Genomic DNA, 57,671 nt, shown 5'->3' with positions numbered 1-57,671 from the left:
CCGGACTGACCTTCAACCGCTCAAAAGTGAACAGCACATCCGCACTCGTGAGCGTGTTGCCGGAATGGAAGGACACGCCCTCCCGCAGTTTGAATCGCATGGTGTTGTCGTCCACCCGCTCCCAGCTTTCCGCCAGCCGGGGCTCGAAGTCGATGTCCTGGGTCCAGCGCAGCAGCGGGTCAAACACCATGTGGGACAACTGCAGAATGCCACCGGAGAGTTGCTCATGAATGTCCAGAGTCACCGGGTCGGCGTCATAAGCCAGTCTGAGGGTTTTGTCGGCCTCCGCAGCCAGCGTCATGGGGGCTATCGACAGCGCAGCGGCGAACATCACACTGCTGGTAAACGTTGTGATCAATGTTTTCATCGCGTATTCCGTCGCTCTTGTAAGTGTTGTTGGCGGTGCACCGAATACTGCCTTCGTTTCGTTCCGATGCAATGCCATACAACATAGCCTTCCCGGACACGTTTTCCCAGTCGAGATAACAAGATAGTGATGGCCATCGCAGTCGGCGGCATTCCGTGTAAACTACCGGCATCAATCAACAGGGAGCTGACATGGCACTCAAGGCCACCATATTCAAAGCCGAACTCGGCATCGCCGACCTGGACCGGGGTTATTACCACACCCACCAGCTCACGCTCGCGCGCCACCCCTCGGAAACCGACGAGCGGCTGATGCTGCGCCTGCTCGCCTTCGCACTTAACGCCAGTGATACCCTTGAGTTCTGCCGAGGCATCAGCACCGACGATGAACCCGCGTTATGGCAGAAAAGCCAGAGTGACGACATCGAACTGTGGATCGAACTGGGACTGCCGGATGAAAGCCGGTTGCGCAAAGCCTGCAACCGTGCCCAGCAGGTCATTTTGTACACCTACGGGGGCCGGGCGGTGCCCGTGTGGTGGGACAAAATCCGCACCCGACTGACCCGCTTCAACAACCTGCGGGTGATCAACCTGCCCACATCGCAATGCGAGCAACTGGCGGGGATGGCGGCACGCACCATGCAATTGCAATGCACCATTCAGGACGGTGAACTCAGCCTCGGTGACCACCACCAGCTGACGGCGGTCAGCCCTGAACCCATTTATCCTGCGCAATAACCGCGCGGGGGCTGGACACTTCATCAGGACACACGTAAGATTGCGCTCTCGAATTTGACGTAGCACACCAACGTCACCTTCGATTGCGCCCGTAGCTCAGCTGGATAGAGCGCTGCCCTCCGGAGGCAGAGGTCTCAGGTTCGAATCCTGACGGGCGCGCCATATTGCAAAAGGCCCCACGTGAACGCGTGGGGCCTTTTTTGGTTGGCTGTGTTCCATGCAGAACAAAGCTTACGCCTTGGCCAGCGGCGCCGGCGCCTCCCGCCTGCTCGCCCACCAGTTCCCACCAATCGCAATCACCATCACCGCCGCACCGGCCATTTCAGCCAGCAGGCTGGGGTAGAACACGCCCACAATGGCCGCGGTGATGGCCAGCCGGGGCAGCCACGACATACGGGTAAACAGGTAGCCTTCCAGGGCCGCCGCAAAGGCGCCCAGGGCCACCAGGGCAATGGCCCCGTTCCAGATGATCTCCGCCGGGGTGCCGCCCACAATGATCTCCGGGTTGAACACCATGAACAGCGGGATCAGGTAGAGCCCCTTGGCAAACTTCCACGCCTGGAAGGCGGTTTCCATGGGTTTGCTGCCCGCGATCGCCGCCCCGGCAAAGCCGGCCAGGGCGATGGGCGGCGTCACGTTGGAATCCTGGGAGTACCAGAACACCACCAGATGGGCGACCAGCAAGGGAATGCCGAACTCCTGAGTCAGCGCCGGGCCGACAAGGACAATCAACACGATATAACTGGCGGTGACCGGCAGCCCCATGCCCAGAATCAGGCTGGCCAGCAACACCATGATCAGCGCCAGCAGTATATTGCCGCCGGAGAAGGCCAGCATCATCGCAGAGAATTTCAGCCCCAACCCGGTCAATCCGACTACCCCGACGATGATTCCGGCCACCGCGCAGGCCATGGACACCGCCACCGCATTGCGCGCGCCCAGCTCCAGACCCTCCCTCAGTTTGGCCAATCCGGCCCGCATCACCCGTTTAACCTCGGCGCTGGTCACCGGCTGACCCTGTTGGGGTGCCACGAAGAAAAACCACAGGGCATAACGCAACACCGCCACCGCCACGGTGGTGACCACGGCATAAAACCCGACACGCATCGGCGACATACTCAACGCCAGCAGCCAGACCAGCACCGCCAGCGGCAGCAAAAAGTGCCAGCCGGCGCTCATCACCTGACGCATTTGCGGCAGCTCGTCTTTGGGCAGTCCCTGCATGCCCTGCTTGAGGGCGATGATGTGCACAAACAGGTACACGGTGGCGAAATACATAATCGCGGGCAAGATGCTGATCTTGACGATCTCCACGTAGGGCGTGTTGGTGTACTCGGCGATCAGGAAGGCCCCTGCGCCCATCAACGGCGGCATGATCTGCCCGCCAGTCGAGGCCGCCGCTTCGACCCCGCCCGCCTGCTTGGGCTTGTAGCCCAGCCGCTTCATCAGGGGAATGGTGAAGGCGCCCGTGGTGACCACGTTGGCAATGGCGCTGCCGGAGATGGACCCCATCCCCGCCGACGCCAGCACCGCAGCCTTCGCCGGCCCGCCGCGCTGGCGACCGGTGGCCGCATAGGCCATATCGATGAAGAATTTGCCCGCCCCGGTGCACTCCAAAAAGGCCCCGAACAGCACGAAAATGAAGATGTAGGTGGCCGCGACGCCCAGCGGCAGACCGAAGATCCCCTCCTGGCCCAGATAGAGGTGACCGGCGACCCGGTCGATGGTGTAACCCCGGTGTTCCAGAATGCCCGGCATCCATTCGCCCAACCACGGCAGTTCACCCCGCGGCCCCGCGAACGCGTAGGCAACCGCCAGTACGCCAATCACGGTCATGCCAAAGCCCACTGCGCGGCGACTGGCTTCCAGTACGGTCACCGTGGCGATACAGGCCACCACTATATCGGTTTGGTTCCAAAACCCCGCCCGATTGAAAATCTCATCCAGGTTGAGCGCCAGATAGCCACCCGTCACCACCGCACCGGCCAGAAACAGCGCGTCCAGCGCCCACCCCAGCGGCCCGCGTGTCCGGGTTGCCCCGAACACGGGGTAGATTAAAAACGCCAGGATCATGATCAGTGACAGGTGGATGCTGCGCTGGTAAAACAGTCCCAGAGGCTGCAGACCCGCAGCGTAGAGTTGAAACAGGGATAGGCCCACCGCCACGAAGGTGATAGTCCACAGCACTGCGCGAGGCTGGACGACCAACCGTTTTGCCTGCGCGGGCGATGATTGCCTGGATTCGTTCATAGTCAGTTCCGTCAAACGCTGTCTTGGTTGTTGTTAGGGACGGGGGGCGCACCGGATCAGCTGGATGGTGACCCGTTCGCCCGGTGCTTGCGCACTCAGGCTGACTTCCCGGCGCTGGGTGCCGTCTCGCCAGACCACCCGATGATTGACCGCGATGGTGCCCACACGCAATACATATCGATTGTGGGCCACCGGTTCGTCAATGCCATTGATCCAATACCCGCCCTGGCCGTCCGAGATTTGCTCACCCCGCCCCACCGTGTGCCCCAGACCGGCGGCAAAATCAGGCTGATGACTGCGCTCCAGTTGCAGCACGCCGGCACGGTTGCGATAGCAGTCTTTGACGGTGAACCCTTGCACCGAATGGTTCCACTCCATACACCAGCGCATACCCGGGGGAACTGCGATATCCATCAGTAACTCACCTTGCCCGGTCACCGCTTGCAGACGGTGGGGTGGATGGGCCGCAGCAGGGGGCGGCCCCGCTGCGGCGAGTGGCAAGCCAGTCATCCAAAACACGGTCAACCAGCGACCGGTCGCCAGCAAGCGCAACCGCGCCGCACTGCCTTGGCGTTGCATGGCTGGTTGCCCTGCTACAGGTTAAAGACGCAGACGATCCGGAATCTCGGCGCCCACCTCTTCAAAATAACGCAGTGCCCCTGGATGCAGCGGCACCGGTGTCGAGTCCATGGTGAACTTGACGGTCGTGTTGTTGGCTGCCGGGTGAACCGCGATCAACTCGTCGGTCTTCTCGAACAGCAGTTTGGTCAACTGATAGGCCAGCTCTTCGTCCATGTCTGCATTGACCACCAGCACGTTGGGGATACTGATGACCTGCACCGCTTCGTCCATGCCGTCGTAGGTCCCGGCGGCCAGCTCATAGGGCGCAAACACGGGGTCTTCCTTCAGCGCCTTGGCCAGTTCTTCTTCCGACAGGCCAATCAGACGGACGTCCCGGGTGGCGGCCAGGTTCAGAATGGAACTGGTGGGTGGCCCGACGCTCCAGAAACCGGCATCGATATCACCGTCGCGAATCGCATCGGCGGTCTCGTTGAAGTTAAAGCGCTGCGGAGTGAAATCACTGTAGTCGATCCCATTGGCTTCCAGCAGCGCCCGCACATTGAGTTCGGTGCCGCTGCCCGGCGCGCCTACAGACACCCGCTTGCCTTTCAGATCGGCAATCGAATGAACATCGGATCCCGCCAGGGTCACCAGCTGCACGGCGTTGGGGTACACCGAGGCCAAAGCGCGGATCTTGTCAATCCGGCGCCCCTCAAAGTTGTCGGTGCCGGTGTACGCCTGGTACACGGTATCGGCCAGCGCCAGCGCCAGGTCGGCGTCGCCGCGCATGATCAGCCCCATATTCTCGACCGACGCTCCGGTGACTTCGGCGGTGGCCTTGGCGCCATCGATATGTTTGTTGATCATTTCAGCGAAACCGCCACCGATGGGGTAGTACACGCCACCGGTCCCGCCGGTGGCAATCGAGAGCTGTTGGGCGCTAGCCGGGAGTGCAACCGCCAGCATGGCCACGGCAGCAGCTTGTTTGAGAATTCGCATGAGCTTTCCTCCGTCCTTTTTGGACTTGTTGGTTTTATTGACGTTTCAAGGATGTGTTGAAGTCAACGCAGATGCGTGTGACTGCAGGGTAAGCAATTGGTAGCGAACGGTTAGGGCGTCTTGGGTGTTAAGGCCTCCTGACAGCAGTTGATCTTGTTATAAAATTGTCAGATTTATAAGCAGTGTACGCAACTATCTGATAAAAAGCAGTAGCTTAACCCAGCAGATTTGCGGCGACCGACCGGCGGCGAACATGCCTAAAAAACGATGAAATTACAAACGAATATATAACACTATGCCAAGTTGTTAACATTTGCCCATAATATCCGCCAGCTTACATTTTTCGTTCAGACCGTCAGGAGCCCCACCGTTATGGAGTCAGCTGCGCCGCGCCAGAATCTGGCGACCAATGCTTACCGCCAATTGAAGCAAGACATCATTCGCGGCCGTTATGCTCCCGAACAGCGACTGTTGATGGAGCGCCTGAAAGAAGATTACGGCACCAGCACCGGGCCCCTGCGGGAGGCCTTGTCGCAGCTGGTGGCGGACCGCCTGGTGGTCGCCATCAGTCAGCGTGGCTTTCGTGTGGCGCCCATGTCGCTGGCCGAACTTAACGATATTTACGATGCCCGGGCCCAGTTTGAAGGGCTGGTGCTGCGTCTTGCCATCGAGCGCGGCGACGACGACTGGGAAGCCCAGGTACTGGCCACGGCCCACCGCCTCGCCAAGGTGAACGTCATTACCAGTGCCGACGACCTGCTCGACATCTGGGACGAGCGTCACAAAGCCTTCCACACCGCCATTGCCAGCGGCTGCGGCTCCCCCCATCTGCTGCAAATGCGCAACACCCTGTTCGATCAGGTGGAACGCTACCGTCACTTGTGGCTGCAGAAGATCGTGATGTCCCCGCAGGCGCTGGAACTCAAGCGTCAGGAACACGCTACACTGGTGGATGTGATTCTGGCCCGCGATGCCACCCGGGCGGACGCGCTGATGCGCGATCATCTGATGACCCCGGTGCCGATCATTACCCGTATTCTGGAGGCCCGCGGCATCACTTAAAATCTTCGTTTTAAAAAAACGTAGATAATTTGTAGAATCGACGATATATTTGCAGTCATTCATCGCGCTGCTCGTCCCTGTTCTTGTGGACGCCCTGTAGCACCTGTAAGTACACAACAAAGAGATCTGAGTCATGATGCATTTCAATTGGGACGACCCGCTGCTACTGGAACAACAACTCACCGAGGACGAGCGCCAGATTCGCGATGCGGCCCACGATTATTGCCAGCAAAGCCTCCAGCCCCGCGTGTTGAGCGCCTTTCGGGAGGAGCGCTTTGACCGCGAAATCATGAGCGAAATGGGCAAATTGGGCCTGCTCGGTGCCACCGTGTCGCCTGAGTACGGCGGCGCCGGAGTCAATCACGTGGCCTACGGGCTGATTGCCCGCGAAGTCGAGCGGGTCGATTCCGGTTACCGCTCCGCCATGAGTGTGCAGTCATCGCTGGTGATGCATCCCATCGAGGCCTACGGGACCGAAGAGCAAAAACACAAGTATCTGCCCCAACTGGCCAGTGGTGACATGGTCGGCTGTTTCGGTCTGACCGAGCCGGATCACGGCTCGGACCCCGGCTCCATGATTACCCGCGCGAAGAAAGTCGACGGTGGTTACCGCCTGACCGGCGCCAAGATGTGGATCACCAACAGCCCAATTGCAGACATCGCTGTGGTCTGGGCCAAATCCGACGCCCACGACAACCAGATCAAAGGCTTTATTGTCGAGCGTGGGACCGAAGGATTCAGCACCCCGACCATCGAGGGCAAAGTCTCCCTGCGGGCCTCCATCACCGGCGAAATCGTTCTCGATAATGCCTTTGTGCCCGACGAAAATCTGTTGCCCAATGTGAGCGGGCTGAAAGGTCCTTTTGGCTGTCTGAACAAGGCCCGATACGGCATCGCTTGGGGCGTCATGGGTACCGCCGAGTTCTGTTGGCACGCGGCACGCCAGTACACCCTGGACCGCAAGCAGTTCGGCCGCCCGCTGGCGGCCAACCAATTGATCCAGAAAAAACTCGCCGACATGCAAACTGAAATCACCCTGGGCTTGCAGGCCGCCCTGCAGGTGGGCCGGTTGCTGGACAGCGGCAACTGGGCGCCGGAAATGATTTCCCTGATCAAGCGCAACAACTGTGGCAAGGCGCTGGACATTGCCCGCCAGTCCCGCGACATGCACGGTGGCAACGGGGTATCCGACGAGTACGGGGTGATCCGCCATATGGTCAACCTGGAATCGGTGAACACCTACGAAGGCACCCACGATGTCCACGCCCTGATTCTCGGGCGGGCACAGACGGGCATTCAATCGTTTTATTGATGACTCTGGACGCGCATTTATGAGCAACATCCCGAAACCCCTGGCCGGCATCAAGGTACTCGACCTGTCTCGGGTGCTGGCCGGCCCATGGTGCGGGCAGATGCTCGCCGACATGGGCGCAGAGGTCATCAAGGTGGAACGGCCCGGCAGTGGCGATGACACCCGCCACTGGGGCCCTCCCTGGCTGACGGGTACCGAAGAATCGGCGTATTACCTGTGCGCCAACCGCGGCAAGCGGTCACTGACCGTGGACATCGCCACCCCTGAAGGTCAGGCACTGATCAGACAGTTGGCGGCACAATCCGACGTACTGCTGGAAAACTTCAAGGTCGGCGGCTTGCAACGCTACGGCCTGGATTACGCCAGTCTGAAGGCGCTGAACCCCAGGTTGATTTACTGCTCGATCACCGGCTTTGGCCAGGAGAGCCCCTACGCCCATCGCGCCGGATACGATTTCATGATACAGGCCATGGGCGGAATCATGAGCCTGACGGGCAAACCCGACGACGAACCGGGGGGCGAGCCGGTTAAAATCGGAGTGGCGTTTACCGATGTGTTCACCGGTATTTACGCGGCAAACGCGGTGCTTGCGGCGCTCTACCAGCGCCGCGACAGCGGCATCGGCTGCCACATTGACATGGCGCTGATGGACGTTCAGGTCGGGGTGCTCGCCAATCAGGCGCTCAACTATCTGACCTCGGGCGAAGTGCCCGGACGACTGGGCAACGCCCACCCCAATATCGTGCCTTACCAGGCGGTTGCCACCCGGGATGGCCATATGATTGTGGCGGTCGGCAACGACGAACAGTTCAAGCGGTTTTGCACGGCACTGGCGTTACCGGCTCTGGCCGATGACTCACGCTTTGCCACCAACGCCGCCCGCGTGGCCCACCGCGCGCTGCTGATGCCGCAACTGGAAGCGGCACTGGCCGAGCGCAGCACCGATGAGTGGCTGGCCACGTTGGAGGCCGTTGGCGTGCCCTGCGGCCCCATCAATACGCTCGACCGGGTGTTCGCAGACCCCCATGTACAGGCACGCAGTCTGAAACAGACCCTGCCCCACTCGCAAGCGGGCCAGGTGGATCTGGTCGCCAACCCGATCCGTTTTGACGGCGTCCAGATGAGTGCCTCCACGGCGCCGCCCCGGCTGGGCGAGCACACCGACAGCGTCCTCGACGAGTTGGGGATAACCCCCGAGCAACGCACCGCGTTGCGCGCCGCCGGCATCATATGACCGCTGCCGGGCCCAACGCTTCGCTGGATTAGTGCCCTGGATCGGGCAGCACCTTGTGACGGTTCAGCAGCTGCAGCGGATCCAGGGCGTCCTTCATCCGCTGCATCAGGGCTATTTCCGCCGGGTTACGGGACAGTTGCAACTGGTTGCGTTTGTGCAGGCCGATGCCGTGTTCGGCGGAGATCGACCCGCCCAGAGCCTGTAATGGCTCATACACCAGCGCTTCAACCCGCTGGCGGGTCACTTCGTCCTTGCCGCCGGTGGCCACCGACACATGCAGGTTGCCGTCCCCCAGGTGCCCGAACACCACCACCCGTGCATCCGTCCAGTGCTCGGCCACCGCGGTCTCCAGATTACGCACGTAGAGCTCCATGTCCGGTATGGGCAGGCTGATATCGAAGGCAAAACGTGGCGCCAGCAAATGGGACAGACCTTCGACGTCTTCCCTGATGGCCCACAGCCGCTCGCGCTGATGCTCCGAACTGGCCACCACCGCATCCACCAGCAGCTCTTTTTCAAACGCAGACCCGATCGCCCGCTCGAAGCGCTCGGCAGACCCGGCTTGCTGACTGCAGAGTGCTTCAATCAGCACATAGTAGGGCGCGTCGGCGGATATTGGAGCGGTGTGGCGCCCACTCTCGTCGGTCAACAACGCGTAGAAACTGTGCCACATCACTTCAAAAGCGCCGAGCTCGCCCCCCAAAGACTGGCGGATATCCTGCAACAGTCCGGTGAGACTGGCAAAATCGGCGCAGGCCACCAGTGCCGTGTGTGTTGCCGCGGGTTGTGGCTGCAGCCTGAGCACCGCCCGGGTGACAATACCGAGGGTGCCCTCGGTGCCGATGAACAATTGTTTGAGGTCATAGCCGGCGTTGTTCTTCAGCATGCGATTCATGGAACTGACCAGGGTGCCGTCCGCCAGCACCGCCTCCAGACCCAGGACCAGATCACGCATCATTCCATAGCGGATGACCCGCACGCCCCCGGCATTGGTGGCGATGTTGCCGCCGATGGTGCAGGAGCCACGGGCACCCAGGTCCAGCGCAAACTGCATGCCCGCCTCGGCAGCGGCCTCCTGAACGAGTTGCAAGGGAGCCCCGGCCTGCACCGTCATGGTGCCACTGACCGGGTCGACCGCCTCAATGGCGGTCATGCGCTCCAGCGAAATCACCAATTCCTCCGCGCCGGCCACGGCCCCGCCCACCAGCCCGGTGAGTCCGCCGTGGGTCACGATGGGCTGTCCGGCGGCGTGGCACAGTGCCACCACCTGCGCCAACTGGTCGGTATTGGCCGGCCTTACCAGAGCTCGGGCCAAACAGGCCTCACCGCTCAGCCAGTCCGCTCGTCGGGCGTGTACATCCTCGTCGCGCAGTACGTGATTGGGGCCGACCAGCTCTGCGACGGCGTCCAGCAGTGCGTCCATAAATTGCCTCTTGGTTGTGTTCAAATTTAGATTGGTCCAGATCAGCCCCATTGCCCCGAACAGCGTCCGGAGGCATTACCTGCCAGGCCTTCCTGAAGAGAAACCGCCCGAATCGATCTGCCGACCCCGGGCGATGGGCACCGCAACCGTCCCGGTCGCGGCGCAAACACTCCGCTACAGCGCATGGGCGGCAAATCTGCCGCCAGCGCGCTGTTATTGCTGCCGGATACCAGCCTCTGCGGCGACCATCTGCCAGCGCGCCACTTCTGACGCGATGAACGCATCGAATGCATCGCCCGACAGGGTTATGGTTTCGGCTCCGGCCTGCTCAATAAACGTGAGGAAGGTCGGATTTTGCTTGACCTGCTGCAGCGCTTTGCGCAGGGCCGCGACCCCCTCGTCCGGGAAGGTTTTATGAGCGATTACGCCGTTCCAGGAAGCGGTGGTGAAGGTATCCAGATCGTACCCTTGCGACTCCCGTACCGTGGGTACTTCGGGCAGGTAGCGGGAACGCTGGGCCGAGGTGACGGCCAACGGCTTCAACGCGCCCGATCTGATGTGGGGGAGCACGGTGGTGATATTCTCGAACGAGACGTTCACATCCCCGGTCAACAGCGCGGGCAAGGCTGCGCCGCTGCCCGGGTAGGGCACCGCAGTCAGCTGCGTTTTGGTAAACGTCTTGAACAGCTCGCCAGACATGTGAATGGAGCTGCCAACTCCGGGGTGACTGAAGGTCATGTTCTGGTGTTTCGCCGCGTCGATGAATTCGTCTACGGTGTTGTACGGGCTGTCAGCCGGCACCACCATGACATTGGGGATCTGGATGATCTTCTCAATGAACCGAAAATCGTTCACCGGATCGTATTGCAGATTGGGGTAGATAGCGGGTCCGATCACATGTCCGGGCGATGCCATAAGAATGGTATGGTCCGCATCGCGCCCTCCCCGGGCCAGCCGTCCGGTCGCTATGGTGGAACCGGCCCCGGGGCGATTTTCAACGACCACCGTGGCTTGGAGTTCTTCCTGCAACAGGTCGGCGATGCGGCGGGAGACAAGATCCGTGTTCCCCCCTGCAGAATAGGGCACGATCAGATGAATGTTTTTGGTGGGCCAGTCCGCCGCGGCCACTGAGACAGAAAACGCGCTGAGTGCCAGGAGCGCGCCCCCGGCCAGCCGGGACATTGCTTTGCCTATCGCGTTCTTTTTCATGGTGCTTCCTTCCCTTTGTCTTATTAGAATTGTTGTCAACAGTCGTGCGCAGCCACCGCCTGAAAGCCGCGTGGCTGCGCGCTATGCCCCTGGTAGCTTTGGTTTGTGTTTGCACTTCGCCTGACGTGAGGGGGCATGGCGATACGGAAGTGAACCTTCAGCCATCAGATGATCGGGGATTAACCCGCGCCAAACAAACTGATAATCTGCACCTGATTCGTTCAGTTTATGAATACTCCACCCTGCGGGCAGGAAACCAACCAGACAACGATCCGAGCTGAACATGAACCCAAGGCGTCTCACTCCCTCGATGTCATGGCTGATCGCCTTCGAAGCCGCGGCAAAGCATCTGAGTTTCACCCGGGCGGCCGAAGAACTTTCGCTCACCCAGAGCGTGGTCAGCCGCCATGTCCAGTCGCTGGAGGCGTTGCTGGAGGTCCGGTTGTTTGTGCGGGATGGCCGGCAACTCAGACTGAGCGAAGCGGGGGCGATGTATCTGCGGGAAGTCCGCAGCGGTCTGCAGCAGATACGCAACGCCTCGCGTCAGGTGAGCGCATATCGGGCATCCGGCGGATCCATCAATCTGGCCTGCCTGCCCACCTTTGCCGCCATGTGGCTCATGCCGCGCCTCTCCGATTTCTATGCCCGGCACCCGGATACCCTGGTGCACATCCACGCCAGAATCCGCCCGTTCGATATGGAGCTTGCCGGCATGGACGCGGTGATCAGCGGTGGCGACAGTGTCTGGCCCGGACTGGTGACTTATCCGCTGATTCAGGATCAGCTGGTGCCGGTCATCAGCCCCGCCCTGCTGGCGAAGGTTCCGTTGCAGTGTCCGGCTGACGCGACCGCGCACACCCTGCTGCAGGTTGCGACCCGACCGGATGACTGGAGCCAGTGGTTCTCGGCCCACGATATTCCCACGGCGACCATGCGGCCCGGGCCCCAGTTCGAAATGACCTCCCACCTGATTCAGGCCGCCGTGGCGGGCATCGGCATTGCGTTGGTGCCCTCCTGCCTGGTGGAAGAGGAACGCCATAACGGATCCTTGCTGATTCCCTTTCAATCGCCGGCCAACGCAACCCTGAACTACGACTACCGCCTGTATGTCACCCCGCACCGGGAGCTGCCGTCCACGGTCGTCGCGTTCAAGGCGTGGTTATTGGGCATGGCCAACGACAGCGGGCACAGACGCAGCTTCTGAGCGGTGGATCTGATCCGGCAAACCGCCACTCAGGTGCCAGCCAGGTGGCGGTTTGCCCGGCAACGCGCTTCAGGTAAGCGGTTGCGGGCGCGCGGGGACTCTCCCGACGCTTAATCCGAGGCGTGCAATTTTGCCAGCACCTGGGTTTTGGAGGCGTGTTCCCGCTCCGCGTACAGCGCCAGCTCGTCGGTCACCGGCGCGCCCAGCGCTTGTTCGAAGGCGGTCTGGTTGGCGTTCCCGGCGTAGGCCTCGTTTGCCCCTCCGCCCAGGTTCGACTGGAAGATACCGGCGGCGCTCACCGGCAAAAAGTCTTCGTAGGTAATCGGCTGCGCTTCCACCAGACCCTGTGCGAGCAGCGTGTCGATGTCTTCGGTGGTCACGCCCCTGGCAGCCTGCCCCTGTTCGGTCAGGTGATAGTGGAAGTAAGCCAGTCCCTCACGGCGCATGGTCTCATTGTCATCGGGGAAAGCGGCGAATACTTTTTCCATAACCGCCTGATGCGCTTCGTTATCCAGACCCGCCGTCTGTTTGCGACCTTCGTTCAACAGCTGGTCATAGAGCGCCCGCCCCTTCGGCGTCAGCGCCATGCCACGTTGTTCGATCTCGCCAAACCGGGCGGTGTGGGTGCCCTGGGCATCACCGGCAAAACGAATCGGTTCTTCCAGTGCCTTAAAGCTGGTTTGGCGCAGCAAAATCGGGCTCTGGCGACGGGGCGGACCCTCGATCACCGCTTTGGGGTTCATGCCCATCGCCGGCATACGGCGCTGCGCTTCGTCGATGTCCAGGGTGCGCGGTGTCAGGTGATTAATGTGCGGCCCGCGGAAACACACCACATCCGCAATCAGGCGGTGTTCGTCGTGCAAGGCCTGGTAGGTGTCCAGATCCACGGTGGCATCCTGATGCCAGCGGAAGGTTTCCAGCGCCTCCTGCACAAATTGATCCGCTTCTGCGTCTGTTAACCCGCCCTGGGATTCATGGCGTGCGATCAGCTCGCGAACTTTGGGGGTGAAAATGTCGCGCTGGGCCAGCACCGCTTCGGCCCGCTGTCGCAGCGCGTCACTGTCAATCAGTTCCAACCGCAGCAGGGAGGTAAACACCCGAAACGGGTTACGGGCCAGGGCCGCGTCGGTAATCGGGCGGAACGCCGTTGAATGCACCGGCACGCCCGCCTCGGACAGGTCGTAGTAACCGACCGGGTGCATGCCCATGACCGCGAACAGCCGCCGCAGCATGGCCAGCTCGGCCGCCGTGCCGACCCGGATCGCCCCGTGGCGCTCCACGTTCAGTCGGGCCAGCTCGCCTTGTGCCTGCAGGCGGCGGCGCAGCTCAGGCTGTTGCTCCAGCGTTTCCTGGTTAACCTGCTCGACAAGCTCCAGCAAGGTCCCGTATTGCGGCACCTCGGCCTGATACAGGGCAGACATAGCTTTGGAAAAGCGATCGCGCACATCGTCGGTTGAAAGAAACTGGTTTGGGGTCATGGTACGGCTCTCTATAGCGTATGGATAAAGTGTTACGGGTTGGCAGACTTTGCCTGGCTCAGCAACGCCTGCAACGGATGGCGCAAGCCAAGGTCAGAGTAGCGTTTTACCTGGCTGCGACAGGAGTAACCGGTCGCCAACAGCCGGCCCGCGTTCTCCGGCGCCTCGACGTGCGGCTGCCAGGATTGTGCATAAATGATTTGCGAAGTGGCCCCGTTGCGGGTTTCATGGCCGTAAGTACCTGACATGCCACAACAGCCGGCGGACACCAGTTCGAGTTCCAGGCCAAAGGCAGCGAATACCTGTTGCCACGCTCTCGGGCTGCCGGGCACATTGGTCTTTTCCGTGCAATGGGCGAGCAATTTGAAGCCGGGGGCAGACGCCGCTTGCGGGCCGGGTGCCCGGGTGCTGAGCCGCTCTGCCAGCCACTCTTGCAGCATCCACACCTGCGGCACGGCCTCCGGCCCCAGCGCCTTCACGTATTCCTGGCGGTACGTCAGGGTCATCGCCGGATCTATGCCGACCATCGGGATTCCGAAGCGGGCCAGCAGGCGTAACCGCTCGGCCTGTTTGGCCGCGGTCCGCTCAAACGCCCCGAGGAAGCCCTGGACGTGAAGTGGCTTGCCGTTGGCGGAGAACGGCATCACGAACACCCGCAAACCAAGACGGGACAGCAGTTCCACCACGTCCATGACCAGACTGGCTTCAAAATGGGTCGTAAACGCATCCTGTATCAATATCACGCTGTCTGCGCGCTGCTGCTCGGTGAGGAACGCCAGCGAGGCCGGGGTGGCTGCTGCCACACCCCAGGCGCGCAGCTGCTTGCTCACGCTGGCCCGGGAGAGCGGCGGGGAATCGCTGATGCCCAGGGTGCGCCGCATAAGCTGTTCCACCCACCGCTGGCCCAGGAGCGCATTATAAAGCGGGGCAACCCGGGCCAGGGCCGGCACCATAACCTCGGTGGCGGCCATGACGTAGTCGCGCACCGGGCGCAGGTAGCGGCCGTGGTACACCTCTAAAAACTGCGAACGGAACTGGGGTACGTTGACCTTGATGGGGCACTGGCCCGCACAGGATTTGCACGCCAGACAACCCGCCATGGCGTCATACACCTGATGGGAATAATCGTGCCGCTGTTTTTTGCTGAGGGTGTTGGCCAGCCGTCGCGGCCAGCGTTTAACAAAGCCCCAAAGACCTTCCGTTTGTTGCCTGCGGGATTCTTCCACGACGTCAATCCCCGCCTGGGATTGCAGCCGCAACCATTCACGGATCAAACTGGCGCGGCCTTTGGGTGAATGGCGGCGATCCCGGGTGGCCTTCCAGGACGGGCACATGGGGTCGTCCACATCGTAGTTGTAGCAAGCGCCGTTGCCGTTGCAGTAGACCGCCGCGTCGTAGGCTTGCCAGGCACGCTCATCGATGCTCCGGTCGAGCTGGCCACGGGTGACTACCCCATCCACGGTGAGCAAATCCGGGTCGCTGTCACGGGCGATCAGTCTGTCCGGCTCCGCAGCTGCAGCGTCCTTGGCGGGGGTGGCAATTTTGCCGGGATTAAGCTGGTTGTAGGGGTCAAAAGCCGCCTTGACCCGTTGCAGACTGGGATAAAGTTCACCGAAAAACCGGGGCGCATACTCCGAGCGCACGCCCTTACCGTGTTCACCCCACAACAGGCCGCCGTATTTTTGCGCCAGCGCGGCGACTTCATCCGACACCGCGCGGATCAGCTGTTCCTGCTCGGGGTCTTTCATATCAATGGCGGGGCGCACGTGCAGCACCCCCGCATCGACATGACCGAACATACCGTAGGATAGCCCGCGGGCATCCAGAGCGGCCCGGAATTCCGCAATAAAATCCGCCAGATGCTCCGGTGGCACTGCCGTGTCTTCCACAAACGGAATGGGGCGTTTTTCGCCCTGAACGTTGCCCAGCAGGCCGACCGAGCGCTTGCGCATGCCGTACACCTTCTGAATCTGCGCTCGTCCTTGCGCCAGGGTGTAGCCCAGCCGCTCCACCGAGGCGTCCTGCCCCAGATGCTGGGTAAACGCGTGCACCCGCTCCGCCAGGGCGTCCGGGTCGTTGTCATTGAACTCAATCAGATTTATGCCACGAATCGGTGCCTCGCCGGTCACCGGGAAAAACTCCGCGACGCTGTCCCAGACAAAGTCTTCCATGGCCAGCTGCAGCACTTTGTCGTCGATGGTTTCGATGGACGTTGGCCGGGCGACACTGCCCATCAGCGCTTTGGCATCGCGCAACGCGTCCATGAAACTGGCGTAGCGCACATTCACCAGCGTGGCGTGTGTGGGGATCGGCAGTACGTTCAATACCGCTTCGTTCAGAAAGCCCAGTGAACCCTCCGAGCCGCACAACACGCTGTTGAGGTTGAGCTGGCCGTCCTCATCACGCAGATGCGCCAGGTCGTAACCGGTCAGGCAGCGGTTAAGCGGTGGGAATGTTGCCTCGATCAGCGCCCGTTGCCCATCAATGATCTCGGCGGCGGTGGCGTGCACCTGCCCCAGCAGGCCTTGCTGCTGGCGTGCCGTTTGCTCTTCGTCCGCGGTCAGTGCGCGGCTGTGGAGGTGCTGACCGCCCAGCAAAATGGTGTCCAGTTCGAGCACATGATCACGGGTTTTACCGTATTCACAGCTGCCCTGACCGCTGGCGTCGGTGGAAATCATGCCGCCGATGGTGGCGCGATTCGAGGTCGACAGTTCGGGGGCAAAGAACAACCCATGGGGCTTCAGCGCGGCATTGAGCTGGTCCTTGACCACTCCCGCCTGAACGCGCACCCGGCGCGCCTCTACGTCGATGTCAAGAATCCGGTTCATGTGGCGCGACACATCCACCACAATGCCGGTGGTCAGTGACTGCCCATTGGTGCCGGTGCCGCCGCCGCGGGGGGTCAGGACGATAGCGCGGTGGAGCGGTTCCGCAGCGAGGCGGGCCAGCAGTTCCAGGTCGCCAGCGTGTTTGGGAAACACCGCCGCCTGGGGCAGACGCTGGTAGATCGAGTTGTCGGTGGCCAGTACCGTGCGACTGCCATGGTCCATGGCAATCTCGCCCGCGAATCCGCGTGCCCGCAGGGCCTCAAGAAACGCCGCATACCCCTTCTCCACTGCCACTTCGCTTACCACTTCAATCATGACCGCAGCGCCTCCAACGCCTGCTTTATCAAGATAGGACCTGTTGTCATTGCTTTGACACTGAACTGCGGCCTGATGCGGTATTTAACCGGCTTCCGGGCCATGGCTCAAACGAAAAAAAGTCCCCAACTGATTCCATTATGGAATCCATTGGCCGTTAATGAGGTGTATTCCCTCCTCATGCGAGGATCACCACCATCGTCTACTACTCGCCTATCGTGGCATTGCGCGGATACAATCAGACCTGCCCCATCGGCCTCTGGATGCCTGAAACTCATAATACCGACGGCTGGCACCGGGTGGTGTCAAACCCCAGAGTCTGAAATGATGGGCGCCGGCCGGCCGATCATTCAGGTGGGCGGGTTTTCTTTCACGAACGAGGCGCGCTTCAGGAGTACCCGGTTTTGTCGACACGCAATCTTCCTTCCACCACCGCCATGCAATGCTTTGAAGCGGCAGCGCGTCATATGAGCTTTACGCGGGCGGCCAACGAGCTCAACCTCACCCAAAGCGCGGTCAGCAAACAAATCGCGCAGCTGGAAACCACGTTGCAACACAAACTGTTCCGGCGGGTACGCCGCAGCCTGTTGTTGACCCCGGAAGGCGCGATGTTTTTGAGTGACGTGCGCAAGGTGCTGACACAGATCGAGATGTCGACCCAGGCGATCATGACCTACAGCGGCAACAGTGAGGTGCTCAAAATTGCCACCCTGCCCAGCTTTGGCAGCCGCTGGCTGGCCAAGCGGCTGCCCGCGTTTCTGTCCGCCCACCCCAACATCAGCCTGGAGTTTCACGACCGGGTGACGGATTTCGATCTGGAGCAGCACAGCATCGATATCGCGTTCTTTTATGGCCACGGCAGCTGGCCCAGTCTTGCCTGTCACAAGCTGATCGACGAAGTCATGGTTGCGGTAGCCTCGTCACAACTATTGGCGCAGCAGCCGGTGCACACCGTCGACGATCTGGCCCGCTTACCACTGTTGCATCTGTCGACACGCCCGGATGCCTGGCACCACTGGTTTTCAGACCAGGCCGTGGCCACCGACCGCAGCTACCACGGCACCCGCTTCGAGACCTTTCCGATGCTGGTACGCACGGCCATGGCCGGGGGTGGCGTGGCCCTGGTGCCTCACTTTACCGTCGACGAAGAGCTGGACAGTGGCCAACTGGAACTTGCCTGGCCGTACCGACTGCCCAGCGACAACGCCTATTATCTGGTTTATCCGGAGCATCTGGGGGAACTGGCCAAGGTACGCTGTTTTGTCGAGCACATTACAGCATCCCGGCGGTGATACCGGCGAGCCGGCGCATCGGACCCGCAAACAAAAAAGGCGGGACCGTCTGTATGGACACGCCCCGCCCCGCTGACCGCAATCGTTAGCGTTTCAGGTTGGCTTCTTCGGAAACCTCTGCCCACTTCGCCACTTCGTTCTGAATAAACTGACGGAAGTCATCGCCTACAACCTGACCCGCCTGGGCACCAAACTGAGGTAAAAATGTCTTGAACTCCTCACTCGACATGACGTTATCCAGCGCTGCCTGGAGTTTGGCCATACCCGCTTCCGGGAAAGATTTGTGCGCAATCAGACCGAACCAGGCGTAGGTTTCGAAGTTTTCCAGACCGTAGTCTTTGCCCGCTTGCTGGATGGACGGAACATCCGGCAGAAACTCGGAGGCTTCCGGCGTCGTCACCGCCAGGGCTTTGAGTTTGCCCGCCTGGATGTGGGGGTAAACCGACGGCATGTTGTCGAACGACACATCTACGTCACCGGACAGCAGTGCCGGCAACATTTCACCGGAACCGCGAAACGGCACATGGGCCAGATCGAGTTTGGCGATGTACTTGAACAATTCGCCAGACATGTGGATCGAGGTGCCGATTCCCGACGAACTGAACGTCAAGTCCTCTGTTTGCGCACCTTCGATAAACTCAGCCACGCTGCTATAGGGGCTGCTCGCAGGCACCACCATCACGTTGGGGATATTGATTACATTGCGTACGAAGGCAAAATCCGCCACCGGATCGTAACGCAAGTTCGGGTAGAGGGATGCGCCAATGGTGTGGCCGGGCGAGGCCATCAACAGCGTGTGGTCGGCACCACGACCACCGCGCGCCAGTTGACCGGTGGCGACGGTAGACCCCGCGCCGGGGCGGTTCTCCACGACTATGGAGGTGTCCAGTTCCCGCTGCAACAGATCGGCCACCTTGCGCGACAGCAAATCCGTGGTCCCTCCCGCAGAATAAGGAACGATCAGGCGGATGTTATCCGTGGGCCACTCACTGGCCTGCGTTAACCCGGCAAAGCACAGCGTTGCGGCGGCCAGGGTGGACAGAATTCAGGTCTTCACTGATTTCATCATTGTTATAGTGTTTCCATTGTCTTGTTCGTTTAGCGAACTCATGTTCACATATTGACTGTCAATGCAATCTTACATATAAACCCCTGAGGCGCAAGAACCCCAGTTCTGCCCGGCCCCGCGCTCCCGCTGCGAACCGGGGCATCACTTGCTCTGACAACCAATAATGCCATGCTGGAACCTTGCCGGTGCGCGACCATACGGCCGCAAATGCTGCGTCGCCGGGCTCCTCTGGTGACAACGCTCACACTGGCAATGGACCAGTCGACCCACGTACTCAAAGGATATCTCGATGAGCCCAGATTCAGCTCAGAACACACCTGTACATCAACCCTGTGCGGTCGTCACCGGTGGCGCCAGAAATATCGGTCAGGCCATCGCCCTGCGGCTCCGGCAGGATGGCTACCGCGTGATCGTGGCAGACATCGTGGCGCCGGAGGCGGACGCCCTGAAAGCGGACGCGCACCAAATCGACCTGAGCGACGCCGAGGCCACCCATGAGCTTATGGTCGACATCGCCGGCCGTTATCCGGTGTCCCGTCTGGTCAATAATGTGGGGGTTGTTGCGCCGGCTTCCCTGGAAGAGACCAGGCTGGCGGATTTCGATCACCTCATGCATCTGAACGTGCGTTCAGCCCTGGTCTGCACCCAGGCTTTGTTGCCGGGTATGAAGGCTCTGGGCATGGGCCGCATCGTACTGAATACAAGCCGCGTGGTATTGGGCAAAGAGGAGCGCACCATTTACAGTGCCACCAAAGGCGCCCTGCAATCCATGGCCAGAACCTGGGCGTTAGAGCTTGCGGAGCATGGCATTACCGTCAACTGTGTGGCGCCCGGCCCTATAGCTACCAGCGCATTCTGGCAGAACAACCCCCGTGATTCCGAGCGTGCCCGGCGCATCATTGACAACATTCCGGTCCGGCGTATGGGACAGCCAGACGATGTGGCGCAAGCCGTCAGCTTCTATTGTGACGACCGCAGCGGCTTCGTCACCGGCCAGACCCTGTTTGTCTGTGGCGGGGTCACGGTCGGCTGACCCGACACCCAGGATCCACAGGGACCATAAGGATAAATAGATGAACTATCAGCACAGGCGTTTGGCCTCAATTCTGAATTTGCATGATTTCGAAAAGGCCGCCCAAAAGACGCTGCCACGGCCGCTGTTCGGTTATGTCGCCAATGCCGCCGAAGATGGCAAGACCCTGCACGCCAACCGGCACGCCTTCGATGATTATTGTTTTTTCCCCAGGGCGCTCGTCGATGTCTCCCGAGTGTCACTGCAAACCGAGCTGTTCGGCACGCGCTACGACGCACCCTTTGGTATCGCACCGATGGGAATCAGTGCCCTGTCCGCCTACCGCGGGGATCAGGTGCTGGCCCGGGCGGCGGCCAAAGCCGGGATTCCGATGATCATGAGTGGCTCCTCGCTGATTCCGCTGGAGGAACTGCGCGGCCCGGAGGGCACGGACTGGTTCCAGGCTTACCTGCCCGGCGATGACGCGGGCATCGAAGCCTTGCTCGCCCGGGTGGCAAACGCGGGCTTCAAAAATCTGGTCATCACCGTTGATTTCCCGGTTCCACCCAACAGTGAAAACAATGTACGCGCCGGGTTCACCTCACCCTTGCGGCCCAGTCCGCGCCTGTTTCTGGATGGACTGCTGCGGCCCCGATGGCTGTTCGGCACCTTCCTCAGAACCCTGGTCCACTCCGGTGTGCCACATTTTGAAAACAACTACGCAACACGGGGCATCCCGATTATTTCGAAACACGTGAATCGGGATTTCTCGGGCCGAAGCCATCTGAACTGGGAGTCTCTCGCTCTGGTTCGCCGGCTCTGGCCCGGCAATCTGATCGTCAAGGGCATTCTGCACCCGGAGGATGCGGTCAAGGCAGAGACCTACGGGGCGGATGGCATCATCGTCTCCAACCATGGCGGTCGCCAGCTCGACGGTGCCATCGCTCCGCTAAATGTTCTGCCGGCCATCGTGAGCGCGGTGAACCTGCCGGTCATGATTGACAGCGGGTTCCGCCGGGGCAGTGATGTGCTCAAGGCACTTGGCTTGGGCGCCAAATTTGTGTTTGTGGGCCGGCCCTTCAATTACGCCGCCGCTTATGCCGGCGAGGCGGGAGTCCGCCATGCGGCGGACCTGCTGTCTGCAGAAATTGAGCGGAACATGGCCTTGCTGGGGATCACCCGGGTGACACAAATGAACCGGGAACGCATGTGCATGAAAGACGGTCGGCCACTGGCGGCTGATTGACACTGCCGCAACGCAAAAAACCCCCAGCACAGCTGGGGGTTTTTGTTTGTGACCGGGATACGGACTCACATCAGATCCGTCAGGCCAGGGCCTCCTCTTTGCGGGTGACCCAATAGCGTCGAATCGCAAACGCCAGCGACGCCACGGTGAGCAACACAAACACCCAGGTGATCGGTCCGCGGAAGAAGATCGACAGGTCGCCCTTACTGATCAGCATGGTCCGTCTCAGATTGTCTTCAAACATGGGCCCGAGAATAAAGCCGATCAGGAAGGGTGCTGCGGCCATTCCCGTGCGGTTGAACACGAACCCGAGCACACCGAACGCCAGCATCAGGCCGATATCAAAGGTGCTGTTGTTGACCGCATAAGCCCCGTAGATACAGAACATGAGCACGATGGGCAGCAGGATGGTTTTGGGAATGTCCGCAATGATGGAAAAGTACCGAATGGCCGCGTTGCCCACGAACACCAGCACGAACGAGCTGATCATGATGCCGCAAAACAGTGCGTACACCAGGGTCAGGTTTTCCTGGAACAACACCGGACCCGGTGTCAGACCGTGGATCATGAACGCCCCCAGAATAATGGCGGTGATCACGTCACCGGGGATACCCAGGGACAACAGTGGAATCAGCGTGGCGCCCGCCACCCCGTTATTGCCCGCTTCGGCTGCAGCTACCCCTTCAGGCTCACCCTTGCCGAAGTTGTCTTTCCGGGGTGAGGTCCGCTTGGCCTCGCTGTAGGAAATGAACGCTGCAGTCGTTGCGCCGGTGCCGGGAATCGCCCCGATGATTACACCGATGAAACTGCCACGGACCACCGTTTTCAGCATGCCTTTGAACTCTTTCCAGCTCAGTGAGGCGCCCGCCACCGCAGTGCGCACATGGGGCGCCACTCGGGTCATATAAAAATCAATGATCTCGGGAATGGCAAACAGCCCGATCAGCAGCGGTATGAAAGAGATGCGGTCCATCAGGTTGTAGTTGTCGAAAGTCAGGCGCTGGGTCCCGTAGACTGCGTCCAGGCCGACGGTGGACAGAATGATCCCCAGACTCGCCGCAATCAGCCCCTTGATCACAGAGCTTCCCGACACCGAGACGATGATGGTCAACGAGAAACAGATGAGCCAGAAGTATTCGGGAGGGCCAAAATTGAGGGCAATTTTGGCCAGATAGGAGGCAAAAAAGATCAGCGCAAGGTTGGAAATCATGTCCGCCACCACGGAGGAGTAGAGGGCGGTCTTCAACGCTTTCTTGGCATTGCCCTGCTGCGCCATGGGATAACCGTCCAGCAAGGTGCAGGCGGATGCCGGCGACCCCGGGGTGCGGATCAGAATGGCGGTGATCGAGCCGCCGTACATACCCCCCTTGTAGATGCCCACCAGTAACAGAATGGCGGTCACCGGTTCCATGGAAAAGGTAAAGGGCAACGCCAGCGCTACCGCCATGGTGGCCGTCAGCCCCGGGATGGCGCCCACTACGACGCCGACCAACACTCCCGCCGCGATGGCAAGGAAATTATCGACACTCAGGAAAAGTGCCATAACCTCTGAAAAGTTTTCCATTTTGAGTATCCCTAAAACGTATAGTCTGACATCGGACGGACACCTTGCATCTGCTCACGCCCTATCCAGCAGGGGTTCAGATCAACGACAGCGACTCCCACAGCGTACCCGCCGGCAGCGGCACATTGAGCACGTGTATAAACAACAGGGTCACAACCACGGGGAAGACAATCACCAACGCATACACCCAGACACTGCGTAACCCGCTGGCCAGGAACAGCAGGGCCGTCGCCAGCACACCGCTGCCTATGGCACCCAGCTGTTCAAAAAACACCGCATAGAGAATACCGGCGACCAGCATCAGTACCTGGCGTAACACCGGAACCCCGCGCCGGTATTCATCAGCGGCTTCCCGCTTGGGTGGCTTGAGCAGACCATCAATCATCAGCAGCAGCGACAACACCAACACCATCCAGCCCGCCAGCTGCGGCAGAAATTGCGGCGACAGCAAGGGGTGCTGCATGTGGTAAGGCAGCTCGATGTGGGTGGGCACTACGTAATACAGGAAACACAGCGCCAGAATGGAAAAAACGCCCCCCAGAATCGAGTTCGGGTTCCATCTGCCGCACTGGGATTCACTGCTCTCAACGAATATTTGCTCGGAATTTTCCATGATTAGGCCCTGTTTGCCGATCGTTCTCAAAGAAAAAAGGCGGGGCACCTTGATGGATAAGCCCCGCCCCGAATGCTGCGTCTGTTACCGCTTCAGATTGGCATCTTCCGCTACCGCAGACCATTTTTGCAATTCACTTTCAATGAACTGGCGGAATTCGTCGCCGCTCACCCGGCCAGCCTCGGCACCAAACTGTGGCAGGAAGTTTTTGAATTCTTCACTGGCCATCACTTTATCCAGGGCCGCCTGCAGCTTGTCGATGCCCTCTTCCGGGAAAGACTTGTGCGCAATCAGGCCAAACCAGGCCGAGGTTTCGAAGTCTTCCAGACCGTAGCCCTTACCCGCCTCCCGGATGGTCGGTACGCCCGGCAAAAACTCGGAGGCTTCCGCCGTGGTGACCGCCAGTGCTTTCAGCTTGCCCGACTTGATGTGTGGGTAGACCGTGGGCATATTCTCGAACGACACATCCACGTCACCCGATAACAAGGCCGGCAGCGCCTCACCGGACCCCCGGAAAGGTACGTGCACCATGTTGGTTTTGGTCATGCTTTTGAACAGCTCACCCGACATGTGGATGGAACTGCCAATACCCGACGAACTGAAGGACAGTTCCTTTTCGCGGGCGCCTTCGATGAATTCAGCCACGGTGTTGTAAGGGCTGACCACCGGAACCACCATCACATTGGGGATGTTGATCACGTTGCGTACGAAAGTAAAGTCCTCCACCGGGTCGTACCGCAAATTCGGATAAATAGAGGCACCAATGGTGTGGCCGGGCGAAGCCATCAACAGCATGTGGTCAGAGCCGCGTCCACCACGAGCCAGTTGGCCGGTGGCCACGGTAGAACCGGCGCCCGGGCGGTTCTCTACCACCACAGTGGTGAGCTCTTTTTGCAACAGGTCCGCAACCTTGCGGGTTAACAGATCCGTTGTGCCACCGGCTGAGTAGGGCACCACCAAACGAATGTTGTCGGTTGGCCACTCATCCGCCTGAGCCAGCCCTCCACAGGTCAGCGAGGCAGCAGCCAGGGTCCACATAATCTTACTTTTTACACGGCTTTTCATTAACTTGATCATTTTTGTGCGTGTCCTACTCAGTGACAATCATGTTCGCGTATCGAACTTGTGTTCGCTCATTACTCTGTGCGTAATTTCACATATTCAATGAACAGGTGCAAGGTGTTTTTGTTCAGCCACGGGACCACAGCGGTGACCGACTGATTGCAAAGGATGGTATTGAGGATCAGCAGCAGTCCCGGAAACGGAGCCGGGTTCAGAGAAGCAAGAGAGGCAAGCAGGGTGTCCGGCCCCGGGCAAGCACCCGGAACCGGAATTCGAGGGCTACAACAGCCTCCGGATTACTGCCCGGCGGCCCGCGTGCGGCTGGCCAGCCAGTCATCCAGCGTCTGGTCAGCCTCGACCAGTTCCACCAACAGCGGTGCAGGCTGCCAATGGGCTTCCCCGGTGCTGGCGTGAAGACCCTCGATGCGCTCCCGCACCGCCCGCAGGCCGCGCCGGCCGGCGTAGAACATGGGGCCGCCCCGGTACGCCGGGAACCCGTAACCGTGCACATACACGGCGTCGATATCACTCGGACGCTGGGCGATGCCTTCTTCAAGGATACGGAAACCCTCATTGATCAGGGCCATCAAATGGCGATCCAGAATTTCCTCATCGCTCAGCTCACGGCGGGTTACCCCGTGTTTCTCCGCTTGTGCCTCAATCACTGCCAGAACCTCCGGGTCGGCAGTGCGGGCCCGGGTTTGCGGATCATAACGGTAATAGCCGGCTCCGGTTTTTTGCCCCAGCCGGCCCATTTCCACCAGCGCATCGGCGATTGCATAGCTGCGCGGGTCGCCCTTTTGCTCCCGGGTCAATGCCTGGCGGGCCTTGTAGCTGATATCCAGCCCGGACAGGTCGCCCACCGCCAACGGCCCCATGGCCATACCAAAGCGGGTCAGCACCCCGTCGATCTGCGCCGGCTCGGCGCCTTCAATCAGGCACAACTGGGCTTCGCGCACGTACTGTCGCAACATCCTGTTACCAATGAAGCCAAAGCACACCCCGGCCAGCACCGGCACCTTACCAATCCGGCGACCCAGTGCCATGGCCGTGGCGATGACCGCATCGGCCGTGTGCGCGGCACGCACCACCTCCAGCAAACGCATGACGTTGGCCGGACTGAAGAAGTGCAGACCCACCACGTCCTCGGGCCGGGTGGTGGCTGCGGCAATTTCGTTTATGTCCAGATAGGAGGTGTTGGTCGCCAGAATCGCGCCGGGTTTACAGACCTCATCAAGACGCGCAAACACCTGCTTCTTGACGTCCATGTTTTCAAACACCGCCTCGATCACCAGCTCGACCTTGGCCAGCGCCTGGTAATCCGTGGTGCCGGCAATCAGCGCCTGCCGTTCGCTCGCCTCGTCCGGGGTCAGTTTGCCCTTGCTGACGGTGATCCCGTAATTCTTGTCAATCAGCGCCAGACCAGCGTCCAGGCCTTCCTGGTCACGCTCCAGCAGGGTGACCGGTATGCCCGCGTTGGCGAACGCCATGGCGATGCCGCCGCCCATGGTGCCGGCACCCACCACCGCCACCCGCTCAATGTTGCGCGGCGCGACCGCTTGGTCCAACCCCGGCACTTTCGGCGCCTGACGCTCGGCAAAGAACATGTGCCGCAACGCTGCGGACTGTTCAGACTGGGTGCGCTCGACGAACCGGGCGCGCTCATACGCCAGACCTTCATCGAACGGCGTGGTCATCGCCACCTCGACACAATCGACGATGATCTGCGGCGCCTCCTGGCCCCGGCGCCGTTTGTGCAAGCGGTCGCGATACGCCGCAATGGTGTCCGGGTCACAGCTGTCGGCCGCGATGCTCATGTCGCGGATCCGCCTTGGTCCGGCGCCCGCGGCCACCAGCTCCCGGGCGTAGGCCAGCGCGCCGGCCTCAAGGGTGTCGTCCAGCAGACGATCGATCAGCCCCAGTGCCAACGCTTGTTCCGCCCCAATCCTGTGGCCGCCGGTGATCATGTCCAAAGCGGCCGGCACGCCGATTAACCGGGGTACCCGCTGGGTGCCGCCCGCCCCGGGGATCAGCCCCAGAGTCACTTCCGGCAACCCGACTTTGGCGCTGGCTGTGGCACACCGGTAATGGCAGCTCAACGCCAGTTCCAAACCACCGCCCAGAGCCGTGCCATGGAGCGCGGCAATCACCGGTTTGGCAGACGCTTCCAGCGCCGCATTGACCTCGGGCAAGGAAGGCGCCTGCATGGGCTTGCCGAATTCGGTGATATCCGCACCCGCGATAAAGGTACGGCCCTCACACAGGATAACAATGGCTTTGGAGTCGTCGGCCTGAGCGGCAGTGATCGCTTGCTGCACGCCCTGGCGCACGCCGTGGGACAGAGCGTTAACCGGCGGGTTGTTAATCGTGATCACACCCAGCTCGTCGACTCGATGATAAGAAACCAACATAAAGGTGACTCTCCTGTCAGATGAAACGCCCCGGGCCGCCTCATGGCTGGCGGGCCGGGGGCCTAGAGAAATGTGCGAACCGATTACAGCACGCCACGGGCGCGCAGGGCGGCGATCTCTTCCGGGGATTTGGCCAGCAAGCGCTGCAGCACAGCGTCCGTATCTTCGCCCAGCAGAGGCGGAGCCTTGCGATAGACCTGCCGGGTCTTGGAGAATTTGATCGGATTGGCGATGCCCGGCACCTTGCCCACTTGCGGGTGCTCCAGTTCGACCTTCATGTGACGGGCTTGCACCTGCGGATCCTCAAACACCTCCGCAATGTTCTGAATAGGGCCGCAGGGCACATGCACCCCGATCAGGCGATCCATCCATTCCCGGCTGGTGCGGGTGCGCGTGATCTCACACAGTTTGCCCACCAGCTCCGGCCGGTGCTGAACCCGTTGTGGATTGGTGGCAAAGCGAGCATCTTCCGCCAGTTCAGGGCACCCCAGCGCGTCGCACAGGCGTTGGAACTGACCGTCGTTGCCCACCGCGATGATGACCTGGCCATCCTGGGTCGGGAACGGCTGATAGGGGGCCAGGTTCGGGTGGTACTCCCCGGTGCGCCCCGGCACCTCGCCACTGCAGAAATAGTTCAGTGCCTGATTCGCCAGCCAGCTGACCTGCACGTCCAGCAGGGCCATGTCGATGTGCTGGCCCTCCCCTGTTTTGGAGCGATGGTGAATGGCCGCAAGAATGGCCACTACGGCGTTCATGCCGGTGGTCAGGTCCGCTACCGCCATGCCGACCCGTTGCGGGCCTGCACCGGGCTGCCCGTCGGCGACCCCGGTAATGCTCATCAACCCGGACTGCGCCTGAATCAGATAGTCGTAGCCGGCGTCATTGGCCATGGGGCCGGTTTGTCCGAATCCGGTGATGGAGCAATACACCAGCCCCGGGTTGATACTGGCCAGATCCGCATAGCCCAGTCCTTTTTTTGCTAACCCCCCGGTTTTGAAGTTTTCCACCAGCACGTCGCACTCGGCCGCCAGCTCCTTGATCAGTGCCTGTCCATCCGGGCTGCCAAGGTCCACGGTCACCGAGTGTTTGCCCCGGTTGGCGGACAGATAATACGCAGACTGTTTGGTGGCCTTGCCCTGCGCATCCTTCAGCCAGGGTGGCCCCCAATGACGGGTGTCATCCCCCACACCCGGACGTTCAATTTTGATAACCTCGGCGCCCAAATCCGCGAGAATCTGGGTGCACCAGGGCCCCGCCATAACGCGGGACAGATCAAGCACACGAATACCTGATAAAGGGCCTGACATAGCTAACTCCCGGCTTAGACTGCGTCCTGACTGTTACGAATCATCTGTTTGGCGATCACCAGTTGCTGAATCTGCGAGGTGCCCTCGTACAGCCGGAACAAGCGCACATCCCGGTAGAAACGCTCCACACAGTATTCACTGATGTAGCCGGCGCCGCCGTGAATCTGTACCGCGCGGTCGGCCACCCGGCCCACCATTTCGGTACAGTACAGTTTGCAGCTGGCCGCGTTCATGGCCACGGCGGTGCCCGCGTCGTAAGAGCGGGCGGTTTCTTCCACCATGCACTTACCGGCGTAATACTCGGTCTGGCTGTCGGCCAGCATGGCCTGCACCAGCTGGAAGTTGGCGATTTCAGTGCCAAACTGCTTGCGCTGGGTGGCGTAACCAAGGCTTTCATCAATCAGGCGTTTGGCCGTGCCCACACTCAGGGCACTGATGTGCAAACGCCCGCGATCCAGTACCTTCATCGCGGTTTTGAATCCCTGACCCTCTTTGCCGCCAATCAGGGCATCCGCCGGCACCCGGACGTTGTCGAAGATAACGTCACAGGTGTGCGCCCCCTTCTGCCCCATCTTCTTGTCCGGCTGTCCCAAGGAAATACCCGGCAGATCCGCGTCCACCAGGAACGCCGACACCCCCGTCCGCCTTCTTCGCGGGTGCCGGTTCTGGCCATCACGGTGAACACGCCGGCGCGGGGTGCGTTGGTGATAAAGCGCTTGGTGCCATTCAGGATGTACCCATCGCCATCCCGTCGGGCGCTGGTCATCACCGAACCCGCATCCGAGCCGGCGTCAGCTTCGGTGAGCGCAAACGACCCCACCAGTTCGCCGCTGGCCAGCTTGGGCAAATAATGGGCTTTCTGCTCGGGGGTACCGTCAATCACGATGCCCTGGGAGCCGATGCCAACGTTGGTACCGAACATGGAACGAAACGCCGGCGAGGTGTAACCCATCTCCTGGATGATGGCCACTTCTTCGGCCATGCTCAGACCCAGACCACCAAACTCCTCCGGGATGGACAGTCCGAACAGCCCCATCTCCTTCATTTCGTCAATCACTTCTTCCGGGATCAGATCGTCTTCCGCAACCTGCATTTCCAACGGAATGAGGCGTTCGCGCACATAGCGGCGAACACTGTCGACAAACTGGTTCAGGGTTTCTTGATCAAGCGCCATCACGGCCTCCATACATTGCAAGTTGACGAATTCTGCCCAATCAGCAGGACAGCAAACTAGTGAGCCTCTGGATTTCAGAAGCGAGGTCTAAAGTTCAGGACGAGACAAGCACGATGGTTGCGCTGAAACAGCCGCTGAGCCCCAGAAAAAACAGTGAAAAGGACAGGTTCCAGCCATAGGTAGCCATCCGGGTTTTATAGCCGGTAAACCGTTCCAACAGCATAACGTTGGCGGTATAGGGTGTACCCGCGGTACTCACCCCCCAACCGGTTACCATGGCGACACCCAGTCCCAATAGCGCCGGTTCCGGCCAGAGCGGCCCCAAAACACCGCCGATCACGGATGCCGAAACGATGGGGTTGGCGCCCATCGCCCCGGCGGCAAAGAACAGCCAGGGAATACAGAACACGGTCACCGGGTACGCCCAGTCCGGCAAGGCGAAATGACTGCCCAGCGAACTCAGTGCCATGACCGCCAGGGCACCACCCAGAAAGGACGCGCCCCCCATGATGGCAAGTTCATTCGCCACATTCGCCATGGACGGCAGATTGGCGACCCCGGTCACCAAGCGCCTCACCGCGAGCAGCAGGGTGACTGCGGTAAGGCAGCTCAGCGTCACCGCCTGCGAATACTTGAGGTTTACCCAAGTATTGAGGGCAAAGGCCTGCAGCGCAATCAACAGCGCCAGGCCAATAAATCTCAGCCAGGGCCACAGGGCCCGTTCATCACTGCTGGCGGTGACCTGCGCCTGTGCCGGCACAGCCATTTCCTGCTCCCGGAACAAAGCCCCGACCAACAGGTAGGTCAATGCAAATGGCACGCTCCAGACCAGCAGTGTCCAACTGGCCAGCCCTGGCAACAGGGTGATCGTCATGACCACCGCGATCGACAAGGGCGACGCCATGGGCGAACCACCAAACCCGCGGAGCACGGCCCGGGCCGCGTTGCGCGTGGAGGCGCCATCACCGGCACTCTGCACCTGCTGACCAATCATCGGCGCGGTCAGCCCCACGGCCCCGAAATTCAGTGGAAAGGACAGCATCCAGGTGCCCAGACTCAAGCCCAGATAACGACTGGCAGAGCGCCCATTGAACAAACTCCGCGAAATCACACCTAAATCCTCGGAGGTGCTGAGCACCGCCGACAGCAGCATCACCGCCAGTACCAAGCCGACAATACCGGCCATACTCTGGCTGGCGCTGGCAAGCACACCGGGGTCTGCCAACAGGGAAAACAGGCTGACGGCGAAGACCAGCACGGCGATTCCCCGGGCGACGGGACGCAGTTGCCGCCACCCCAGCAAAATCGCCACGCCCGCGATCACCACCACCGCAGACGCGCTCCCCGGTAAAAAGGTCGCCAGGCTCGCACCCAGGGCCAGATAGGCCAGACTCGACCGGAAGCGGAACATTGCCGTCGCTGTTGCCATCACTGCGACGCCGGCACGCCCTCTTCGTTGTCGCCCCCCAGGATGTAACGAAAGGAACCCTGCGCGGTCGCCACGAGCGTGTCGCCACAATGGACCTGAGCGTCGGTAAAAAAGATTTTGCGCCCCCGGCTCAATTGCCGGGCCACCACGCGCAACACCCCGTCCTGAACCGGACTCATGAATTGCGTAGCCAGCGAGACAGTGCCGCAGCGGCGAATGTTGCCGGGTACCGGGCAAAAGGTCCCGCACAGCCCGGACGCGCTATCCAGCAGGGAAGTCAGAACCCCGCCGTGCACGAAACCGTTGCGGTTGAGATGGTGCGCAAGCACCGGCGCATCGATGACCACACGTCCGGGGCTCCACTCCGTCACGGTGAAACCGAGGAGTTCCCGAAACCCACTCAATCCCTCATTTTCGGCATGTAAGTTGGTGTTGGTCATACGGTCGTCTCGTTGCGATGTTGATAGACGGTGATCAGAATACCACCAGGCTCAAAATACCTCTATTATATACTTTATATACAGCCTATATACTTTTTGTATGGCTAGCAGTTTTCCACGCTGATCTCGGCGTGCCCGCTCACCTTTTAACGGCCTTTCCGGGCAGGAGCCGTATATGTCGTTCCAGCTGAACATTGACCTTCGCCAGCTCAACACCTTCCTGACCATCGCCAGGGTCGGCAGTTTCAGCCGTGCTGCCGAAAAACTGTTCGTCGCCCAGCCGGCCCTCAGCCGTCAGATCCGCTTGATGGAAGAAGCGCTGGCTGTCGAGGTGTTTGTGCGTCACGGCCGCGGCGTGGCGCTCACCGCCGCCGGTGAACTGCTGTATGAAAAAGCCCAGGCTATTTTCCAGGAACTGGAGCGCACCCAGGCGGCAGTGGCCGCCATCGCCGGCGAAGTGACCGGGAACATCGTACTCGGCATGCTGCCGACCGCAGCGCGCACCTTCGCCGCAGGGGTCATTGAGGAGTATCGGCGCAATTATCCCCGCGTCACTCTGTCGGTCAAATCGGCCATGAGCGGCACCTTACAGCAGATGGTGTCGCAGCATCGGGTGGATCTGGCGATTACTTACCACCACGGCAAACAGAAGAATGTGCAACGCACGCCACTGATTGAAGAACGCTTTTACCTGATTTGCCCCCCTCACAGTGAGCTGGCCCAATGCCCGAGCATTTCCCTGCAAGCGGTGCTCAACCTGCCGCTGGTGATGCCCGAAGAGAAGCACGGTCTGCGCGAACTGCTGGAAAAGGAAGCCATGAAGCATCAGCAGCAACTGCAGGTCGCCATTGAGGTCAATGCCTGGCCCCTGCTGACCGACCTGGTGCAGCGGGGGCTGGGGTATACCGTACTGTCCCTGGCCTCCGTGCACGAGATGGTCATGCGCAATGAACTGGTCGCGGTGCCCATCGACACCCCGGAGCTTCACCGGTCGCTGGCCATGGTAACCCCCAGAGACATGCCTCCCGCGCTCGCCACCCTGAAACTTGCCCAAACCATCATGAATCAGGTTACTCTTCAGGTTGCAGACGGCCTGTGGGAAGGGCGACCGCTGTTCGACAACACCGCCCTGGGCAATCTCAGCACGCCAACCGACTACGGCCTTGCCGAAACCTGAGAACAAACAACCAACAAAAATGGAGATGGTCATGTTTACAGCAATTGTGATTGAAGGCACCCGGGATGAGCAGCAGGTCGCGTTGCGCGAGGTGGACGAAGCCCGGTTACCCGCCGGCGATGTCCAGGTGGATGTGGAGTACTCCACCCTCAACTACAAAGACGCCCTGGCCATCACCGGTCGGGCACCGATTGCCAAACAGTATCCGATGATTCCGGGGATTGATTTTGCCGGCCGGGTCGCGCACTCCGAGCACCCCGATTTTAAACCCGGAGACCAGGTAATCCTCAATGGCTGGGGGGTGGGTGAAAAGCACTGGGGCGGGCTGGCGGAAAAAGCCCAGGTGTCCGGCGACTGGTTGATTCCGCTACCGGCGACCATGAGCAGCCGGCACGCCATGGCCCTGGGTACCGCCGGCTACACCGCCATGCTGTGCGTGATGGCACTGGAGAAACACGGCCTGACCCCCGCCTCGGGCGACATACTGGTCACCGGTGCGGCCGGCGGGGTTGGCAGCATTGCGGTCGCCTTGCTGGCCAGGCTGGGTTTCAGTGTGACCGCAGTCACCGGGCGCATGGAAGAGTCGGACTTCCTCCGGTCACTGGGGGCCAACAACATTCTCGACCGCGCCGAACTCAGCGGCCCGGGCAAGCCGCTGGCGGCAGAAACCTGGGCGGGCGCGGTGGATGTGGCCGGCAGTCAGGTGCTGGCCAACGTGTGTGCCGGCATCCAGTACCGGGGGGCAGTGGCCGCTTGCGGTCTGGCGGCGGGGATGGACTTGCCGGCCACCGTGGCACCGTTCATTTTACGGGGCATCACCCTGTACGGCATCGACAGCGTGATGGCCCCCCGCAGTGAGCGCCTGGACGCCTGGCAGCGGCTGGCCGATACCATGGACACCGCCCTGCTGGACAGTCTGACCACCGACATCGCTTTGGCGGACGCCATCGACGCGGCCCGCCAGCTGCTGGACGGCCAGGTGCGTGGCCGGGTGGTGGTGCCGGTGCGGAACTGAAGGTCGAGGCCGTGCCCGTTTGTTGTGCTTATGGGTAATACCAACGGGCCGCGCCGAGGCGCATAATCCACCGCCGGTTCGATTTGTCCAAATTGGCACGCAACAAGGCCGGTTCACTTATAACCAACCATTCTTTTACCTTGCAAAGTGCTGAACGTAAGATGAATGATATCAATCAGGTAGTGGCTTGGAGCCTTTCGTGATGAAAGACATTATTGAAGGTTTTTTGAAATTTCAGAATGAGGTGTACCCGGAACGCGCCGATCTGTTCAAGAATCTGGCGAACCAACAGAACCCCCGCACGCTGTTTATCTCCTGCTCCGACAGTCGCCTGGTACCGGAACTTGTTACCCAGCACGATCCCGGCGGTCTGTTTGTGATCCGCAATGCGGGTAATATTGTGCCCTCCTATGGCCCGGAACCGGGAGGGGTCTCCGCGTCGGTGGAATACGCCGTATCAGCGTTGAAGGTGACCGACATTGTCATTTGCGGTCATTCCGACTGTGGCGCCATGACCGCTATAGCCACCGGCCAGAATATGGATCAAATGCCAGCGGTGGGGCACTGGTTGCGCTACGCCGATTCCGCCAAAATCGTCAACGAAGCCCGGACCCATGAAAACCAGCGCGCCTGCGTGGCTTCCATGGTGCGGGAGAACATCCTCGCCCAACTGTCCAACATCAAGACCCACCCCTCGGTGCACCTGGCCCTCCGGGAAGGTCGCCTGACCCTGCACGGCTGGGTCTACGATATCGAATCCGGGCGCATCGACGCCCTCGATGGCACCACCAATCAGTTCGTGTCCTTGGCGGAGAACACCGAGGTGACCGCCTCTCTGAGCCGGCCTGGCGGCGGCTGACCGGCGGCCCCTGGCCGGCAACTACCCCGGCCAGGGGTCTCCTTACCCCCTTGTGCGGTTAACGGACACCGGCACGCCGCAGCGCGGCGGGGGTGTATTCCCGTGAATTACGCTCGGTCCCGTAGACGTACGGGGAGCTTTCTTCGTTGGTCATACCCATCACCAGGTAGCGACCGGACAGCAGATCGTAGAGGGTTTCAAACGCGTAGGCCGGCAGCTTCGCGTCGTAAATCTGCATGGCGTGGGCTTCGGCTACCCGCCACAGGTTGCCGCGGCCGTCGTAATGATCAACCACGGCAATCTGCCAGCTGTCCTCATCGATGTAAAAGTCGCGCACCTGATAGACATGCCGCTCCTCATCCTTCAGCGTTGCGGTCACATGCCAGACCCGGTGCAGCTCATAACGCGCCAGGCTTTGATCGATGTGACCAGGTTTGATGATGTCGCTGTAACGCAGGTCGCCGCTGGCCAACCGGTAGGAGTTGTAGGGAATATACAGTTCCTTGCGGCCCTTCAGCTCCCAGTTGTACTTGTCCGGCGCACCGTTGTAGAGATCCAGGTTGTCGGTCGTGCGCTGGCCGTCGGCGGCGGTACCCGGACCATCGTAGGCCACGTTCGGCGCGCGCCGCACCCGGCGCTGGCCGGAGTTGTACAGCCAGGCGCGCCTGGGTTCCTTGACCTGGTTGATGGTTTCATGAATCAGCAGGACGTTCCCCGCCAGACGGGCGGGCGCGTTGATCTCCTGCTTGAAGTAGAACATCACGTTGTCGTCTTCCGACGGCTTGTAGTCCCTCAATTCAACCCGCTCGGTGAACGACTCGGTGAACTTGACCGGGCTGAATTCACCGTTCGGCTGGGGCGTCACCTGAGCCACATTGCGGGTGACCGAGCCCCCCCGATAGCGGGTGATGTGGTTGAATATTGCCTCCAGACCATTTTGCGGAATCGGAAACGGTATGGCGGTCTGGTAATTTTGCAGACCGTTGCCACTGTCGATCAGCGTCACCTCGGTCGCATTTTCCCTGGTCTTCTGCTGCACCGACTCGGGGTAGGTTGCCGAGCGCCGGGTCTCATACACCGGGATAAAATAGGTGCTGTAGGTGTTGATCATCGCCACCTGCCCCGGGGTCAGGCGATCGGCGTACTGGTCGACGTTGCTTTGATCAATACGGAACAACTCCTGATCTTCGGGAAACGGATCCACGTAACGGCCGTCACCCCTGAATCCCGCCGGCGGAGTCACCAGGCCACCGGTCCAGGCGGGGATCTCCTTCCCGTTACCCGCTTTAATCGCTCCCATCGGGGTCAGGGTGTCGCCAAGTTTGGCCGCTTCCGTCGGCGCTACCGCGGCAACCGCCGGCCCGGCAGCCAGCAGGGCACTGGCCACCGTACTGCATAGCAAAGTTCGCATCATTTTCATGGGACAAATCTCCTTCGGTTCCCGAGTGTTTAAAAAGCGTAAGAAATTGACGCGGCTATAAAGTCACGGTCGTTAATTTCATTGAAATCGCCACCAAAGTAATTGGTGTAACTGAGTGACGCCTGATAGGCGTTCTGGTAGCTGGCATCCAGCCCAAGCCCTATGGACTTGTTGCCTTCCTTGAAGTTACCGCCGGGGTCTGGCGCATACCCTTTTACATCGTGAGAGAGAAACACTTTGGGCATCAGGTTGATACCGGCCACCGCATTCGGATAATCCCAGGCGAACAGGGTGCGGTAACCCCAGGAAAACGAGGTGGTGAAGCCGTCGTTGGTGCAGTAGCTGGCGTTGATGTTCAGGCGTGGGTCCGCATCGCTGACCCCCTCGCTGCAGTAATCCCCGGAGAAACTGGGACCGTCCAGAGGCACCGGGCCCACCCCGAAGGCGCCGGAGCGACCGTAACGGGCCTCGGACAAGCCGGGCAGATCGTGGACGTAGGTGGCCCCTATTTCACCGACGATAATGAAGCGGGCGGCGCCCATGGTGCGCTCTATAAAGTGGATCACCGTCGCCTGGGCCTGTGATACCCCGTAGCGATCGTAGCCATCGACCGCCTGGCCGGCGTAGTTGACGCCTTTGGCCTGCTCACGCTGTTCCAGTTTACTGATGGTCTGACCATCCGGTCCCCGCTGTTGCAAGCCACCGTATATCAGCTCAAAGGTGTTCCACTGGATCGGCATGTTTGGCCGGTAACTGTATTCCGCACCCAGTGAGGTACCGGTCGGCAAGGTGGTGTTAAAACTCACCCCGAACAGGTCAATGCCCTTGGGATAGTCGATGAAATAGCTCGGGAATCGGCTGTCCGGCGCAGTCGGGTCGGTCATCTGCGTGCCTTCCGGCGACGCCGGATTGTTCACCACCCCGCTGATGTAGGGCAAGCGGCTGTGGTAACGGGTGTAGTAGAAGCCCAGTTCCGCTTCCAGCGGGTTCACATACCAGCGGAGCGCCACGCCAAACTGGTCCTTGTCCCCCGGCTCTTTATCACCCAACCGCGGTGCCACGAAACCTTCGTCCAACGCTTGGGAATCCGGCACCTGGCCGGCTAGCAGCACCGGCCCACAACCGTCCGCGGCCACGTCCGCGGTCGAGAAAAACGTGCCACAATCGTCGATGCGGAACGGCTCCCAGTTGGTCTGTACAAACGCCTCCAATGTGACGTCTGCAGTCAGGCCGACAGACGTGTAGAGCATCTCAATGGGCATGAGCACGTCCTTCAGCTCCGCCCCCGGGGCGCGGAATGCCGGCACGTCAATCGGGTTGATGGCGTTGATACCGCCAAGAATGAAGGTACTCTCCCCCCAATTCACCACCTGACGCCCGTAGCGTGCCGCAATCGGTATCTCCCCCGCATACCAGTCGGTAAAGACGTAGGCGTCGAGTAAATCCGCCCCGGCGGCGTTGTCCTTTGCTTTCGCGTTCAGCTCGCGGCGCTGGCCCACAGGGTCCGTGGCCCGCTTCTTATTCTTGAGTTCGTAGTCGTACCAGTAGCTGCCACGAACCAGCGCGCCCACCCGGGTCAGCACATCGCTGTCGGGCACATAGTCGAGAAACAGCTCGCTGCGGCCGCGGAGTATGGTTGAGTAGGGCTTGCCTTTTTCAAAGTTCAGGTTGCCATCGTCAAAGTTGTTGGAAGAGGCCCCGGTGTTGCTGAACGCAAACTGCGGCCCCAGGTTACCCTGAGATATCAGGTCCTTGTCCTGGTCTTCCAGGCGGATGGCGGTGCCGGCCGTCAGCGTGGTGCTGAACGAAGCATCAATGCCGTAGACATTGAAGTCGACGGCAACCGCTGCCGGGGCCAAGCACACAAGCTGGGCCGCCAGTGCCAGCCGGACCGATCTGGCCAGAATGGATGTTGCTGTTGTCATTGCGTGGTACTCCGCACATTTTTTGTGGCATGACCTGCCCCGCACGAACAGGGCAGGTGCCATGGTTATGGTTGTCAGTGAAGATGTGCCTGCTGCTTACAGACCCGGGATCGGGGGTATGGCAATGCCACCGTCGCCGTCGCCATTGCCATCATCGGGATCAGGATCACTGCCGGGGTCGCTGTTGTCCGGATTGTCACAATCCGTACCGGTAACCCCCTGCACCACACAGCCGTTATCGACCGACACTGTCCCTTGGGTGAACAGTTCCAGCATCTGCGCCGTCATTTCGGTGAATACGGCACTGGAAGAGTAGGCTTCCGCGCTTTTGGTGCCTGCGGAAATGGGGTTGCCGTGGGCCCCTTCGGTGTAGCGGGTAATCACCGGCAAGGTATTGTCAGCGGCAGCTGCCTGTATGGCGGCCGCCCCCATGACCGCAGCGAGCGGATCGGTGCCGGCCAGGGGCATGTTTTCACCCCGTATCACAAACCCGGTTTCCGCAATGGTGGTCGCAAGCGGGCCTAGAGCACCCGCCTCATCGGCCGCATTGGGAACGGTATTGTCCGTAGGTTTGTCGGCATCCTCCGGATCACCGGCAATCTCGGTCAGCAGCACGGGCTGCCCCTTGTAGAAGGGGGCATAGGCGGTGGGGTCTACCGAATCCAGCTGTGCCTGAAGCACATTGAAGTAGATGTTCAATTCGGTGCGCCCCTGCGCCAGGAGACCGTCGGACGCCTCATCCAGAACCGGCAGTAGTCGCGGTGCCACCGACTGGGAGTTCTCCACCAAGCGGGAAAAATTGCCGCCCGTGTTGAAGAAAGTCGACGCGTTGATGGTGTTGAGTTCGGAGTTGCCGGCCGCAATGGCCGCGTTGGTGACGTGCGGCACCGCAACGCCGCCCATCCCGCTGAGCGAGTGCGTCATGAAGTACACCTTGCCCAGATTGAGACTCAATACCGTGTTGGCGCAGCTTGAGCACTCGCCTATCGCGGTTTGGATTGCCCGCAACGAGGCGTTCACGTTGAGCAGATCCAGCGCACTCTGCCGCATGTTGTCGCGGGTGTTGGCGTAGTTGGCGAAGTTCAGGAACAAACTGCCGGATTCCGGATCTGTCAAGCCGGCGGCGGCCACCGCATTCAGCTCGGCGTCAGCGGCGAAGCCGAAGTGACGTTCGGTGGCTTCCGCAGACGCGCCCGCCTGGGTTGAGATCGGACTCAGACCCACGGCACCGCCATCTTCTTCAAAAATACCGTGCAACGGCTGGTCGATGCCTACGGTAACGAAACAGTCATCCGGTGACGCAGAGGCTCGGGTGGCAATACAGGTGAGTCCCGCCGCCGTGGCCATGGGCAGAATCGCCGACCGGTCCTGGGTCACCGCGTGCTGGTAGATGATGACCGGGTAGCCCCCTGGGGGGGGTGCCTCTGTTGCTGGCGGGGCCGCAACCACGATGGGCACAACGGTATCCGCTGTTTTGCCGGCGAACGGAAAGCGATAGCTGATTCGGTCAGACGGCGCCGGGGTCAGTTCCGGGTCGGCGGAAAAATCCGCAGGCTGCCAGCTGGTGGTTTTCAATTGCGAACCGTCACCGGCCGCCGCTACCGCCTGGAAGTACGGCAGGGTAATCTCCCCTTCGTAAACGCGGATGTTGATTTCCGCCCCTGGCACCCCTGTAGGGTTCTGCTCAAGAGCCGGGTTCACTTCGCCGCCGGGACGCTGACTGAAAATGCTGACAGTGCGCGCTTTGGGCGTATCCACCAAGGTTTCAGCCGCTGTCGCCAGTTTCTGCGCCGCTGTTTCGATCTCCATGGCGGCGTCGCTGGCCTCTGCGGCCGCGACCTGAATGCCGTGCGCCAGACGGCGATCGCTTTCGGCGTCTGTAATCACATCTCCGTAAGCCACTGTGATGCCGTCATCGTTAGCGGCCTCCAGAATGGCCGCCAGCTCGGCATCGTACAGACGAAATGTGGGGTCGGTCAGGGTGGCATAGAGCGCCGCGTTCAGGGCTTGCTCTTCGCCGGTCCCCTCGGCCAGCGTCTGGCCGCTCAAATTGTAGAACCCGGCCACCAGCTTGCGGAGGGATTCCTGCCGCTGAGCAAGGGTCAGCGTGTCCCGGTAATAGACAATGGGTGCCGCGTTTGCCAGGAGCACATCATCCACTGCCGTGGTGGTGATCATGGTGGCGTAGGTGATGTCGGCAAAGGTCGCCGCGAAAGTGTCCGATTCCGGGTAATCCCGTTTGAACTCAAAGTAGTCTGCCGCGAGTTTGCGGGCCGGCAACATGGCATCCCGGAACGGCTGAAACCCCGCGTTCGACAGCACCCGGTCGGGGTTGGCGACACTCTGGAAGGTGGGCGACCCCACCAGCGGATGGCCGTCGGCGTCCTTGATGTCGTTGGTCAGTACCAGCATGTACTGGGTTTTGGCCGCGAGAGGTGTCAGCGGAAGAATCCGGACCAGATTGTTCTGGCCGCCGTCGATATCCAGCAGCTCCACCCGGACCTTATCGGCGCGCAACTCTGCAAAGATTGCCTCTGCTCCGGCGTCATCGCCATCCGCTTGCAGTCGCAGCGCCTCCCGGTAACGGGCCGCGGTCATCAACCCCGGTGCTTCCGCATCCAGCGCATTCAACGGATCACCGCCGGCATAATCAACCGGCACCAGAAACACGTTCTGATTCGGGTTGGGAATGGTGGTGCTCTCGTCTTCGGCGAGGACAAATTCACGTGCATCCAGAATCTGTTCACTATGGAGACTGGCGCTGATTTTGACGTCAATGGGGGCCAGTACCGACGCCCCGTCCAGGTAACCAATGCCGTCGGTGACCGGGTTGTCGGGGTCGGTGCCGTTTAACATGGTGCCGTCGTTCAGGTCGCTCAAGTAAAACAGGGCATCGCTGGGAATGGTGAATTCAGTGGCCAGGGGATCAAACAACGGGTGGGTTCCCCGGTCGATCCTTGGGCCGCCCTTGATGATGTAGTCAGGGTCGGCGTTGTGATTGGTCTGGCCACCGCTGTCCAGACAGCCAGTGAGCCCGAATGAAGCAGCCGAAAGGGCGGCAAGCAAGGCATTACGGATCAACATACTCGTTTACCTCAAGGGTTTTTTTGTAATTCGGCATCTGCTGTACCGTTAGTACCCTTCCACGTATGTCTAATGGAAAAGGTTCCCAACCTGTTCCGATTTTTTTCAATTCCCCGCAATAAGCCCCAAAACCTGTTGATTTTCATAGTTGAACACTGAAGTTACTTATTGCCCCCGGGCATACCCCGAAAGGCCCGGTGCTGGTACCATGGGTTTCAGGCAACAATAATCACAACACCTGCGCTGGGTTCAGCAGCGGGCGCAGCACAGAGGTATCCGATTGGCCCTGTTTCCATTCCGCCAGTCCAAATCAAAGCGTTTTGAGCGTCTTATCCAACCGCACCTGAAGACCATGTACGGGCTTGCGTTCCGCTTAACCGGGCGCCAGCACGATGCTGAGGACCTTGTACAGGACGTGGTGGTCAAGCTCTATCCGAAGCTCGACGAACTGGAGACGGTCGCGCAGTTGCGCCCCTGGCTTAACCGGGTGTTGTACCGGCAGTTCGTGGATTCGCTGCGCAAGCGCCCCACCGGCAGAGAAGTGGTAGCGAGCGCCCTGGACGATACAAACAGCTCCAGCCCGTTCCTGGACTCCCTCAGCGGTGCGGATGAAGATCCCCTGGAGGGGCTCCATCAGGAGTTCCGCGACCGGTCGCTGCAGCAGGCACTGGCGCAACTGGCCCCCGACCAACGCGCCTTGCTGCTGCTGCACGACGTGGACGACTGGCGTCAGGAAGACATTGCGGCGGTTCTGGACGTCGCCCTCGGTACGGTAAAATCACGCCTGCACCGCACACGCGCTGCGTTACGTATAAAATTGCAGGAAGAACTGGAACCTTTTGCGGACCAGCAACGTGAGGTTCAGTAAGGTGGACGGAATGAACTGCGACCAATTTACAACCAAACTTGATGCCATGCCTCCGGGCGGCTGGCCCGACGAGGTTATCCTGGCGCTGCGCCAGCACGCCCGGGTGTGCGGCAATTGCGCACCGGCGTGGTCGGCGGCACGGTCGGTGCACCAGGGGCTGCAAGCCATGAGGGTGCCGGAACCGGCCGCCGATTTTGAAGCGCGTGTGTTGCGGGCAGCCACCAGCAGCGACCGCCCCGGCGGAGAGCGGCGCTGGCTGAGGCCCGGCTGGGGAGCTGCCATTGCTGCGGCTCTGGTGCTTGGCATGTTTATTGGTGGCCAACTCTTTGCTCCGGGTACCCCCGACACCCCGCTGGCCACCACAGCATCGCCACCCACCAACGAATTCAGCGGCGTTCAGGAGCAATCGCAGACTGTCCGGCTGGCGTTCAATTCACAACAGGCGGTCGACAACGTCACGCTCACCCTCGAGTTGCCGCCCAATATGGAGCTGGCGCCGTTCCCCGGTCGCCAGAGGATCAGCTGGAAGGTCAGCCTGAAGCCCGGTGACAATTTGCTGGCACTGCCGCTGAAGGTGTTGTTTCCGGGCGCCGGCACCCTGGTCGCCCACCTTGATGACGGCACCAACAGGAAGACTTTCCGCGCAGACATTGGCAAGGATACGGAGCCACCGTCATGATTGCAGGAGCACCAATGACCAGACTCAATATTTGCACCCTCACCCTCGGGCTGCTGCTGGTGCCCGGGTGGGTCCTGGCTGCGCCGGACCTGGACGTGACCATGCGCATGGTCATGGACGAGGAAGCCCTGGATACCTCCTTCGTTCAGGAAATGGAAATCCCCGACTCGCTCAACGAACTGCCCTTCGGCGACAAGTTGGACACTTTGGATGCAAGCGAACTCGCCGACGAGGCCCGGACCCTGGAAGAGTCGCTGTCGTTCCAAGCGCGCGAAACCCGGGACGCGCTGGAGCTGGAGTTACCGGGTGAGCCAATCGGCGAGCAGCCCGGGTTGGAGCTCCCGGAACTGCCAGACCCGGATGGCAGTCTGCCCATAACCGACCCGCCGACCTTGCCGGAGCTGCCCGTGCCTCAGTAGGCGCCGATTGCTGGCCACCTCAGCCAGGAGGGCCGGGCTCGAGCCTGTCGTTTTATTGTACATTTCGAGTGAAGGTGTCCCATAATGCGCAAGCACTTTGCCAGCATTAAGGGATCTGCATTGTCCTTCCAGCTCCTCAGGTTATTACTGTTCTCGTTGGGCATCACCCTGAGCGCCGCAGAGGCCGCGGCGACCGGCGCCGACACCCGGCCGGTCTTCGCCGCTGGCATCAAGGCGTTTCAGGCCGGCGACCTGCAACAGGCCCGCCGGCACCTTGAGGCGGCCCGGGCACAGGGCATGACCTCGCGGGCGCTGACCTACAACCTCGGGGTGGTCTATTACCGGCTGGCCGACTACGACAACGCCCGCCGCATGTTTCGGCAGTTGGAGCACACCAGCAACCACACCCTGGCGGTGTACAACCTCGGGTTGATCGCGCTGGCGCAGGACGATCCCGCACGCGCCGGTGAGCTTTTCCTGATGGCCGCAGACAGTGAGGGCAAAATAGCACACCTGGCCCGGGCTCAGCTTGCCCGGCTCCGTGGCACCCATGAACCGGGCCACTGGCACGGTTTGTTAGCCGTGGCCGTCGGCTATGAGGAGAACATTGCTTTGTTCCCGGACAGGGCGGCCACTGCGCTCGACGGTGCCTTTCTGGAATCGGTCGGTGCCGTCTCTGGCTATGCCTTCCGCCGGGACCAGCAGGGGCTCAAATTCGACGCCCGGTTTTATGTGCGCGAGTATTTCACGGAGGCCGACTTCAACGTGCATCTGTTGCGGGTCGAATCGGCCTGGGTTCACACCCTCGGGCAAGAGCGGGTCCACTTGGGGCTGGGGGGAGACCAACTGTGGCAAGGCGGGGATTCACGGGAACAGCGGGCCCGTCTGACCGCCGGGTTGTCCACCCCCGCCTGCACCAGCGACCCGGTGTCCGCGCGCTGCCAGCTCCTGGTGCAGGCCGAGCAGATAGTTGCGGCGGCCTCCCGGTACCGGGCGTATCAGGGCCAGCATTACCGTCTGGAAACCCGCTACCGGGCACAATGGGGGGACTGGTCAGGCGACCTGCGATATCGCTTTGGTTACGACGCGCGCAAGGACTGGCGCACCGCTACCGAATTCTTCAGCGTGTCGCCACAGGCGCACACCTTGAGTGCGAAGCTTGGCTACCAGGTAACGACGGCACTCCGGATCAGCGCCAACGCCAGTTTCCGACACAGCCGCTATCGGGACCCGCACCGGCTGCAGACGCCGGAAGCCAGACTCACCCTGGTGCGCACAGACCAGCGGCTCGCCCTGGGATTAGATGCGGAATACCGATTCAACCGGACCTTTGCAATGACCGCCAAGGTGACACACACCGACAATGACAGCAATCTCGCTCGCTACCGGTACCATCGCCAGACCACCACCCTGGGCATCAGCGCCCGCCTCTAAGCAGATACCGGCGGCGCCACCTGTGGCCCGATGCCGCCAGGGTGGCGCCGCCGGTTGACGGTGTTTACACCAGGTTGTAAAGGAACACGATGGCGATTCCCGCCGGGGTCACGTACTTCAGCACCACCATGAACGCCTGGTAGGCGGCGCCGGAGAGACCGATGTCCTGCGCCAGCCCTTCCCGCCTGATGGCCCAGCCGGCAAACAGCGCAATTGCCAACCCGCCCAGTGGCATCATGAGGTTAGTGACCAGGAAGTCGAGCAGGCCGAACACCGTTCTGCCCTCGAAGAAGCCGATGAGCCCCAACGGATGCACATCGCTCCACAGGTTGAACGACAGCACCGTACCAATGCCGACGAACCACACCGCCAACCCGCCCCCGATGGCACTTCTGACGCGGCTGGCACCTTTGCGTTCTTCCAGCCATTCCACCACCGGCTCCAGCATGGAGATGGCCGAGGTGATGGCGGCCACCAGCAACAGGGCAAAGAAGACCGTGCCGAACAGGGTACCCGCGCCCATCTGCCCGAAGGCCAGCGGCAAGGTAACGAAGATCAGCCCGGGACCGGCACCCGCTTCCAGACCGTTAGCGAACACCAGCGGAAAAATCGCCAGCCCGGCCAGCAGGGCCACGCTGGTATCCACCACCGCAATGGTCATGGCGGTTCGGGCAATGTTGATGCTCTTGGGCAGATAGGAGCCGTAGGCCATCAGCACCCCGATACCGATGCTCAGGGTAAAGGCGGCATGGCCAAGCGCAATCAACACGCCTTCGGTGGTCAGCTTGCTGAAATCCGGCGAGAACATGAAGTGCACCGCACGGCCGAAGCTGCCGCTGTTCATGGCATAGATCACCATCACCACCAACAGCACAAACAGCAAGGGCATCAGCATATTGACTGCTTTTTCCAGGCCGGATCGCACCCCCCGGGCAACGATGAACACCACGATCGCCATGAACACCGAGTGCCACAGCAGCAGTTCCCAGGGGCTGGCCAACAGGTCGTTGAACTGACCACCGACAGCTTCCGCATCCGCACCGGCAAACAAACCAATGGCCGTTTTGCCGATGTACACCAGCGCCCAGCCGCCAATCACTGCATAGAAGGACAGCACCAGGAAGGACGCCACCACCCCGTTCCAGCCGATGATGCGCCAACCCCTGGCGGTGTTTTCGGTCTCAGTGAGGGTGCGCATGGTGGCCACCGGGCTCTGCCCGCCGCGCCGTCCGATCATGATTTCCGCAATCAGTACCGGCACGCCGATAAGAAAGATAAAGGCGAGATAGATCAGCACAAAGGCTCCGCCGCCATTTTCCCCGGTGATGTAGGGAAACTTCCAGATATTACCCAGCCCGACGGCCGAGCCGGCCGCCGCCAGAATAAACGCCATTCTGGAACTCCACAGACTGTTCGCCTGCTGGTGGGGATAAACAACCTCACTCATTGTGTACTCCGAATCATTGTTTTTGTTGGATCGTCTTCGTCAGGAAGCCCGTCGAGGCCCTACTTCATTACACCGCCTATCGCATTGGCGACTTGGGGTAACACCCGCTCGTTCAGGCCGGCCACGTTGACCCGGCTGCTGTCGAGCATATAGATGCCATGTTCTTCCCGCAGCCGCCGAACCTGCTCGGGGGTTATCCCCAGAAACGAGAACATGCCCCGCTGGCGGGCAATAAAACCGAAATCACCCACCGGCGCCAGAGCATCGGCAAAGGCGTGCCGCAGCCCGAGAATTCGCGCGCACATGCCGCTCAGTTCGCTTTGCCAGCTGGCGCGCAAGGCGTCGTCCGTCAGGATGGTTTCGACAATGGCGCCTCCATGGGCCGGAGGCATGGAATAATGGCCACGGACCACCCCCAGCAGCTGGCTGGTGGCCGCGGTGTTAATGGTTCCGCTGGCCGAGATCAGCATCAGTGCGCCGGTTCGCTCCCGGTACAGGCCAAAATTTTTGGAACAAGAGGCGGCGATGACCATCTCCGGCACCTGACCGGCCAGGTAACGCAGTCCGGCCGCATCCTCTTCCAGACCGTCCCCCAGCCCCTGATAGGCGATATCCACAAAAGGCAGCAAACCCTTGCGCTGAATCAGCCCGGTCAGGGCCTGCCACTGGGCAAACGTCAGATCGGCCCCGGAGGGGTTGTGGCAACAGCCGTGAAGCAACACCACGTCGCCCTGCCGAGCGCCCTCCAGTGCCCCGAGCATGGCGTCGAAATCCACGGTCATGGTGTCGCGGTCGAGATAGGGGTACTCCTGCAATTGCAGTCCCGCTCCGCTCAGCAAGGGTATATGGTTGGCCCAGGTTGGCGTACTGACCCACACCCGGGTGTCCGCCCGGCACAACCGGAAGAACTCCGCCGCCATGCGCAGCGCCCCGCAACCACCCGGGGTCTGGATCACCGAGGTGCGGCCTTCTGCCAGCAACGGGTTGCGTTCCCCGAGAATCAGGCGCGCCATCGCCTCGTTAAACGCCGCCGATCCCGCCGGTCCCACATAGCTCTTGGTGGTTTCTGCCGCCAGCAGACGCCGCTCGGCTTCATGCACCGCCGCCATGATGGGTGTGTTGCCGGCATCGTCCTTATAGACGCCCACACCCAGATCCACCTTTTCGGGTCGCGGGTCGTCCCGGTAGGCCTGCATCAAATGCAGGATCGGGTCATGGGGTAAGGGCTTGAGCGACTCAAACATGATCTGTCTCCTTGGTATCGGCCTGAGCCGTGCGAATCAACGTGGGGCGACCGGTATCCAGAGCTTTGATCAGCTGCTGCTGCTTGGCCTCGATCGCCTGGGCGGACTGCTCCCGCACCGGGCCATAGCCGCGTATTTCCGCTGGCAGTTCCGCCAGCTGCAAGAAAGTGTCGTAGTTGCGCGCATCCAGCTCGCGGACGATCCGCGCCACCAATTGCTGGTAATCGTGCAATTGCGCCCGATCCATCTTGCGGTCGGCGGTGTACCGGAACGGATCCAGCACCGTGCCCCGCAGCACCCGCAATCTGGCCAGCAGTTTGAACGCGCGGAACATCCAGGGACCAAACTCACGCTTGCGGGGCCGGCCTTGGGCGTCGGTACCCCGGTTCATGATCGGCGGTGCCAGGTGGAAGTGAATCTTGAAGTCGCCCTCAAAGGTCTGGTTCACCTCCTGCAGGAAATCGGTCTCCGTGAACAACCGGGCCACCTCGTATTCATCCTTGAAGGCCATAAACCGGTACAACTGCCAGGCCACCGCGCGGGTCAGCAAGTGGTTGGTCTCGCCCAGCTTTTCTTCCGCCTCACGCACCTGCTGCACCAGCGTGGTGTAACGATCGGCCCAGCGGCGGTTCTGATAGTTCACCAGATTCCGGTAACGGCTCTGGATCAACTCGTCCAGATCCGGCTCCGTTTGCGTCTCCTGACTGGCGTTTTCAGCGGGACGCAACAGCTCGGTAATCACGCTCACATCGACCGCCGCCAGCCGGCCCCAGCCGAACACTTCCTTGTTGCGCTCGACCGCCACGCCGTTGAGTTCAATGGCCTTCATCAACGCCGCATGGGACAGCGGCAACAGCCCCCGCTGCCAGGCAAAGCCGAGCATCATCACGTTGGAAAACACCGTGTCGCCCATCAGCTGTTCGGCGATGCCGTTGGCATCCAGTTGCGCGAAGTTGTCCTCGCCGACGGCGTTACGGATCAGCTCCAGACGTTTGTCGGCCTGCATGTCCGCATCCCGGTAGAGCACATAATCGGCGGTGGGTAACTCGGCTTCGTTGGCCACCACGCGGGTGCGGTCGGGCCGCAACACGCTCAGCGCTTTCTGGGACGAGGCCACCACCAGATCGCAGGCAATCACCGCATCGGCTTCACCGGCGCTGATGCGCACCTGATGCAATTTGTCCGGCGTCGGCGCCATGCGCACATAACTGAGCACCGTACCGCCTTTCTGGGCGAATCCGGTGAAATCCAGCACCGAGGTGCCCTTGCCTTCCAGGTGGGCGGCCATGGTAATCAGCTGGCCCACGGTGACGACCCCGGTACCACCGACACCGCCCACCAGCAAATCGTAGGAGCCGCTCAGCTTCGGCAACACCGGCTCCGGCAGATCGGCCAGTTTGCTGGTCAGCACCGAGCCGGTGTCCAGACCGCGGGATTTGCGCAGCTGGCCACCCTCGATAGTGACAAAACTGGGGCAAAAGCCATTCACGCAGGAGAAATCCTTGTTACAGGACGACTGGTCGATCTTGCGTTTGCGTCCCAGTTCGGTGTGCCGCGGCACCACACTCAGGCAGTTCGACTGCACCGAACAGTCGCCGCAACCTTCGCACACGTGATGATTGATAAACGCCCGTCTGGCGGGATCCGGGTACTGGTTGCGCTTGCGGCGGCGGCGCTTTTCAGCGGCACAGGTCTGGTCGTAGATCAGCACGGTACACCCGGGAATGTCGCGCAACTCCCGCTGCACCTGATCCAGCTCGCTGCGGTCATGGAAGCTGACGTCGTCGGGGAACTGGTGCAGATGGCCGTGGTACTTGTCCGGCTCATCACTGAGCACCACCACCCGTCGTGCGCCTTCGGCGGCGACCTGGCGGGCAATCATTGGCACGGTAATCTGGCCGTCTACGGGCTGCCCACCGGTCATGGCCACCGCATCATTGAACAGGATTTTGTAGGTGATGTTGATGCCCGCGGCGACCGCCTGGCGTATGGCCATGGAGCCGGAATGAAAATAGGTGCCCTCGCCCAGATTCTGGAACACATGGGGGTTACCGAGGTAACGGCTCTTGCCGATCCAGTTGACCCCCTCGCCGCCCATCTGGATCAGCGATTCCGTATTACGGCCCATCCACGAGGCCATAAAGTGGCAACCGATCCCGGCCAGCGCCTTACTGCCTTCCGGGACCTTGGTGGAAATATTATGGGGGCAGCCGGAGCAGAAGTACGGCAGGCGCCGGACCCCGCCTGGATCCTCCGCGTTGCTCATGCAGTTCATGACCGCCAGCTGGTCACTGAAATCAATCCCGAAAAAGCGGCCCAGCCGGTCGGCCAGAAAGCCGGCAACCAGTTTGGGACTCAGCTCGCCCACGTAGGGAATCAGCGGGCGCCCCAGTTCATCCTGTTTCCCGGTGATCAACACCTCCCCGGGATGATCCGGCTCGGACATGGCCTCCTTGATCTGGCTCTCGATAATGCCGCGCTTTTCTTCCACCACCAGCACCTCTTCCTTGTGGTGCACAAAGTCGAGAATGCCGCGCCGCTCCAGGGGCCAGACCAGCCCCACCTTGTAAATGTCCAGTCCCAGCTGGTGCATGCGGGCTTCATCAATGCCCAGCAGATCAAGTGCTTCCAGCAGATCCAGATGGCCTTTCCCGGTGGTCACAATGCCAAACCGCGCCTCGGCGTTATTGAACAGACACCGGTCGATTGGGTTGGCGCGGGCAAAGGCCTGCACCGCTGCCAGCTTGTGTTCGATGCGGGTTTCCAGCTGCGGTCCCGGCAGATCGGGCCAGCGGTAGTGCAGGCCGTCCTCCGGCGGGGTGAAATCATCCGGGGTGACAAATTCCGGCAAGGGCGGCAGCTCCACTGACGCTGCGCTTTCCACGGTTTCGGACACCGCCTTGAAACCCACCCAGCAGCCGCTGTAACGGGACAGGGCATACCCCCAGAGTCCAAACTCCAGGTATTCGGCCACATTAGCCGGATTGATGGTGGGCATGAAGAAGCTCATGAACGCCACGTCGGACTGGTGGGGCATGGAGGAGGACACGCACCCGTGGTCATCCCCGGCCACCACCAGCACCCCTCCGTGGGGCGAACTGCCGTAGGTGGTGCCGTGTTTCAGGGCGTCGCCGGCGCGATCCACCCCGGGGCCTTTGCCGTACCAGAGTCCGAAGACTCCGTCCACCTCGCGGTCGGCATCGGTTTCCACTTGCTGGGTACCCAGAATGATGGTCGCGGCCAGATCCTCGTTGATGGCCGGGACAAAATCGACCCGGGCCTCATTCAACAGAGGCTTTGCCTGCCACAGGGCCAGATCGTAGGCACCCAGAGGGGATCCCCGGTAGCCGCTGACCAGGCCGGCGGTATTCAGCCCTGCCTGGCGGTCCAGCTCGGCCTGCATCAGGGGAATACGCACCAACGCCTGCGTACCGGTGAGAAAGACCCGCCCGGATTTACGCAGATAGCGGTCTTCAAGCTGGTACTCATCGAGCTGCGGAGTGCTGCCCGGAGACAGTTCTTCCCCGGCGGTGCTGCCTTCGCCGGCAGCGGTTTGAGAGATGTCGGTGGACATAACGCCCTCCTCTTATTGTCGATTTTATGACTTGAAGTCTAGAGGGAAGTTCGCAAAAGGTGCTTGCTTATTGACCCAACACCTTTAGCTTTCACACAAGATATCCCTATAATGATCATGCAAACGAAAGATCCTTCGAAAAACTGCGAGTGTTACCAAATGAAACAGGTGGAACTGGACAAACTCGACCAGCGCATTCTGGACTTGCTGCAACAGGACGGGCGGATCAGCAACCAGCATCTGGCGGAACAGGTGGGGTTGTCCCCGGCCGCGTGCTGGCGCCGGGTGAGGACACTCGAGGAAGCCGGTGTCATCACCGGTTACAGCGCACAGGTGGCCCCTGAACGCATCGGTCAGGGGTTGTGCGTGCTCGTCAATTTGTCATTGCAACGACACACCATCGACAGCACCGCCGAAATCGAGCAGCAAGTCAGCAGCTACCCGGAGGTGCTGCAATGTTTTGCGGTGACCGGTGATGCGGATTTTGTGATGCGGGTGATCGTCCCGGATATGGCCAGCTACGACCGTTTTCTGAATGAGAAAATCTTCACTTTGCAGGGCATCGCCCAGGTAAATTCCAACTTCGCCCTGCGGGAGATCAAGAACACCCACACCATCCCGGTGGGTGTTCGCTGACTGAGCAAAATATAAAAACCCCCGGTCGGAGCCGGGGGTTTTCGGTCGGTCTGCAATGTGTCCGGGGATTACCGGGCAGCGGCCCGCGCCGCTGCCAACCAGCGGTCGAAGGTTTCCCGGTTGGCCTTGATCCACTGATCCGTATGCCGCTCGATGTCCCGGTCGCTGTCCTGACCGTTACGCATGGCCAGGTTCTGGGCGGAAATATGACCGCTGGACACTTCCATGGCGTTGAACAGAGCTTTTACCGACGGGTATTTTTCGACAAAGTCCCGGTTGGCGACGATGCGCTGGGTGTTAGCCTGGAAGCCGAAGTTGGAACCGTCCGGCAAGGAGGTGTCCACCTCGCCCCGCTCCCCGGGTAGCGCGGAGAAGGGCACCTGCAACCACACCACGTCTTCGCCGGGTTTCATCACCGCACTCACCCAGTAGGGTACCCAGGTGTAGTAGAGCACCGGCTCGCCTTTGTTGAACTGGGCGATGGTGCCGGCCATAAGCGCGGAGTAGGACCCCTGGTTGTGGTCCACCGTGTCCCGCAGTCCATAGGCATCCATGTGGTGCTCGATGATCTGCTCACACCCCCAGCCCGGCGGGCAACCGGTCAGATCCGCTTTGCCATTGCCATCGGCATCGAAAACCTTGGCAATCTCCGGGTCCTTGAGCTGGTCGATGTGGGTGATGTTGTGTTCATCGGCGGTCTTCTTGTCGATCAGATAACCGCTCAAGGCTCCACCGGAGAAGACGTTGGAACGGAACAGCTTGTCGTCGCCGCCGGCTTTTTCATAGAAATCGATGTGCATCGGGTACCAGTGATCCGCGAGAAAAGTGCCGTCGCCATTGGCAATGGCGATATGGGCAGCCGGGTATTCCAGCTCGCGAATGTCTTCTACCGTAAAACCCAGCTCTTCCAGCGCCCGGCTGACCAGAAGGGTCTGGAAGGTTTCTTCGGCAATCGAGCTTTTCAGCGGGGTCACGGTGACCCCCTCACCCGGCCGGCTGTCGGCCTGTACACTCAGGCTCGTGGCCAGGGCGGCTGCCAGCAATCCCTGGCCGGTTTTTTTAATCCATGAAGTTGACATCTGTCTCTCCTGTTCGACGTTTACGTCAGTGTTATTAATTTAGTACACGTGCCCCGTGGCGGGGCTTACTGCTGGGCGGTGCCTGTTGGCACCCCGGCATCGGTTGACCGACGGTGACCCACAAGCCGGGTGATCAGCCCGGCGGGGCCCCGCTGGTGCCAGTGGCGCACACCGGATACCCGCTGGTCGCGGCCCAGTGCCTGGGTCATGCGGTCCAGCAGGATGGCCAGCAGGACAATGCCCAGGCCACCTACCGTCGCCAAGCCCATGTCCAGACGGCCGATACCACGCAGCACCATCTGCCCGAGCCCACCCACGGCGATCATCGACGCGATCACCACCATGGACAGGGCCAGCATCAGAGTCTGGTTAATCCCGGCCATGATGGTGGGCATGGCCAGCGGCAGCTGTACCTTGAACAGCAATTGCCGCGGACTGGCCCCGAAGGACCGGGACGCCTCTACCAGATCCGCCGGGACCTGGCGGATGCCCAGATTGGTCAACCGGATCAGCGGTGGCAGGGCAAATACGATGGTGACCACCACTCCCGGTACGTTGCCAATACCGAACAGCATCACAATGGGCACCAGATATACGAACGGCGGGGTGGTCTGCATGGCGTCCAGCACCGGTCGCATGATGGCGGCGACGCGGTCGTTACGGGCCAGCCAGATGCCGGTGGGCAGGCCGATGCCGATGCAGAAAATCAGCGACGTCAGCACCAGCGCCAGGGTGATCATGGCTTCATGCCAGGCCCCGATCAGGCCCACCGCCACCAGCGAGAGAATGGTCCCCACCGCCAGACGCTTGCTGGACAATTGCCAGGCCAGCAACGCCATAATGGTAATGATCAACACCGCCGGGGCCGCAGTCAGGGTACTTTCAACCCCGGTCAGCACCGCATCCACCGGCATCCGGATGCTCTGGAACACGCCGCGGAAGTTGTCCACCAGCCAGCTCAGACCCGTTTCGACCCAGTCCTGCAAGGGAATTTCATAGTGCACAAACGGATCGAGGATGCTGAACCCCGCCTCGCCTTGCGCGTTGTCGGCCGCCAGCCAGTCCAGCGCCGGCTCGGCGTTGCCGGTCGTTTCGGTGCCCTCGTCCGGGGTGCCGGACCAGGGGTTGTTGGCCGCCTCGGCGGGCGCGCTGCTGCCCGATTCCTCTGCCGTGGCCCAGGGATTACTCGCAGTGTCTTGCGCCGGTTCCGTTGCCGTGCCGGTGGCCCAGGGGTTGGTTGTGGTTTCAGTGGCCATGTTCATTCCTCCTCACGATCCAGGGCGCGCAGCATGGCGACCCGGGTGATAACGCCTTGATACTCCCGGTTGTCGTCAATGACGGGCAGACCATAGGCGTGCCTGGCCACCTGACCGATCACGTCGCTCAGCGAAGTGTTGACATGGATCGGTTCGACTTCGTTCAGAAAGGCGTCCGTCAGACGACCGTTGTTTTTCTCCGCGGCCAACAGCGACGCGATCGACACCACGCCGTGGAAGGTACCGTCAGGCGACACCACATACCCATAGTCACGCTCGTGCTGGCGCAGACGCTCGATCGCCGAAGTCGGCCCGAAGCCTTCCCGTTTGATCACCGTGGCCTGTTGCTTGGAGGCAATGTCTTTAGCGGACAAAATGCTGGTGACGTCCACATTGCGGAAAAACGACCGTACGTAGTCGTCGGCCGGATTTTTCAATATTTCGTCCGGCGTGCCCACCTGCACCACCCGCCCGCCTTCCATAATGGCGATGCGGTCACCAATGCGCATGGCTTCGTCCAGATCGTGGGAGATAAAGATGACGGTACGACGGGATTTGCTCTGCAGTTTGACCAACTCATCCTGCATCTCGGTGCGGATCAGCGGATCCAGGGCCGAGAAGGCCTCGTCCATCAGCATCACATCGGGGTTGTTCGCCAGCGCCCGGGCCAGACCCACCCGCTGCTGCATCCCACCGGAAAGCTGATCCGGGTAACTCATATGCACCGTGTCCAGGCCGACCTGGGCCAGCGCCTCCAGGGCGCGCTGGTTGCGTTCCTGGCGGTCCATCCCCGCCAGTTCCAGGCCGAAGGCGGCGTTCTGCAGCACCGTCAGGTGGGGCATAAGCGCAAAGGACTGAAACACCATGCTCATTTTGCGGCGCCGCAACTCGCGCAATTCCTGATCCGACATGGCGGCAATATTCTGGCCATCGATCAGGACCTCCCCGGCACTGGGTTCGATCAGACGGTTGAGCAGGCGTACCAGGGTGGATTTACCGGAACCGGACAATCCCATGACCACAAAGATCTCACCTTCTTTGATACTGAAGGAGGCGTCCATCACGCCCACGGTCTGCCCGGTTTGTTCGAAAATGTCTGCTTTTGAAATGCCTTGGCGAACCATATCGATCGCCTGTTCAGGATTCTCCCCGAACACTTTAAAGAGGTTTTTTACCACTACCTTATCGGTCATTTGTGTGTTCCGTTGCCCTTAACGACACAAATGAAAACATTGATTACCTTAAGAGTCCATAATTATTGAAGGCATAAGATTGCATTCTGCACCTATATGCCTTCAATAACCGGTTGAAAAACGGTGTTATTCCCGTGCCGACGGACAGGGAGCACCGCAGGGGGCGCAGGCGCTCTGGTCGCGCTGCGACAGGGTGGTCTGCACATTGCCCTGGCCGCTGTTGAAGCGGAACGTGGGGCTGTGGAGGTGGTCCATTAAAATCAGCACCAGAATGACCATCAACGCAAGGATTATGCGCAGGGGGTGGTACGCCTTGGCCATAGTTTCTTTCTCTCCCTAATCAATTTGGCAAGCGAAACCAGGGCCGCAGGCGGATACCGATCAGCGATCCGGTAAACGCACAGGCAAACCAGACCCACGCGTGCAGGCTGGCGGAGGCAATACCGGAGAACAAGGCCCCGATGTTACAACCGAACCCCAGGCGGGCCCCGTAACCCAGTAACAGACCGCCGATCACCGCGGCCAGCAGTGGACGCTTGCCCATGGCTTGGCGACTGGCGGCATTGAACCGGTTGGCCAGGCCGGCCGCCAGCATGGCCCCCAACAACAGACCAAAATTCATCACCGAGGTGGTATTGGCCAGCACCGAGTCGTGCAGAGCCATCGCCGGATAAGACCACTGCCAGAATTCAAACTGGCTCATGTTAACGCCGATGGCCTGAGCCGCTTTGGCACCCCAGACGTTGAACGCGAACACGATGCTCCAGGGTGCCCCGCTGATCAGCAAGGTGAGAACATTGCCCAGGGCAAGGATCACAATCGCCCAGACAAACGGCCAGCGGCCACTGATCAGGGTACGGAAAAAGCCGTGCTGGCGGTTACGCCACAACCATTCCTCCCGTTGCACCTGACCGTGGGCCCGGCGCTCCACCCGGTTAACCCACAGCGTCAGTAACCCCAGCGCCGCCAGTTGCAACAGCACCGCCCCGCTGACCCCGAAACTCCGCACCAGGGGGATCGGGTCATACCCCGGCTGATCCAGCCACCAGGGCAGGTGGATGGAGCCGAGCACCGCACCGGTAATAAAAAACACCAGCGTGACCACCATGCGCAGGTTGCCGGCGCCGACACTGAACAAGGTGCCCGAACCGCAGCCGCCCCCCAGTTGCATGCCCACTCCGAAAATGAACGAACCGACCACCAGCGAGGTGCCCACCGGGGCCAGGGCGCCCACCATGCCATCTTTCCCCAGCGCCAGCAGGGGCACCATGATGATGGAGGTGACACCGAACAGCAGCAGTTGCGCGCGCATGCCCGCGCCACGCTTGTGCACCACCAGATTGCGCCAGCCAGCGGTAAAGCCGAAAGCGCCGTGGTAGAGTGCCACCCCCAGCAGTGCCCCCAGCGCAAACAACGCCACCATGAAGGGCGCCGTTTCCAGCCAGATCAATCCCCCCAGCACCGCCAGTCCGGCCAGCGCGGTGAGCACCACAAACCGGTCAATATGCCAGAGCGCCAGGGCCGTTTCGGCGGGCGCGTTGGTCGCCTGATTCATGTCACCCCCGCTCAGTTAAAAATGTCTAGCAACTTGCCCAGACCGCGCTTGGCCACCTGCATGGGCCGACTGCTGTCCTGAGACCATTCGGCCATGGAGCCGTCATACAAGGCGACGCGATCAAATCCGGCCACTTCACTGAGCACAAACCAGTCGGTCGCGGCCCAGTGACCGGTGTTGCAGAAAGCGATGGTCTCCGCGTCGCGATTGAGCTCCGCTTCATTGATCCGCTCGGTCAGATGGGCCACATCCAGATACCAGGCCTGATTTTGCTCACTGAGCAGGGTGTGATGGGGCAGATTGAGGGCTCCCGGGAGGGTGCCAGGCGCCTTGGCCGCCGGTGACCGGGTTTCCCCGCCGAAATAATCCTCGGGCCGCGCATCCACCAACTGGGCTTGTTCGGTACGGGCCTGCTCAACCTCGGCCAGGGTGGCGATGAGGTGTTCCTGCAGTTCGCCCTGGAAGCTGGCGACCGGCCGCTGGCCACCGTCACCGGAAGCTACGTCATAACCGGCCGCCTGCCAGCCGGCAAAGCCACCGTTGAGAATGCTCACCTGATCGTGGCCCAACACCCGGAAGGTCCAGTAGACCCGGGCCGCGCTGCCGAAGTCCGTTGGCCCGGTCCCGGCCGGGACAATGACCACGGTATGGGAATTGCCAATGCCCAGGCCGCCGATCAGACGCTCCACATTGCGAACCGGCGGTAACAATCCCTGCACTCCCTCGCGGGTTTCACGCCAACCGTCGGTGGCGTAATTGCTGTAGACCGCCCCGGGTATGTGCGCTTGATTAAACCCGCTGCGATCTCCGCCATTGTCGATCGCCGAGCGAATATCCAGCACCACCAGAGTTTCATCCTGGAGGTGCGCATGGAGCCAGCCGGCATCCACCAGCGGCGGCGCCTTGCCTGCGGCCGCGAACGCGGATGTGGCGACCAGGCCGACGATAAAGACCATTACCCGTAACATGAAAGTTTCCTCCGCTGCACTAACCACTTGAACGGCCATTATAAATCCGCCTCGGAGGAATGAATACGAACCTAACTATAATGTTTTGCTATAAGCTCAGACCCCGGAACTCCGCTCACTGGTCTTTCAGATCGTGCTCACCCACCTGCAATTGCGGCCGCTCCGCATCGATTTCGGTCAGCGGTGTGCATTCCTGCATGGTTGCAAGCGACCGCCGGGTCAGTGCCTGGTATTCCTGGGT

General features: G+C 60.9%; 45 protein-coding genes, 1 tRNA gene and 1 pseudogene (2 of these 47 only partly in view). 17 read left to right on the top strand and 30 right to left on the bottom strand.

Translation table 11 applies throughout. The features are described from left to right. On the bottom strand, window positions 1–367 hold the 5' end (the start) of the coding sequence (locus BG841_RS07980; protein WP_070057173.1) for an ABC transporter substrate-binding protein. The gene continues 1,208 nt to the left of window position 1, outside the view; 367 of the gene's 1,575 nt are visible here — the first part of the coding sequence; its start codon is at window positions 365–367; its stop codon lies beyond the left edge, outside the window. Between the two features lie 191 nt (window positions 368–558). Here BG841_RS07980 and BG841_RS07975 point away from each other — a divergent pair, with 191 nt between their 5' ends. Continuing rightward, the gene (locus BG841_RS07975; RefSeq protein WP_070057172.1) at window positions 559–1,104 is read left to right on the top strand and encodes a YaeQ family protein; all 546 of its coding nucleotides are present in this window, start codon (window positions 559–561) and stop codon (window positions 1,102–1,104) included. Between the two features lie 85 nt (window positions 1,105–1,189). Further along, window positions 1,190–1,266 (top strand) — tRNA-Arg (locus BG841_RS07970). Window positions 1,267–1,335: 69 nt separating this feature from the next. On the opposite strand, the gene BG841_RS07965 is transcribed toward BG841_RS07970, so the two are convergent. From BG841_RS07965 to BG841_RS07955, 3 genes are read right to left on the bottom strand one after another with little or no spacing between them, the layout of a single operon-like run. Beyond that, window positions 1,336–3,354 carry a TRAP transporter permease gene (locus BG841_RS07965; protein WP_070057171.1) on the bottom strand — a complete coding sequence of 673 codons (2,019 nt, stop codon included), beginning with the start codon at window positions 3,352–3,354 and terminating at the stop codon, window positions 1,336–1,338. Window positions 3,355–3,387: 33 nt separating this feature from the next. Continuing rightward, window positions 3,388–3,933 (bottom strand): DUF1850 domain-containing protein, encoded by a 546-nt coding sequence (locus tag BG841_RS07960; RefSeq protein ID WP_070057170.1) that lies wholly within the window; start codon window positions 3,931–3,933, stop codon window positions 3,388–3,390. A gap of 21 nt (window positions 3,934–3,954) precedes the next feature. Continuing rightward, entirely contained in the window at window positions 3,955–4,914 is a 960-nt protein-coding gene (locus BG841_RS07955) for a TAXI family TRAP transporter solute-binding subunit (RefSeq protein ID WP_070057169.1), read from the bottom strand. Window positions 4,915–5,286: 372 nt separating this feature from the next. Between BG841_RS07955 and csiR the strand changes: the two genes are divergently transcribed. The 3 genes from csiR (at window position 5,287) to BG841_RS07940 (ending at window position 8,522) form a co-directional block, all read left to right on the top strand. Next, window positions 5,287–5,976, top strand: a complete 690-nt coding sequence (gene csiR, locus BG841_RS07950; protein WP_070057168.1) for a DNA-binding transcriptional regulator CsiR — start codon at window positions 5,287–5,289, stop codon at window positions 5,974–5,976. A gap of 133 nt (window positions 5,977–6,109) precedes the next feature. Further along, entirely contained in the window at window positions 6,110–7,288 is a 1,179-nt protein-coding gene (locus BG841_RS07945; RefSeq protein WP_070057167.1) for an acyl-CoA dehydrogenase, read from the top strand. A 28-nt stretch (window positions 7,289–7,316) separates the two neighbouring features. Further along, window positions 7,317–8,522 (top strand): CaiB/BaiF CoA transferase family protein, encoded by a 1,206-nt coding sequence (locus BG841_RS07940; RefSeq protein ID WP_198929219.1) that lies wholly within the window; start codon window positions 7,317–7,319, stop codon window positions 8,520–8,522. Window positions 8,523–8,550: 28 nt separating this feature from the next. On the opposite strand, the gene BG841_RS07935 is transcribed toward BG841_RS07940, so the two are convergent. Together BG841_RS07935 and BG841_RS07930 are read right to left on the bottom strand one after the other, a co-directional pair. Continuing rightward, entirely contained in the window at window positions 8,551–9,945 is a 1,395-nt protein-coding gene (locus BG841_RS07935; protein ID WP_070057165.1) for an FAD-binding oxidoreductase, read from the bottom strand. Window positions 9,946–10,158: 213 nt separating this feature from the next. Then, the gene (locus BG841_RS07930; protein WP_083260216.1) at window positions 10,159–11,154 is read right to left on the bottom strand and encodes a Bug family tripartite tricarboxylate transporter substrate binding protein; all 996 of its coding nucleotides are present in this window, start codon (window positions 11,152–11,154) and stop codon (window positions 10,159–10,161) included. 283 nt (window positions 11,155–11,437) lie between these two features. Between BG841_RS07930 and BG841_RS07925 the strand changes: the two genes are divergently transcribed. Next, a complete protein-coding gene (locus BG841_RS07925) occupies window positions 11,438–12,358 on the top strand; it encodes a LysR substrate-binding domain-containing protein (RefSeq protein WP_070057164.1) in 921 nt (306 codons plus the stop codon). A gap of 110 nt (window positions 12,359–12,468) precedes the next feature. Here BG841_RS07925 and BG841_RS07920 read toward each other — a convergent pair whose 3' ends face one another. Together BG841_RS07920 and BG841_RS07915 are read right to left on the bottom strand one after the other, a co-directional pair. Further along, a complete protein-coding gene (locus tag BG841_RS07920) occupies window positions 12,469–13,836 on the bottom strand; it encodes a VOC family protein (RefSeq protein ID WP_070057163.1) in 1,368 nt (455 codons plus the stop codon). A 32-nt stretch (window positions 13,837–13,868) separates the two neighbouring features. Next, a complete protein-coding gene (locus BG841_RS07915; protein WP_070057162.1) occupies window positions 13,869–16,979 on the bottom strand; it encodes an FAD-binding and (Fe-S)-binding domain-containing protein in 3,111 nt (1,036 codons plus the stop codon). Between the two features lie 404 nt (window positions 16,980–17,383). Between BG841_RS07915 and BG841_RS07910 the strand changes: the two genes are divergently transcribed. Continuing rightward, window positions 17,384–18,271: a LysR substrate-binding domain-containing protein gene (locus BG841_RS07910; RefSeq protein ID WP_070057161.1), complete on the top strand. Its 888-nt coding sequence runs from the start codon at window positions 17,384–17,386 to the stop codon at window positions 18,269–18,271. Between the two features lie 85 nt (window positions 18,272–18,356). Here BG841_RS07910 and BG841_RS07905 read toward each other — a convergent pair whose 3' ends face one another. Next, entirely contained in the window at window positions 18,357–19,199 is an 843-nt protein-coding gene (locus tag BG841_RS07905) for a Bug family tripartite tricarboxylate transporter substrate binding protein (protein WP_198929172.1), read from the bottom strand. Window positions 19,200–19,629: 430 nt separating this feature from the next. On the opposite strand from BG841_RS07905, the gene BG841_RS07900 reads away from it, so the two are divergent. Together BG841_RS07900 and BG841_RS07895 are read left to right on the top strand one after the other, a co-directional pair. Then, a complete protein-coding gene (locus tag BG841_RS07900; RefSeq protein ID WP_070057160.1) occupies window positions 19,630–20,373 on the top strand; it encodes an SDR family NAD(P)-dependent oxidoreductase in 744 nt (247 codons plus the stop codon). 40 nt (window positions 20,374–20,413) lie between these two features. Beyond that, window positions 20,414–21,598: an alpha-hydroxy acid oxidase gene (locus tag BG841_RS07895; protein ID WP_070057159.1), complete on the top strand. Its 1,185-nt coding sequence runs from the start codon at window positions 20,414–20,416 to the stop codon at window positions 21,596–21,598. 79 nt (window positions 21,599–21,677) lie between these two features. Here the strand turns inward: BG841_RS07895 and BG841_RS07890 are convergent, their stop codons facing one another. The 8 genes and pseudogenes from BG841_RS07890 to BG841_RS07855 form a co-directional block, all read right to left on the bottom strand. After that, window positions 21,678–23,162, bottom strand: a complete 1,485-nt coding sequence (locus BG841_RS07890) for a tripartite tricarboxylate transporter permease (RefSeq protein WP_070057158.1) — start codon at window positions 23,160–23,162, stop codon at window positions 21,678–21,680. Window positions 23,163–23,238: 76 nt separating this feature from the next. Continuing rightward, a complete protein-coding gene (locus BG841_RS07885) occupies window positions 23,239–23,775 on the bottom strand; it encodes a tripartite tricarboxylate transporter TctB family protein (RefSeq protein WP_083260214.1) in 537 nt (178 codons plus the stop codon). 84 nt (window positions 23,776–23,859) lie between these two features. Further along, a complete protein-coding gene (locus BG841_RS07880) occupies window positions 23,860–24,852 on the bottom strand; it encodes a Bug family tripartite tricarboxylate transporter substrate binding protein (protein WP_070057157.1) in 993 nt (330 codons plus the stop codon). A gap of 281 nt (window positions 24,853–25,133) precedes the next feature. Further along, a complete protein-coding gene (locus BG841_RS07875; RefSeq protein ID WP_070057156.1) occupies window positions 25,134–27,248 on the bottom strand; it encodes a 3-hydroxyacyl-CoA dehydrogenase NAD-binding domain-containing protein in 2,115 nt (704 codons plus the stop codon). Between the two features lie 83 nt (window positions 27,249–27,331). Continuing rightward, complete coding sequence (locus BG841_RS07870) at window positions 27,332–28,555, bottom strand: CaiB/BaiF CoA transferase family protein (RefSeq protein ID WP_070057155.1); 1,224 nt, start codon at window positions 28,553–28,555, stop codon at window positions 27,332–27,334. A 14-nt stretch (window positions 28,556–28,569) separates the two neighbouring features. After that, a pseudogene (locus BG841_RS07865) lies at window positions 28,570–29,729 on the bottom strand (acyl-CoA dehydrogenase family protein). A 94-nt stretch (window positions 29,730–29,823) separates the two neighbouring features. Continuing rightward, a complete protein-coding gene (locus BG841_RS07860) occupies window positions 29,824–31,158 on the bottom strand; it encodes a hypothetical protein (RefSeq protein ID WP_070057154.1) in 1,335 nt (444 codons plus the stop codon). Next, window positions 31,158–31,598, bottom strand: coding sequence for a PaaI family thioesterase (locus BG841_RS07855; RefSeq protein WP_070057153.1), 441 nt, complete (start codon window positions 31,596–31,598; stop codon window positions 31,158–31,160). Before BG841_RS07855 ends, BG841_RS07860 begins: the two co-directional genes overlap by 1 nt. A 175-nt stretch (window positions 31,599–31,773) precedes the next feature. Between BG841_RS07855 and BG841_RS07850 the strand changes: the two genes are divergently transcribed. From BG841_RS07850 to BG841_RS07840, 3 genes are all read left to right on the top strand, one after another. Continuing rightward, window positions 31,774–32,775: a LysR family transcriptional regulator gene (locus tag BG841_RS07850; RefSeq protein ID WP_070057152.1), complete on the top strand. Its 1,002-nt coding sequence runs from the start codon at window positions 31,774–31,776 to the stop codon at window positions 32,773–32,775. Between the two features lie 31 nt (window positions 32,776–32,806). Continuing rightward, on the top strand, window positions 32,807–33,790 hold the full coding sequence (locus BG841_RS07845) for an MDR family oxidoreductase (RefSeq protein ID WP_070058742.1): 984 nt from the start codon (window positions 32,807–32,809) through the stop codon (window positions 33,788–33,790). Window positions 33,791–33,992: 202 nt separating this feature from the next. Beyond that, the gene (locus tag BG841_RS07840; RefSeq protein WP_070057151.1) at window positions 33,993–34,649 is read left to right on the top strand and encodes a carbonic anhydrase; all 657 of its coding nucleotides are present in this window, start codon (window positions 33,993–33,995) and stop codon (window positions 34,647–34,649) included. A gap of 58 nt (window positions 34,650–34,707) precedes the next feature. Here BG841_RS07840 and BG841_RS07835 read toward each other — a convergent pair whose 3' ends face one another. From BG841_RS07835 to BG841_RS07825, 3 genes are all read right to left on the bottom strand, one after another. Next, window positions 34,708–36,069 (bottom strand): DUF1329 domain-containing protein, encoded by a 1,362-nt coding sequence (locus tag BG841_RS07835; protein ID WP_070057150.1) that lies wholly within the window; start codon window positions 36,067–36,069, stop codon window positions 34,708–34,710. A 29-nt stretch (window positions 36,070–36,098) separates the two neighbouring features. Further along, window positions 36,099–37,994 carry a DUF1302 domain-containing protein gene (locus BG841_RS07830; RefSeq protein WP_070057149.1) on the bottom strand — a complete coding sequence of 632 codons (1,896 nt, stop codon included), beginning with the start codon at window positions 37,992–37,994 and terminating at the stop codon, window positions 36,099–36,101. A gap of 96 nt (window positions 37,995–38,090) precedes the next feature. Further along, window positions 38,091–41,078 (bottom strand): hypothetical protein, encoded by a 2,988-nt coding sequence (locus tag BG841_RS07825; RefSeq protein WP_070057148.1) that lies wholly within the window; start codon window positions 41,076–41,078, stop codon window positions 38,091–38,093. 280 nt (window positions 41,079–41,358) lie between these two features. Between BG841_RS07825 and BG841_RS07820 the strand changes: the two genes are divergently transcribed. The 4 genes from BG841_RS07820 (at window position 41,359) to BG841_RS07805 (ending at window position 44,478) form a co-directional block, all read left to right on the top strand. Continuing rightward, a complete protein-coding gene (locus tag BG841_RS07820) occupies window positions 41,359–41,946 on the top strand; it encodes an RNA polymerase sigma factor (RefSeq protein ID WP_074454310.1) in 588 nt (195 codons plus the stop codon). Between the two features lie 10 nt (window positions 41,947–41,956). Further along, window positions 41,957–42,625, top strand: coding sequence for a hypothetical protein (locus BG841_RS07815; RefSeq protein WP_070057147.1), 669 nt, complete (start codon window positions 41,957–41,959; stop codon window positions 42,623–42,625). Window positions 42,626–42,639: 14 nt separating this feature from the next. After that, window positions 42,640–43,044: a hypothetical protein gene (locus BG841_RS07810; RefSeq protein WP_070057146.1), complete on the top strand. Its 405-nt coding sequence runs from the start codon at window positions 42,640–42,642 to the stop codon at window positions 43,042–43,044. A gap of 84 nt (window positions 43,045–43,128) precedes the next feature. Beyond that, window positions 43,129–44,478, top strand: a complete 1,350-nt coding sequence (locus BG841_RS07805) for an outer membrane beta-barrel protein (protein ID WP_070057145.1) — start codon at window positions 43,129–43,131, stop codon at window positions 44,476–44,478. A gap of 64 nt (window positions 44,479–44,542) precedes the next feature. Here BG841_RS07805 and BG841_RS07800 read toward each other — a convergent pair whose 3' ends face one another. From BG841_RS07800 to BG841_RS07790, 3 genes are read right to left on the bottom strand one after another with little or no spacing between them, the layout of a single operon-like run. After that, the gene (locus BG841_RS07800) at window positions 44,543–45,925 is read right to left on the bottom strand and encodes a sodium-dependent transporter (RefSeq protein WP_070057144.1); all 1,383 of its coding nucleotides are present in this window, start codon (window positions 45,923–45,925) and stop codon (window positions 44,543–44,545) included. Between the two features lie 59 nt (window positions 45,926–45,984). Further along, window positions 45,985–47,169, bottom strand: a complete 1,185-nt coding sequence (locus tag BG841_RS07795; RefSeq protein ID WP_070057143.1) for an aromatic amino acid transaminase — start codon at window positions 47,167–47,169, stop codon at window positions 45,985–45,987. Then, entirely contained in the window at window positions 47,162–50,743 is a 3,582-nt protein-coding gene (locus BG841_RS07790) for an indolepyruvate ferredoxin oxidoreductase family protein (protein ID WP_083260212.1), read from the bottom strand. Before BG841_RS07790 ends, BG841_RS07795 begins: the two co-directional genes overlap by 8 nt. A gap of 159 nt (window positions 50,744–50,902) precedes the next feature. Between BG841_RS07790 and BG841_RS07785 the strand changes: the two genes are divergently transcribed. Continuing rightward, complete coding sequence (locus BG841_RS07785) at window positions 50,903–51,379, top strand: Lrp/AsnC family transcriptional regulator (RefSeq protein ID WP_070058739.1); 477 nt, start codon at window positions 50,903–50,905, stop codon at window positions 51,377–51,379. A 68-nt stretch (window positions 51,380–51,447) separates the two neighbouring features. Here BG841_RS07785 and proX read toward each other — a convergent pair whose 3' ends face one another. From proX to BG841_RS07750, 7 genes are all read right to left on the bottom strand, one after another. Beyond that, on the bottom strand, window positions 51,448–52,458 hold the full coding sequence (gene proX / locus BG841_RS07780) for a glycine betaine/L-proline ABC transporter substrate-binding protein ProX (RefSeq protein WP_070057142.1): 1,011 nt from the start codon (window positions 52,456–52,458) through the stop codon (window positions 51,448–51,450). A gap of 65 nt (window positions 52,459–52,523) precedes the next feature. Further along, window positions 52,524–53,714, bottom strand: coding sequence for a glycine betaine/L-proline ABC transporter permease ProW (proW, locus tag BG841_RS07775; protein ID WP_070057141.1), 1,191 nt, complete (start codon window positions 53,712–53,714; stop codon window positions 52,524–52,526). 2 nt (window positions 53,715–53,716) lie between these two features. Beyond that, the gene (proV, locus tag BG841_RS07770) at window positions 53,717–54,907 is read right to left on the bottom strand and encodes a glycine betaine/L-proline ABC transporter ATP-binding protein ProV (protein WP_070057140.1); all 1,191 of its coding nucleotides are present in this window, start codon (window positions 54,905–54,907) and stop codon (window positions 53,717–53,719) included. A gap of 126 nt (window positions 54,908–55,033) precedes the next feature. Next, a complete protein-coding gene (locus tag BG841_RS07765; RefSeq protein WP_070057139.1) occupies window positions 55,034–55,228 on the bottom strand; it encodes a hypothetical protein in 195 nt (64 codons plus the stop codon). 19 nt (window positions 55,229–55,247) lie between these two features. Further along, window positions 55,248–56,462, bottom strand: a complete 1,215-nt coding sequence (locus BG841_RS07760) for a YeeE/YedE family protein (protein ID WP_070057138.1) — start codon at window positions 56,460–56,462, stop codon at window positions 55,248–55,250. Between the two features lie 11 nt (window positions 56,463–56,473). After that, window positions 56,474–57,430 (bottom strand): sulfurtransferase, encoded by a 957-nt coding sequence (locus BG841_RS07755; protein ID WP_070057137.1) that lies wholly within the window; start codon window positions 57,428–57,430, stop codon window positions 56,474–56,476. 115 nt (window positions 57,431–57,545) lie between these two features. Then, window positions 57,546–57,671: the 3' end of a phenylacetic acid degradation protein PaaY gene (locus BG841_RS07750; RefSeq protein ID WP_070057136.1), read on the bottom strand. It continues 465 nt past the right edge of the window; the window shows 126 of its 591 coding nt (coding positions 466–591); its start codon lies off the right edge, out of view; its stop codon occupies window positions 57,546–57,548.

The sequence above is a fragment of the Marinobacter sp. X15-166B genome (assembly GCF_001752365.1).
Lineage (GTDB): Bacteria > Pseudomonadota > Gammaproteobacteria > Pseudomonadales > Oleiphilaceae > Marinobacter.
This window is presented reverse-complemented; position numbering and strand designations above follow the sequence as displayed.

Coding starts and splice junctions, on each gene's coding strand:
- BG841_RS07975 (WP_070057172.1), top strand. CDS start 559: ATGGCACTCAAGGCCACCATATTCAAAGCCGAACTCGGCATCGCCGAC.
- BG841_RS07965 (WP_070057171.1), bottom strand. CDS start 3,354: ATGAACGAATCCAGGCAATCATCGCCCGCGCAGGCAAAACGGTTGGTC.
- BG841_RS07960 (WP_070057170.1), bottom strand. CDS start 3,933: ATGCAACGCCAAGGCAGTGCGGCGCGGTTGCGCTTGCTGGCGACCGGT.
- BG841_RS07955 (WP_070057169.1), bottom strand. CDS start 4,914: ATGCGAATTCTCAAACAAGCTGCTGCCGTGGCCATGCTGGCGGTTGCA.
- csiR (WP_070057168.1), top strand. CDS start 5,287: ATGGAGTCAGCTGCGCCGCGCCAGAATCTGGCGACCAATGCTTACCGC.
- BG841_RS07945 (WP_070057167.1), top strand. CDS start 6,110: ATGATGCATTTCAATTGGGACGACCCGCTGCTACTGGAACAACAACTC.
- BG841_RS07935 (WP_070057165.1), bottom strand. CDS start 9,945: ATGGACGCACTGCTGGACGCCGTCGCAGAGCTGGTCGGCCCCAATCAC.
- BG841_RS07930 (WP_083260216.1), bottom strand. CDS start 11,154: ATGAAAAAGAACGCGATAGGCAAAGCAATGTCCCGGCTGGCCGGGGGC.
- BG841_RS07925 (WP_070057164.1), top strand. CDS start 11,438: ATGAACCCAAGGCGTCTCACTCCCTCGATGTCATGGCTGATCGCCTTC.
- BG841_RS07920 (WP_070057163.1), bottom strand. CDS start 13,836: ATGACCCCAAACCAGTTTCTTTCAACCGACGATGTGCGCGATCGCTTT.
- BG841_RS07915 (WP_070057162.1), bottom strand. CDS start 16,979: ATGATTGAAGTGGTAAGCGAAGTGGCAGTGGAGAAGGGGTATGCGGCG.
- BG841_RS07900 (WP_070057160.1), top strand. CDS start 19,630: ATGAGCCCAGATTCAGCTCAGAACACACCTGTACATCAACCCTGTGCG.
- BG841_RS07895 (WP_070057159.1), top strand. CDS start 20,414: ATGAACTATCAGCACAGGCGTTTGGCCTCAATTCTGAATTTGCATGAT.
- BG841_RS07890 (WP_070057158.1), bottom strand. CDS start 23,162: ATGGAAAACTTTTCAGAGGTTATGGCACTTTTCCTGAGTGTCGATAAT.
- BG841_RS07885 (WP_083260214.1), bottom strand. CDS start 23,775: ATGGAAAATTCCGAGCAAATATTCGTTGAGAGCAGTGAATCCCAGTGC.
- BG841_RS07880 (WP_070057157.1), bottom strand. CDS start 24,852: ATGATCAAGTTAATGAAAAGCCGTGTAAAAAGTAAGATTATGTGGACC.
- BG841_RS07875 (WP_070057156.1), bottom strand. CDS start 27,248: ATGTTGGTTTCTTATCATCGAGTCGACGAGCTGGGTGTGATCACGATT.
- BG841_RS07870 (WP_070057155.1), bottom strand. CDS start 28,555: ATGTCAGGCCCTTTATCAGGTATTCGTGTGCTTGATCTGTCCCGCGTT.
- BG841_RS07860 (WP_070057154.1), bottom strand. CDS start 31,158: ATGGCAACAGCGACGGCAATGTTCCGCTTCCGGTCGAGTCTGGCCTAT.
- BG841_RS07855 (WP_070057153.1), bottom strand. CDS start 31,598: ATGACCAACACCAACTTACATGCCGAAAATGAGGGATTGAGTGGGTTT.
- BG841_RS07850 (WP_070057152.1), top strand. CDS start 31,774: ATGTCGTTCCAGCTGAACATTGACCTTCGCCAGCTCAACACCTTCCTG.
- BG841_RS07845 (WP_070058742.1), top strand. CDS start 32,807: ATGTTTACAGCAATTGTGATTGAAGGCACCCGGGATGAGCAGCAGGTC.
- BG841_RS07840 (WP_070057151.1), top strand. CDS start 33,993: ATGAAAGACATTATTGAAGGTTTTTTGAAATTTCAGAATGAGGTGTAC.
- BG841_RS07835 (WP_070057150.1), bottom strand. CDS start 36,069: ATGAAAATGATGCGAACTTTGCTATGCAGTACGGTGGCCAGTGCCCTG.
- BG841_RS07830 (WP_070057149.1), bottom strand. CDS start 37,994: ATGACAACAGCAACATCCATTCTGGCCAGATCGGTCCGGCTGGCACTG.
- BG841_RS07825 (WP_070057148.1), bottom strand. CDS start 41,078: ATGTTGATCCGTAATGCCTTGCTTGCCGCCCTTTCGGCTGCTTCATTC.
- BG841_RS07815 (WP_070057147.1), top strand. CDS start 41,957: ATGAACTGCGACCAATTTACAACCAAACTTGATGCCATGCCTCCGGGC.
- BG841_RS07810 (WP_070057146.1), top strand. CDS start 42,640: ATGACCAGACTCAATATTTGCACCCTCACCCTCGGGCTGCTGCTGGTG.
- BG841_RS07805 (WP_070057145.1), top strand. CDS start 43,129: ATGCGCAAGCACTTTGCCAGCATTAAGGGATCTGCATTGTCCTTCCAG.
- BG841_RS07800 (WP_070057144.1), bottom strand. CDS start 45,925: ATGAGTGAGGTTGTTTATCCCCACCAGCAGGCGAACAGTCTGTGGAGT.
- BG841_RS07795 (WP_070057143.1), bottom strand. CDS start 47,169: ATGTTTGAGTCGCTCAAGCCCTTACCCCATGACCCGATCCTGCATTTG.
- BG841_RS07790 (WP_083260212.1), bottom strand. CDS start 50,743: ATGTCCACCGACATCTCTCAAACCGCTGCCGGCGAAGGCAGCACCGCC.
- BG841_RS07785 (WP_070058739.1), top strand. CDS start 50,903: ATGAAACAGGTGGAACTGGACAAACTCGACCAGCGCATTCTGGACTTG.
- proX (WP_070057142.1), bottom strand. CDS start 52,458: ATGTCAACTTCATGGATTAAAAAAACCGGCCAGGGATTGCTGGCAGCC.
- proW (WP_070057141.1), bottom strand. CDS start 53,714: ATGGCCACTGAAACCACAACCAACCCCTGGGCCACCGGCACGGCAACG.
- proV (WP_070057140.1), bottom strand. CDS start 54,907: ATGACCGATAAGGTAGTGGTAAAAAACCTCTTTAAAGTGTTCGGGGAG.
- BG841_RS07765 (WP_070057139.1), bottom strand. CDS start 55,228: ATGGCCAAGGCGTACCACCCCCTGCGCATAATCCTTGCGTTGATGGTC.
- BG841_RS07760 (WP_070057138.1), bottom strand. CDS start 56,462: ATGAATCAGGCGACCAACGCGCCCGCCGAAACGGCCCTGGCGCTCTGG.
- BG841_RS07755 (WP_070057137.1), bottom strand. CDS start 57,430: ATGTTACGGGTAATGGTCTTTATCGTCGGCCTGGTCGCCACATCCGCG.